Below are 54148 nucleotides of genomic sequence, written 5' to 3' on the forward strand. Positions count from 1 at the left end.
CCCTGTTCCCCCTGATCTGGGCGAGCATCCTCGGCTTCGGATCTTCGCGGTGGATCGGCGCAGAGACGGCTCCGCGCCGTGGCGGGTACACCTCGGGGGCGACGGATGCTGGTGGCCCCCACCGATCCGGACACAACCCCGGCCTCGACGAGGCCGCCTCGTGGCCCGCGCCGTCAACGACAGCACCCACCGTGCCGCCGGTTCCGCCGACGGTGCCCTCCGCCTCTGCGTCGACGGGATTCTGGGCGCCGCCGCCCGCCTCCGCCGAGCCGGTCGCCCCGCCGACCCCGGTCGCGTCACCGGCCGCTCCCTCGCCGGTCGTGGTGCCGCCCGCGGCCCCGCCGCTTCCGCCGCCCCCGGTCTCTTTCCTCGCGCCGCGCCCCGACAGCGCCTCCCGCGGTGGTGTCGACGCTCAGTTCGATCCCGAGATCGACGACAGCGCCGTCGATCCCGAAGACCGCGTGGCTCCGCCGACGCTTCCGAGCAGCACCTTCCTGCCGCCGCCGCCGTCGCCCGGTGCAGGGGTCGATGCCGACGTCGACGCACCGCGCCGCAGTGCCCCGCCGGCCGCGCCGATCGAGTCGGTGCCCGTCGTCACGCCCCGAGCTGCGCCCGAGCCGGTCGTCCCCGCGCCGGTCGCGGATGTACCACCGCCCCCCGCCGCACCCCATGCCCCCGAGCCATGGGCACCCGCGCCCCTCCGTACGCCCGCGCCGCCGGCGGGCGACGACCAGTTCCCCGAGCTGAGCGAGGCGATCTCGGCCGTCGTCGGCGCCCCTGACGCGGGTGCACCGAGGTCTGCGCGCTCGTCGGTCTCGGCGCTCTACGCGCAGAGCGACCTGGCCGACGAAGAAGACGACATCGACGCGATGGACCAGACGATCGTCGCGCGCCGTCGTCGGGTGCCCTGGTCGCTCATCCCGCCCGGAGGAGCGCCGGTCGACATCTCGTCCGAGGTCGTCATCCTGGGGCGGCGCCCGGCGCCCGACCCGTCGCGCCCCGGTGCGCAGCTGATCGCGATCTCCGACGAGACCCGCACCGTGTCGAAGACCCACGCGCGACTCGAACTGCGGGGCGACACCTGGTTCGTCACCGATCTCGGGTCGACGAACGGGGTGCTGTTCGCCACGCTCATGGGCACCGAGGTCGAGGCGCAGCCGGGCCAGGAGCTCGAGGCCGGCGAGCGGTTCTTCCTCGGCGACGCGGAGGTGCGGCTCAAGCGGAGCGACGCATGAGCGGCGACGTCTCCGACGACGACGACGTCACCATCTGGGCCGGCCGCCTGCGAGCCTCACCGACCCCGCCGGCATCATCCGGCGGCCCCGCCGTCATCGATGACGCCACCCTCCTGTCGCCTCGCCACGGGGGAGAAGCTCCCGACGACGCGACCGCGCTGGCCTCGCGCCCGCGCGCCGACGCGCTGACGGACGAGACGGCGCTCGCGTCGCGCCTGCGCGCGGACGCGCCGACGGACGAAACGGCGCTCACCCGTCGCACCTCTCGTGCGACACCGGTCGTCGCGCCGGAACCGGCCGTGATCCGCACCCGGGGTTCGGTGAAGCGCCCCGCGCCGATCGAGACCGCGGGCGCGGGACGTGACGCCCGCGTGCTGACCCCCGGCGGTCGTGAGATTTTCCGCCCCCGTGCGATCGAACCAGACGTCGTCGTGCGCGCCGTCCCTCGCCCGCAGGCTCCGCAAGAACCGGTCGTGTCCGAGGCCGTGTCGGCCCGGGGAGGCCGTCGCCGACGACGTCGGTTCGCGGTGGGCGTCGCCGTGAGCGCGGTCCTCGTCGTCGCCGCGGCAGTGGCGATCGTGTGGCTCGTCGTTCTCCCCGGTTGAGCCCGGCGACTGCGGCATCCGTCGCCGTTTGCCCGCATCGCTCCGGGGGGAGTATCATCGAGAGGGTGTGCGCTCACGCGCGCCCTGCGTTGTGCCTCCGGGCGTGTCGCGGGAGCAATTGATCGCACCATCTCAGGGAACGACCTGCGAACAGGTCACCCCCACGGCATATCCACCACACGAAGCGTCCGATCATTCTGGCGCCCCGGTGGGTACATGTGAGCCCGCGGTGTCATGAATTGAAAGATCGGATGCTGCGGGGGAGACACACCCGCTGTCACCGTGCAGCACAAGCAAGGAGAGAACGTGCCAACTATTCAGCAGTTGGTTCGCAAGGGTCGCTCGCCGAAGGTCACCAAGACCAAGGCTCCCGCCCTGAAGTCGAACCCCCAGCAGGCGGGCGTCTGCACGCGCGTCTACACGACCACGCCCAAGAAGCCGAACTCGGCCATGCGCAAGGTCGCCCGTGTCAAGCTCCGTAACGGCGCCGAGGTCACGGCGTACATCCCCGGTGAGGGCCACAACCTTCAGGAGCACTCCCTCGTGCTCGTCCGCGGCGGTCGTGTGAAAGACCTCCCCGGTGTCCGTTACAAGATCGTCCGCGGTGCACTCGACACCCAGGCCGTCAAGAACCGTAAGCAGGCTCGTAGCCGCTACGGTGCGAAGAAGGGCTGAGTCAGATGCCTCGTAAAGGTCCCGTCACCAAGCGCCCGGTCGTCAACGACCCCGTATACGGTGCTCCGATCGTCAGCCAGCTGGTCAACAAGATTCTTGTCGACGGCAAGAAGTCGATCGCAGAATCGATCGTCTACACCGCTCTGCGCGGCGTAGAAGCGAAGAACAGCCAAGACGCCGTCGCCACCCTGAAGAAGGCGCTCGACAACGTGCGCCCCACCCTCGAGGTCAAGAGCCGCCGCGTCGGTGGCTCCACCTACCAGGTGCCGATCGAAGTCAAGCCGCACCGCGCCAACACCCTCGCTCTTCGCTGGCTCGTGAGCTACGCGAAGGCTCGTCGCGAGAAGACCATGATCGAGCGTCTCCAGAACGAGATCCTCGACGCCTCGAACGGCCTGGGTGCCGCGGTCAAGCGCCGTGAAGACACCCACAAGATGGCCGAGTCGAACCGCGCCTTCGCGCACTACCGCTGGTAACTAGAAGTTCTGTCGGGCAGGCGCCGGGTCCCTGAGCCTGTCGATGGGTCCGAAGCCTGCCCGACAACCACTCCACAAGTTAGGAATATCCCGTGGCACAAGACGTGCTCACCGACCTCACCAAGGTCCGCAACATCGGCATCATGGCGCACATCGATGCCGGCAAGACGACGACGACCGAGCGCATCCTGTTCTACACGGGCACCAACCACAAGATCGGTGAGACGCACGATGGCGCCTCGACCACCGACTGGATGGAGCAGGAGCAGGAGCGCGGCATCACGATCACCTCGGCTGCCGTCACCTGTTTCTGGGACAAGAACCAGATCAACATCATCGACACCCCCGGTCACGTGGACTTCACGGTCGAGGTGGAGCGCTCGCTCCGCGTCCTCGACGGTGCCGTCGCCGTCTTCGACGGCAAAGAGGGCGTCGAGCCCCAGTCCGAGACCGTGTGGCGCCAGGCCGACAAGTACGACGTCCCCCGCATCTGCTTCGTCAACAAGATGGACAAGCTGGGCGCCGACTTCTACTTCACGGTCGACACGATCGTCAACAAGCTGAAGGCGAAGCCCCTCGTCATCCAGCTGCCCATCGGAGCCGAGAACGACTTCGTCGGCGTCATCGACCTCGTCGAGATGCGCGCGCTCGTCTGGCCCGGTGACTCCAAGGGTGACGTCACCATGGGAGCGAAGTACGAGATCCAGGAGATCCCGGCCGACCTCGCCGACAAGGCCGCCGAGTACCGCGAGATGCTCCTCGAGACGGTCGCCGAGACCGACGAGGCGCTGCTCGAGAAGCACTTCGGCGGCGAAGAGCTGACCGTGGCCGAGGTCAAGGCTGCGATCCGCAAGCTGACGATCAACTCCGAGATCTACCCCGTGCTCTGCGGATCGGCGTTCAAGAACCGCGGCGTGCAGCCCATGCTCGACGCGGTCGTCGACTACCTCCCTTCGCCCCTCGACGTGCCGGCCATCGAGGCCCACGACCCGAAGAACGAAGAGATCGTCATCGAGCGTCACGCCGACCGCGACGAGCCCTTCACGGCTCTCGCGTTCAAGATCGTCACGCACCCCTTCTTCGGTCGTCTCACCTACATCCGCGTGTACTCCGGTCACCTGGATTCCGGCGGGCAGGTCGTCAACTCGACCAAGTCGAAGAAGGAGCGCATCGGGAAGATCTTCCAGATGTACGCCAACAAGGAGAACCCCGTCGACTCCGTCACCGCGGGTCACATCTACGCCGTCATCGGCCTCAAGGACACCACGACCGGCGACACGCTGTCGGACTCGCAGCACCAGGTCGTGCTCGAGTCGATGACGTTCCCCGAGCCCGTCATCGAGGTCGCCATCGAGCCCAAGACGAAGGCCGACCAGGAGAAGCTGGGTCTCGCGATCCAGAAGCTCGCGGAAGAAGACCCGACGTTCCGCGTCGAGCAGAACTCCGACACCGGTCAGACCGTCATCAAGGGCATGGGTGAGCTGCACCTCGACATCCTGGTCGACCGCATGAAGCGCGAATTCCGCGTCGAGGCGAACGTCGGCAAGCCCCAGGTGGCCTACCGCGAGACGATCAAGAAGGCCGTCGAGCGTCACGACTACACGCACAAGAAGCAGACCGGTGGTTCGGGTCAGTTCGCCAAGATCCAGTTCGGCATCGAGCCGCTCGAGGTCACGGCAGACAAGACGTACGAGTTCGTGAACAAGGTGAGCGGTGGCCGCATCCCGCGCGAGTACATCCCCTCCATCGATGCCGGTTTCCAGGATGCCCTGAACGTCGGCGTGCTCGCGGGCTACCCGATGGTCGGCGTCAAGGCGATCCTCACCGACGGTGCCGCGCACGACGTCGACTCCTCGGAGATGGCGTTCAAGATCGCCGGCTCCATGGGCTTCAAAGAGGCGATCCGCAAGGCGAACCCCGTCCTCCTCGAGCCGGTCATGGCCGTCGAGGTGCGTACTCCCGAGGAGTACATGGGCGACGTCATCGGTGACCTGAACTCGCGTCGCGGACAGATCCAGTCGATGGAAGACGCCGCCGGCGTCAAGGTTGTCAAGGCCAACGTCCCCCTCTCGGAGATGTTCGGCTACATCGGCGATCTTCGCTCCAAGACCTCCGGTCGCGCCGTCTACTCGATGACCTTCGACAGCTACGCCGAGGTTCCTCGCGCCGTCGCCGACGAGATCGTCCAGAAGAACAAGGGCGAGTAACACTCGTCTTGCAGATGTCGGCTCCCGGCCTGAGCCCGTCGAGGGCCGGGCGCCGGCATCCACCCCACAACTTCACATCACACCTCTACTAAGCTGAATTCATCCCCGTGGAGAACCGGTCGCAAACCAGTGCCCGGACCCTCTACACATCACCGTCCTGAGGAGGACCCAGTGGCTAAGGCCAAGTTCGAGCGGACCAAGCCGCACGTGAACATCGGAACGATCGGTCACGTCGACCACGGCAAGACCACGCTCACCGCTGCCATCTCGAAGGTGCTCGCCGACAAGTACCCGTCGGCCACCAACGTTCAGCGTGACTTCGCGTCGATCGACTCGGCGCCGGAAGAGCGCCAGCGTGGTATCACGATCAACATCTCGCACGTCGAGTACGAGACCCCCAAGCGTCACTACGCCCACGTCGACGCACCGGGCCACGCTGACTACATCAAGAACATGATCACCGGTGCTGCGCAGATGGACGGCGCGATCCTCGTGGTCGCGGCCACTGACGGCCCGATGGCTCAGACGCGTGAGCACGTGCTGCTCGCCAAGCAGGTCGGTGTGCCGTACCTGCTCGTCGCGCTGAACAAGTCCGACATGGTCGATGACGAAGAGATCCTCGAGCTCGTCGAGCTCGAGGTTCGCGAGCTCCTCTCCAGCCAGGACTTCGACGGCGACAACGCTCCCGTCGTACGCGTTTCCGGTCTGAAGGCTCTCGAGGGCGACCCCGAGTGGGTCGAGAAGATCGTCGAGCTCATGGACGCCGTCGACGCGTCGGTGCCCGACCCGGTGCGTGACAAGGACAAGCCGTTCCTCATGCCCGTCGAGGACGTCTTCACGATCACCGGTCGTGGAACCGTCGTCACCGGCCGCGCCGAGCGTGGCACGCTGGCGATCAACTCCGAGGTCGAGATCGTCGGCATCCGCCCGACGCAGAAGACGATCGTCACCGGTATCGAGATGTTCCACAAGCAGCTCGACGAGGCCTGGGCCGGCGAGAACTGTGGTCTGCTCCTCCGCGGTACCAAGCGTGACGACGTCGAGCGTGGCCAGGTCGTCGTCAAGCCGGGTTCGGTTACGCCGCACACCGGCTTCGAGGGCACCGCCTACATCCTCTCGAAGGAAGAGGGCGGTCGTCACAACCCGTTCTTCACGAACTACCGCCCGCAGTTCTACTTCCGCACCACCGACGTCACCGGCGTCATCACGCTGCCCGAGGGCACCGAGATGGTCATGCCCGGCGACACCACCGACATGTCTGTTGAGCTGATCCAGCCCATCGCCATGGAAGAGGGCCTCGGCTACGCGATCCGTGAGGGTGGCCGCACCGTCGGCGCCGGCACGGTCACGAAGATCCTGAAGTAACACTTTCTGCACGGCGAAACCCCTCGGGCCCACGGGCTCGGGGGGTTTCCTCGTTCCCGCGTCAAGCCCCGCATCTCCCGGTGAAGCTTCGAGAGAATCGGGGTCACCTATCGACCCGACAACAGGAGGACACCATGGGCGTCGACGACATCATCAACAAGGGCAAGCAGATGTTCGAGCAGAACCGCGACAAGATCGAGGAGGCCCTCAAGAGCGAGAAGGCCGAAGACGTGAGCGACAAGTTCCTCCAGGGCGCGGCCGACGCGGTCAAGAAGGTCGCCCCCGAGGGCCAGCACGCCAAGATCGACGAGATCCGCGACAACGTCGACAAGAACATCGGCAACCAATAGCCCTCGCCGCGAGAGTGCACCATCGCGTCGAAACCGCACCGGATCAGGTGCCGACTCGGCGGCATGGTGCACTCTCGCGCCTGCGTCGGCTCCTCCCCGGCCGGGCTGGGGTGCGTCAGGCACGGTTCGTCGTGGGTTCGCCGACGGTCGGGCGCAGCTACCCGGTGAGAGCGTGAGCAGCATCCTTCGCGACCAGCGCGATCGTGAGTCCCAGCTCGTCGCCGCTACGGGGTGGACACCGCTGCGATGGGGCACGGAACATCTCCGCTCCCTCTCCGTGTTCGCGACGTTTCTTCGCTCGCACAGGCTGATTCGAGGTTGAGCTGTCAGAGTGCACCACTTTGCTCGACGAGCACCGATTTCGGTGTCCGCTCGGCACGAAGAGGTATTCTCGCCGCGCGCGACACGCCCGGGTTTGCGACACGCCCGGGCGACACGTAGACTAATCCAGTTCCACACTCCGGAGGCCTTGGTGCCGCCGGTCACTGCCAGGGCAGTGCATAGCGACACGAAAGTGAGCTAGGCCGCGGGCAGGAGAACATCCACCGAAACCCTCCACTCTTTCGGGAGTGCGTCCTTGTGCGCGAGGAGGGGCGGGCCGGATGCTTCGGCAGCCGGTTTGACAGCAGAACAGCGGTGCAGCATCACTCGCGAGAGTGAGCAGAAGTGCCAGAGCGCGTAAGCGCAGCCGTGCGTCCAATGCCACGGTGTCCGAATGACACCGGGGTAAGACGCGTTATAGAGAGTGAGCAGACAATGGCGGGACAGAAAATCCGCATTCGCCTGAAGTCATACGATCACGCAGGGCTGGATTCGTCCGCTCGCAAGATCGTCGACACCGTGACCCGTGCGGGCGCAACCGTCGTCGGCCCCGTGCCGCTTCCGACCGAGAAGAACGTCATCGCGGTTATCCGGTCGCCCCACAAGTACAAAGACAGCCGCGAGCACTTCGAGATGCGCACCCACAAGCGTCTGATCGACATCATCGACCCGACGCCCAAGGCCGTCGACTCGCTGATGCGTCTCGACCTCCCGGCCGATGTCAACATCGAGATCAAGCTCTGAGGCTCGGCATGGTTGACATCAACTCCAAGATTTCCAAGGGCCTGCTGGGCACCAAGCTGGGTATGACCCAGGTATGGGACGCCGCCGGCAAGCTCGTGCCCGTCACCGTCATCGAGGTGGCGCCGAACGTGGTCACCCAGGTTCGCACCCCCGAGAAAGACGGCTACAACGCCGTTCAGATCGCCTACGGGCAGATCGACCCTCGCAAGGTGAACAAGCCCCTCACGGCTCACTTCGAGGCTGCGGGCGTCACCCCCCGCCGTCACCTGACCGAGGTGCGCACCGCTGACGCGGCCGACTACACCCTCGGCCAGGAGCTCACCGCAGACGGTGTGTTCGAGGCTGGCCAGCTGGTCGACGTCGTCGGCACCAGCAAGGGCAAGGGAACCGCCGGTGTCATGAAGCGTCACAACTTCAAGGGCGTCTCGGCATCGCACGGTTCGCACCGCAACCACCGCAAGCCCGGTTCCATCGGCGCATCGTCGACTCCGAGCCGCGTTTTCAAGGGCATGCGCATGGCCGGCCGTATGGGTGGCGAGCGCGTGACCGTCATGAACCTCACGGTGCACGCCATCGACGCCGAGAAGGGTCTGCTGCTCGTCAAGGGCGCCGTCCCCGGCGCGCGCGGCCGCATCGTCTACGTCCGCAACGCAGTGAAGGGGGCCTGAAACCATGGCTGACTCGACTCTCGCGCTCGACGTGCTGAAGGCGGATGGCACGGCGGCTGGTTCCGTCCAGCTCCCGTCGTCGCTCTTCGACGTCAAGACGAACATCCCTCTCATCCACCAGGTCGTCGTCGCGCAGCGCGCGGCGGCTCGCCAGGGAACCCACTCGACCAAGCGTCGCGGTGAGGTATCGGGTGCAGGGCGCAAGCCGTTCAAGCAGAAGGGAACCGGTAACGCCCGTCAGGGTTCCATCCGTGCTCCCCAGATGACCGGTGGTGGCATCGTCCACGGCCCGAAGCCCCGCGACTACAGCCAGCGCACCCCGAAGAAGATGATTTCGGCCGCTCTGCTCGGCGCGCTCAGCGATCGTGCCCGTGGCGCCCGCCTTCACATCGTCGACTCGTTCGGCTTCGAAGGTGCGCCGTCGACCAAGACCGCAGCATCCGTGCTGGCCGCCCTCGCTCCGACGAAGAACGTTCTCGTCGTCATCGAGCAGGGCGACGAGATCACCATCAAGAGCGTTCGCAACCTGAAGTTCGTTCACGTCCTCACGTTCGACCAGTTGAACGCGTACGACGTGATCGTCTCGGACGACCTCATCTTCACCAAGGCCGCGTACGACGCGTTCGTCGCGTCGAAGTCGGCGACCACCGAGGAGGTGTCGGCATGACCGTCAACAAAGATCCGCGCGACATCATCCTGAAGCCGGTCGTTTCGGAGAAGAGCTACGGGCTCATCGACGAGGGCAAGTACACGTTCTACGTGGACACCCGCGCGACCAAGACCGAGATCAAGCTCGCCATCGAGAAGATCTTCGACGTCAAGGTCGGCTCGGTCAACACGATCAACCGCGTCGGTAAGGCGCGCCGCACCCGTTTCGGCCTGGGCAAGCGCAAAGACACCAAGCGCGCCATCGTCTCGCTGAAGTCGGGCACCATCGACATCTTCACGGCTGTCGGCTGACGGTCGGGACAGAGGACTACAGAACATGCCTATTCGCAAGTACAAGCCCACGACCCCGGGTCGCCGCGGTTCGTCGGTGGCCGACTTCGCCGAGATCACACGATCGACGCCCGAGAAGTCGCTGCTCCGACCCCTGTCGAAGACCGGTGGCCGTAACAACCAGGGCCGCATCACCACGCGTCACATCGGTGGCGGCCACAAGCGCCAGTACCGCGTGATCGACTTCCGTCGTAACGACAAAGACGGCATCGACGCGAAGGTCGCTCACATCGAGTACGACCCCAACCGCACCGCGCGCATCGCGCTCCTGCACTACGCGGACGGCGAGAAGCGCTACATCATCGCGCCGAACAAGCTGTCGCAGGGCGATGTCATCGAGTCGGGTTCCGGCGCCGACATCAAGCCCGGCAACAACCTGCCGTTACGCAACATCCCGACCGGTACGGTCATCCACGCCATCGAGCTCCGCCCCGGCGGCGGCGCGAAGATGGCCCGTTCGGCCGGCGTCTCCGTGCGTCTGGTCGCCAAGGACGGCCCGTACGCCCAGCTGCGTCTGCCCTCCGGCGAGATCCGCAACGTCGATGTGCGCTGCCGCGCCACCATCGGCGAGGTCGGCAACGCCGAGCAGTCGAACATCAACTGGGGCAAGGCCGGTCGTAACCGCTGGAAGGGCATCCGCCCGACCGTCCGCGGTGTCGCGATGAACCCCGTCGACCACCCTCACGGTGGTGGCGAGGGCAAGACCTCTGGTGGACGCCACCCCGTGACCCCGTGGGGTCAGAAGGAGGGGCGCACCCGCCATGCAAACAAGGAGAGCGACAAGCTCATCGTCCGTCGCCGTACCGCAAGCAAGAAGCGCAAGTAGGTAGGAACAGAAGATGCCACGCAGTCTTAAGAAGGGCCCCTTCGTCGACGAGCACCTGCTTCGCAAGGTTGTTTCGCAGAACGAAGCCGGTTCGAAGAACGTGATCAAGACCTGGTCGCGCCGCTCGATGATCATCCCCGCCATGCTCGGCCACACCGTGGCCGTGCACGACGGTCGCAAGCACATCCCCGTGTTCGTGACCGAGACGATGGTGGGCCACAAACTGGGCGAGTTCGCGCCCACCCGCACCTTCCGCGGCCATGAGAAGGACGACAAGAAGGGCCGCCGCCGCTAACGCGGGGCGCTCAGAGGAGAGAGAAATGGTGGAGTCAATCGCACGCGTGCGACACATCCGCGTGACCCCTCAGAAGGCTCGTCGTGTCGTTGCGCTCATCAAGGGGAAGCAGGCCGCTGAGGCCCTCGCGATCCTGAAGTTCGCGCCGCAGGGCGCGAGTGAACCGATCTACAAGCTCGTCGCTTCGGCGATGGCCAACGCTCGGGTCACGGCAGACAAGACGAACGAGTTCCTCGACGACCAGGATCTGTTCGTCGCGAACGCCTACGTCGACGAGGGCGCGACGTTGAAGCGCTTCCGGCCGCGGGCCCAGGGCCGCGCGTTCCAGATCAAGAAGCGCACGAGCCACATCACGGTCGTGCTGTCGACGCCCGAGGTGCCGACGGCCGACGCCGCAACCGGCACACCGACCAAGAAGGCGAGCAAGTAATGGGCCAGAAAGTCAACCCGTACGGCTTCCGCCTCGGTATCACCACGGACCACGTGTCCCGGTGGTTCTCCGACTCGACGAAGCCGGGCCAGCGCTACGCCGACTACGTGGCAGAAGACATCAAGATCCGTCGTCTGCTCACCACGTCGCTCGACCGCGCCGGCGTGAGCAGCATCGAGATCGAGCGCACCCGTGACCGCGTTCGCGTCGACATCCACACCGCCCGTCCGGGCATCGTGATCGGTCGTCGTGGCGCCGAGGCAGAGCGCATCCGCTCCGACCTCGAAAAGCTCACCGGCAAGCAGATCCAGCTGAACATCCTCGAGGTCAAGAACCCCGAGGCCGACGCTCAGCTCGTCGCGCAGGGCATCGCAGAGCAGCTTGTGGGTCGTGTGGCGTTCCGCCGCGCGATGCGCAAGGGCCTGCAGGGTGCTCAGCGTGCCGGTGCGAAGGGTGTCCGCATCCAGGTCTCCGGCCGCCTCGGCGGCGCCGAGATGAGCCGTTCCGAGTTCTACCGCGAAGGCCGGGTGCCGCTGCACACGCTCCGCGCGAACATCGACTACGGCTTCTACGAGGCGAAGACCACCTTCGGCCGCATCGGCGTGAAGGTCTGGATCTACAACGGCGACATGACCAACAAGGAGCTCGCTCGCGAGCAGGCCAACGCGCCGAAGTCCCGTGGTCGCGACGACCGCGGAGACCGAGGCGACCGCCGTCCGCCGCGCAGCCCCCGCAACGAGGCCCCCGTGGCAGAAGGAGCGCCGGCGTAATGCTCATCCCCCGTAAGGTCAAGTACCGCAAGCAGCACCACCCCGGACGAACCGGTCAGGCGACCGGTGGCACCGAAGTCAGCTTCGGCGACTACGGCATCCAGGCGCTGACCCCCGCCTATGTGACCAACCGTCAGATCGAGTCCGCTCGTATCGCGATGACGCGTCACATCAAGCGTGGCGGCAAGGTGTGGATCAACATCTACCCCGACCGTCCGCTGACCAAGAAGCCCGCCGAAACCCGTATGGGTTCCGGTAAGGGTTCACCCGAGTGGTGGGTCGCGAACATCAAGCCGGGCCGGGTCCTCTTCGAGGTCTCCGGTGTCGACGAGACGCTCGCTCGCGAAGCGCTCACCCGGGCAATCCACAAGCTGCCCCTCAAGGCACGCATCATCAAGCGCGAGGAGGGCGACGCGTAATGGCGATCGGCACCAAGCAGCTCGCTCCGAGCGAGCTCGACACGTTCGAAGACCAGCGTCTGGTCGAAGAGCTGCGCAAGGCCAAGGAAGAGCTGTTCAACCTGCGCTTCCAGTCGGCCACCGGCCAGCTCGAGAGCCACGGCCGCATCCGCGCCGTGAAGCGCGACATCGCGCGGCTCTACACCGTCATCCGTGAGCGCGAGCTCGGCATCCGTGCCACTCCCGCTCCGGTAGAGGCGACGAAGGCGAAGAAGACCAAGGCCAAGAAGGCGGATGCCGCTGACTCGGCCGCGAAGGAAGAGGCCGAGTGATGGCTGAGACCACTGAGAAGAAAAAGGCTCCCGCCCGCAAGGCGTCGACCAAAGCTGCAGCCGCCGTTGAGGCGCCCGTGGCCGAAGAGGTCGTCGACGTGCAGGCGAAGGGCCACGAGAGCTCCGAGCGCGATGTTCGCGACGCCGACGCCCGCGGTTACCGCAAGTCGCGCCGTGGCTACGTCACGAGCGACAAGATGGACAAGACCATCGTCGTCGAGGTCGAGGATCGCGTGAAGCACCCCCTCTACGGCAAGGTCATCCGTCGCACCTCCAAGGTGAAGGCGCACGACGAGTCGAACGCCGCCGGCATCGGCGACCTCGTGCTCATCAACGAGACCCGTCCGCTGAGCGCCACCAAGCGGTGGCGCCTGGTCGAGGTCATCGAGAAGGCGAAGTAACCCATGATTCAGAATGAATCGCGGCTGAAGGTCGCCGACAACACCGGCGCCAAAGAGCTGCTCACCATTCGCGTACTCGGCGGGTCCAACCGTCGCTACGCGGGCATCGGTGACGTCATCGTCGCCACGGTCAAAGACGCGATCCCGGGCGGAAACGTCAAGAAGGGCGACGTCGTCAAGGCTGTCGTCGTTCGCGTCATCAAGCACACCCGTCGTCCCGACGGCTCGTACATCAAGTTCGACGAGAACGCCGCCGTGATCCTGAAGACCGACGGGGAGCCCCGCGGCACCCGCATCTTCGGTCCGGTCGGTCGTGAGCTTCGTGACAAGAAGTTCATGAAGATCGTCTCCCTGGCTCCGGAGGTCATCTGATCATGGCGAAGATCAAGAAGGGTGACCTGGTTCAGGTCATCACGGGCGCCAAGTCCGAGCGCGGCGGCGACCGCGGCAAGCAAGGCAAGGTCCTCGAGGTCCTCGTCGAGCAGAACCGCGTCATCGTTGAGGGCGTGAACTACGTCACGAAGCACACCCGCGTGGGCCAGACCCAGCGCGGTACCAAGACGGGTGGCATCGAGACGTTCGAAGCCCCCATCCACATCTCCAACGTCGCCCTGGTCGACCCCTCGAGCAAGAAGCCGACCCGCGTCGGCCGTCGTGTCGAGGAGCAGGTCAAGGACGGCGTGAAGCGCATCGTTCGCGTTCGCTTCGCGAAGAAGTCAGGCAAGGACCTCTGAATATGAGCACCGACGCTGCCGCGCCCGCTGGCAAAATCCAGCCGCGCCTGAAGCAGAAATACAACACCGACATCAAGAAGGCCCTGCAGGAGGAGTTCGGCTACGCGAACGTCATGCAGATTCCCGGCCTCGTGAAGGTCGTCGTGAACACTGGTGTCGGCGAGGCGGCTCGCGACAGCAAGGTGATCGATGGCGCGGTCGACGACCTCGTCAAGATCACCGGCCAGAAGCCGCTCGTGACCAAGGCCCGCAAGTCGATCGCGCAGTTCAAGCTGCGCGAAGGACAGCCCATCGGCGCACACGTCACCCTTCGCGGTGACCGTGCGTGGGAGTTCCTCGACCGCCTCGTCAACCTCGCGCTGCCCCGTATCCGCGACTTCCGCGGTCTGTCGTCCAAGCAGTTCGACGGCAACGGCAACTACACGTTCGGTCTCCAGGAGCAGTCTGTGTTCCACGAGATCGACCAGGACCGCATCGACCGTGTTCGCGGTTTCGACATCACTGTCGTCACCACCGCGAAGACCGACGACGAGGGCCGCTCGCTGCTCCGCCAGCTGGGCTTCCCGTTCCAGTCGGCCGAGACCCAGTCCTGATCCATCCATCATCGAAGGTCGTCTGCCGCGTAACGGCAGCCGAAACCTCATGAACGAAAGAAGCATCACATGACGATGACAGACCCGGTCGCAGATCTGCTGACCCGTCTGCGCAACGCGAACTCGGCGCACCACGATTCCGTGTCGCTGCCGAGCTCCAAGCTCAAGACCCACATTGCCGACATCCTCAAGCGCGAGGGCTACATCTCCGAGTGGGCCGTCGAAGACGCCCGCGTCGGTCAGACCCTCACGCTGACGCTCAAGTACGGCCCGAACCGCGAGCGGTCGATCGCCGGTATCAAGCGCGTCTCCAAGCCGGGTCTGCGCGTCTACGCGAAGTCCACCGAGATCCCCACGGTCCTCGGCGGCCTCGGCGTTGCCATCCTGTCCACTTCCTCCGGTCTTCTCACCGACCGCCAGGCCGATCAGAAGGGCGTGGGCGGAGAAGTCCTCGCCTACGTGTGGTGATCTGACATGTCGCGAATCGGACGTCTACCCATCGACATCCCCGCCGGAGTCACCGTTTCGGTGGCCGGCCAGGATGTTGCAGTCAAGGGACCCAAGGGCGAGCTCACGCTCACCGTTGCGCGTCCCCTCGAGGTCAAGGTCGAAGAGAACCAGGTTCTCGTCAGCCGCCCCGACGACGAGCGCGAATCGCGTTCGCTCCACGGGCTGACCCGCACGCTCATCAGCAACAACATCATCGGTGTCACCACGGGATACACCAAGGGCCTCGAGGTCGTCGGCACGGGTTACCGTGTCGCGCAGAAGGGCAGCTCGGTCGAGTTCGCCCTCGGCTTCTCGCACCCGGTTCTCATCGAGCCCCCCGCGGGGATCACGCTCACGGTCGAAGGCAACAACAAGGTCACCGTGAGCGGCATCGACAAGCAGGCCGTCGGTGAGGCTGCCGCCAACATCCGCAAGATCCGCAAGCCCGAGCCCTACAAGGGCAAGGGTGTGCGGTACGCGGGCGAAGTCGTTCGCCGCAAGGCCGGAAAGAGTGGTAAGTAGCCATGGCTCTCAAGACAAAGTCCGAAGCCCGCGCGCGGCGTCACGCCCGCCTTCGCAAGAAGGTCGTCGGCAGCGAGGCTCGTCCTCGCCTCGTCGTCACCCGCTCGGCGCGCCACGTGTTCGTCCAGCTCGTCGATGACAGCAAGGGGCGCACCCTGGCCTCCGCGTCGACCCTCGAGACCGACCTGCGCGGGCTCGACGGCGACAAGACCGCCAAGGCACGCAAGGTCGGCGAGCTCGTCGCCGAGCGAGCGATCGCCGCTGGCTTCACCGACGTCGTGTTCGACCGTGGCGGCAACCGCTACGCCGGTCGCGTGGCAGCGATCGCCGATGGCGCCCGCGAGAAGGGGCTGAACCTGTGAGTGACAACAAAGAAACCGAAGTGGCAGCAGTGGACGCCGAGCAGACTGCGCCCGTCGAGGCTGCAGCCGCCACGCAGCCGGCTGCGGAGCGCGAGCGCGAGCCGCGTCGCGGCGGCCGTGAGCGCAACGCCAACCAGCGTGACCGCGGGTCGCGCGACGACAAGAGCCAGTTCCTCGAGCGCGTCGTGACGATCAACCGTGTGGCGAAGGTCACGAAGGGCGGAAAGCGCTTCAGCTTCACCGCACTGGTGGTCGTCGGCGACGGTAACGGCGTCGTCGGAGTCGGCTACGGCAAGGCCCGAGAGGTGCCCCTGGCGATCTCGAAGGGTGTCGAAGAGGCCAAGCGCAACTTCTTCCGCGTTCCGCGTGTCGCATCGACCATCCCGCACCCCGTGCAGGGTGAGGCCGCTGCGGGCGTCGTGCTCCTTCGCCCGGCAGCAGCCGGTACCGGTGTTATCGCCGGTGGGCCGGTGCGCGCCGTTCTCGAGTGCGCCGGCATCCACGATGTCCTGTCGAAGTCGCTCGGCTCGTCGAACACGATCAACATCGTGCACGCGACGGTCGCCGCGCTGAAGCAGCTCGAAGAGCCCCGCGCCGTGGCTGCCCGCCGCGGTCTGGAGTTCGACCAGGTGGCGCCCGCGCGGCTCGTCCGTGCCGAGGCCGACGCCATCGCCGCCCAGAAGGTAGGTGCCTGATGGCTGCCCGTCTGAAGGTGACGCAAACGAAGTCCAAGGTGAGCGAGAAGCAGAACCAGCGTGACACGCTGCGCAGCCTCGGTCTCAAGCGGATCGGCGACTCGGTCGTCCGTCCCGACGACGCGCAGACGCGCGGCTACGTCAAGACCGTCGCTCACCTCGTAAAGGTTGAGGAGATCGACTAATGGCTGAAAACGAAACCGCAGCCGCCGAGCCCAAGAAGGCTCCGGCGCGAAAGCCGGCCGCCAAGAAGCCGGCCGCCGCGACGACGACGAAGGATGCTGTCGTCACCCGTCCGGGTGTGCTCAAGATGCACCACCTCCGTCCCGTTCCGGGAGCTCACAAGGCGAAGACCCGTGTGGGCCGTGGTGAGGGATCGAAGGGTAAGACCGCCGGTCGCGGTACCAAGGGTACGAAGGCCCGCTACTCGGTTCGCGTCGGCTTCGAGGGTGGGCAGATGCCCCTCCACATGCGGACGCCGAAGCTGCGCGGGTTCAAGAACCCGTTCCGCGTCGAGTACCAGGTGGTCAACCTCGAGAAGCTCGCTGAGCTGTACCCCGAGGGCGGAGAGGTCACCATCGCGGGCCTCGTCGCCAAGGGAGCGGTTCGCAAGAACGAGAAGGTCAAGGTGCTCGGCACCGGCGACATCTCGGTGAAGCTCACCGTGTCGGTCGACAAGGTCTCGGGTTCTGCCGAGCAGAAGATCGTCGCTGCGGGCGGCACCGTCCAGTAAGACCCAAGACAGGGGTCGGAGGCTTCCTCCGGCCCCTGTTGCCGTTCCAGCCCGAGGGCGTGGGAAACCCCACACCTCGGGCTGGGCTACGCTGGTTGTCTGTGTGCTCTCTGTGCGCACGGAACCGTTCCTGAGGAGTCCCCTTGTTCAGCGCTATCGCGCGGGTGTTCCGCACACCCGACCTGCGGCGGAAGATCGGCTTCACTCTCGCGATCATCGCCATCTACCGGCTGGGCGCTCACGTGCCGACGCCGTTCGTGGACTTCCCGAACGTGCAGTCGTGTCTCGCGCAGTCCGGAAGCACCGAAGGTCTGCTGTCGCTGGTCAACCTGTTCTCCGGCGGCGCACTGCTGCAGCTGTCGATCTTCGCCCTCGGCGTCATGCCGTACATCACGGCGACGATCATCGTGCAGCTTCTTCGCGTCGTCATCCCCCACTTCGAGACCCTCTACAAGGAGGGCCAGGCGGGCCAGAGCAAGCTCACCCAGTACACGCGTTACCTGACGATCGCGCTGGCGCTGCTGCAGTCGACCACCCTCGTGACGGTGGCCCGCTCCGGCCAGCTCTTCGGCGCGAACGGTATCCCCGAGTGCCAGCAGGTCCTCACGAACGACGTGTGGTGGGCGCAGCTGCTCATGATCATCACCCTGACGGCGGGCACGGGCCTCATCATGTGGTTCGCCGAGCTCGTCACCGAGCGTGGCGTCGGCAACGGTATGTCGATCCTGATCTTCACCTCGATCGCGGCGACCTTCCCGGCGGCGATGGGCTCCATCTGGGCCTCGCGCGGCTTCGAGGTCTTCCTCCTCGTCCTGGCGGTCGGTGTGCTCGTGGTGGCTCTGGTCGTCTTCGTCGAGCAGTCGCAGCGTCGCATCCCCGTGCAGTACGCGAAGCGCATGGTCGGACGACGCACGTATGGCGGAACGAACACCTACATCCCGATCAAGGTCAACATGGCCGGTGTCGTGCCCGTCATCTTCGCCTCGTCGTTGCTCTACATCCCCGCGCTCATCGCGCAGTTCAACCAGCCGCAGCCGGGTCAAGAGGTTCCCGGCTGGGTCGCGTGGATCCAGCAGTACTTCACCACGGGTGACCAGCCGGTCTACATGGCGACGTACTTCCTCCTCATCATCGGCTTCACCTACTTCTACGTGGCCATCACGTTCAACCCGGTCGACGTCGCCGACAACATGAAGAAGTACGGCGGGTTCATCCCCGGTATCCGTGCGGGTCGTCCGACGGCGGAGTACCTCGACTACGTGCTCACCCGCATCACCCTCCCGGGCTCGATCTACCTGGGTCTCATCGCCCTGCTGCCGCTCATCGCGCTGGCGACGGTCGGTGCCAACCAGAACTTCCCGTTCGGCGGGGCGTCGATCCTGATCATCGTCGGTGTCGGTCTCGAGACGGTGAAGCAGATCGACGCGCAGCTGCAGCAGCGCCACTACGAAGGCCTTCTCCGCTGATGGCGCGGCTTCTCATCGTCGGTCCGCAGGGTTCGGGTAAGGGAACGCAGGGCGTCCGCATCGCGGAGGCCTTCGGAGTGCCGGTCGTTTCGACGGGAGACGTCTTCCGCGCGAATGTCGCTGACGGCTCCGAGCTGGGTGTCCAGGTCAAAGAGATCATCGACGCCGGAAGGCTCGTGCCAGACGAGCTGACGAGCGCCGTCGTGCGCGACCGGTTGTCGCAGGCGGATGCTGCAGAGGGGTTCCTCCTCGACGGCTACCCCCGGAACCTCGCCCAGGTGCTCCACCTCGACGAGTTCCTCGAGGGTCGCGACGAGTCGCTCGACGCGGTGATCGCTCTGGTCGTTCCGCGCGACGAGTCGATCGAGCGTCTCCGCAAGCGAGCCGTGGACCAGGGCCGCACCGATGACACCGAAGAGGTCATCGCGCACCGCTTGTCGATCTACGAGTCCGAGACCGCGCCGATCCTGGGCGTGTACGGAACCCGGGGGATCGTCGACGAGGTCGACGGTGTCGGTTCGTTCGATGCGGTGACCTCTCGCATCTTCGCCGCGTTGGACGCCCGCGGGTTGTCCCGCGCGGTCTGACGTGCGGTTCCGCTCCTCGATCTACAAGTCGCCCGCGCAACTGCGGGCGATGCTCGAGCCCGGCCTGATCACCGCTGCGGCGCTCGATGCCGTCAGGGCTCTCATCGCACCGGGCGTCACGACGCTCGAGCTCGATGCCGCAGCATCCGCGGTCCTCGAGCAGCGAGGCGCACTGTCGAACTTCAAGATGGTGCGCGGTTATCGCCACACCATCTGCGTATCGGTGAACGAGCAGGTCGTGCACGGCATCCCGGGGGAGCGGATGCTGAAGCCCGGTGATCTGGTCTCGATCGACGCGGGTGCGCAGTACAGCGGATGGAACGGCGACTCTGCGTTCTCGCTGGTCGTTCCGGGAGACGCGGCCCCCGATGTCGTGGCCGCGCGTCAGCGACTCTCGGATGTCACCGAAGGTTCTCTCTGGGCCGGTATCGCGGCCCTGGCGACGGCGTCACGGCTGGGAGAGGTCGGCACCGCGATCGAGGCCTTCGTCGAGGCGAATGCGCCAGCGGGCGGCTACGGCATCTTGCGCGACTACGTCGGACACGGCATCGGTCGCAAGATGCACGAGTCGCCGAGTGTCTTCAACTACCGGGTGGCCGACCCGGGTGCCGAAGTGCGGCCGGGCCTCGCCGTGGCGATCGAGCCCATGGTCGTCGCCGGTGACCAGGAGACCTTCGTCGAGGACGACGACTGGACCGTCTCGACGGTCGACGGCTCAGCCGGCTCACACTGGGAACATAGTGTCGCGGTGCACGATGGAGGCGTCTGGGTATTGACGGCGCCCGACGGAGGAGCTGCGAATCTGGCGCCCTTCGGCGTGGTGCCACAACCGATCGGATAGGGAATATGGCTGCGGGTAAGACGAATTGGTTCGCAATCTGGGTCAGTGTCGCGGTGGTCGTGGTGCTCGTCGCCGTGGGCGGCATCGTCTTGTGGACCAACGTCCAGTCGACGTCGGCAGGCCCCGCACCGCAGAGTTCGGCCATCAACGCCGAGACGGGCGCGATCGCCGTGGGCGACGGTGAGAACACGGTCGACACCTACGTCGATTTCATGTGCCCCATCTGCAACCAGTTCGAGCAGACGTACGGCCCGACGCTCGAGGAGCTCTCGGCCGACGGGACGATCACGCTCAACATCCACCCCATCTCGATCCTCGATCGGGTATCGCAGGGCACGGAGTACTCAACCCGCTCGGCGGGAGCGATGTACTGCGTCGCCGAAGACAACGCCGAGAACGCTCTCCCGTTCCTGCAGGCTCTGTTCGAGAACCAGCCGGCTGAACAGTCGACCGGCCTCGACAACGACGCGATCATCGGCATCGCCGAGAGCGTCGGTGCGGGCGAGGGCGTCGCATCTTGCATCAACGACGGCACCTACACCCGCTTCGCCACGGCGATGACGCGAGACACCCCCGTTCAAGACGGTGCCGGCGGGATCTCGACCCCGACCATCGTGGTGAACGGCGAGACCCTCGCCAATCAGACCGACCTCACGGGCGACCCGCAGGCCGACATCGTCGCCCGCTTCAACTGATCGCGACACCGCGTGGGGCCCGCCAAGTTGCCGGGGGGCAGAACCTAGCGTATGATCGTTCTTTGGTGCGTTGCGCCCATTTCGGCGTGTCACAGCACCGAACCCATCCACCGCAGACCGACCGGTCTGCTGAAGTGATAGCGAGTATATGGCGAAGAAAGACGGTGTCATCGAGATCGAGGGCACAATCTCCGAGGCGCTGCCCAACGCGATGTTCCGCGTCGAGCTCACCAACGGACACAAAGTGCTCGCTACGATCTCGGGCAAGATGCGGCAGAACTACATCCGCATCATCCCGGAAGACCGTGTCGTCGTAGAGCTCAGCCCGTACGACCTCACACGCGGTCGTATCGTCTATCGCTACCGCTAGGCCGGTCGAGAAGTAACGTCCCCGTGTTTCGGCACGGGGAACGAAGACAGCGAAGTAGGAAATCATGAAGGTTAAGCCCAGCGTCAAGGCAATGTGCGAGCACTGCAAGGTCATCCGCCGCCACGGCGTGGTGATGGTGATCTGCAAGAGCAACCCGCGTCACAAGCAGCGCCAGGGCTGAGCGGCACTTCGCCGGGCTCCATAACCGGGGCCTGACACAGAAGCAGTTCGCCAGACCACAACTCAACACACAACGGCAGGATCAGAACCTCCGCCGTCGGCCCCTCGACAATCTCAGGGACCGAAGACGGAGGGGACACCCCGGGCGGAGGCCCGAGCACCGATCCTGCTCCACACCTCCACAACCTCCTAGGAGAGTCGCATGGCACGTCTCGCCGGCGTAGACATCCCGCGTGACAAGCGCGTGGTCATCGCCCTGACCTACATCTACGGCGTTGGCCGTACCCGTTCCGACGAGATCCTCACGGCGACGGGCATCAGCCCCGACGTCCGTGTCAAGGACCTCACCGACGACCAGCTGATCGCCCTGCGCGACCACATCGAGGTCGCTTACAAGGTAGAGGGTGACCTCCGCCGCGAGGTCGCCGCCGACATCCGCCGCAAGGTCGAGATCGGCTCGTACGAGGGCATCCGCCACCGTCGCGGCCTCCCCGTCCGCGGGCAGCGCACCAAAACGAACGCTCGTACCCGCAAGGGCCCGAAGCGCACCGTCGCCGGCAAGAAGAAGGCGCGCTAGGCCTGCGCCGGCGCTGAGGTTTCAGGAGAATCATGGCTACCCCCAAGTCCGCAGCGCGCAAGCCGCGCCGCAAGGAGAAGAAGAACATCGCGCTGGGCCACGCCCACATCAAGTCGACGTTCAACAACACCATCGTTTCGATCACCGACCCCTCGGGTGCGGTCATCAGCTGGGCATCGTCCGGCGGTGTGGGCTTCAAAGGCTCGCGCAAGTCGACGCCCTTCGCCGCAGGTCTGGCCGCCGAATCGGCCGCTCGCCAGGCGCAGGAGCACGGCGTGAAGAAGGTCGACGTCTTCGTGAAGGGTCCCGGCTCCGGCCGCGAGACCGCGATCCGCTCGCTCACGGCCGCAGGCCTCGAGGTCGGGTCGATCCAGGACGTCACCCCGCAGGCGCACAACGGCTGCCGCCCGCCGAAGCGCCGTCGCGTCTGACGTCTCGACAGAGCATCGCAGGATGCTGAGGGCCACGGCTTCGGCCGGGCCCTCAGCATCCGCTCGAACACAACTCAATACCTCACCCATTGCACGTGTCATATAGCGGATACGTGATCGAAAGGAACACATCGTGCTGATTGCACAGCGTCCCACTCTGACCGAGGAGAAGGTCGGCGAGTTCCGCAGCCGTTTCATCATCGAACCGCTCGAGCCCGGCTTCGGTTACACGATCGGCAACGCGCTTCGTCGCAGCCTGCTCTCGTCGATCCCCGGCGCAGCCGTCACCAGCATCCGCATCGACGGTGTGCTGCACGAGTTCAGCACCATCCCGGGCGTGAAAGAAGACGTCACCGAGATCATCCTCAACATCAAGCAGCTCGTCGTCTCGAGCGAGCGCGATGAGCCGATCACCGCGTACCTGCGCAAGACCGGTTCCGGTGAAGTGACGGCGGCTGACATCTCCGCCCCCGCCGGCGTCGAGGTGCACAACCCCGAGCTCGTCATCGCAACCCTGAACGACACGGCCAAGTTCGAGCTCGAACTGACGATCGAGCGTGGCCGCGGCTACGTGTCGGCGACCCAGAACCGCAACGAGTACGCCGAGGTCGGTCAGGTCCCGATCGACTCGATCTACTCGCCCGTGTTGAAGGTCAGCTACCGCGTCGAGGCTACTCGTGCCGGTGAGCGCACCGACTTCGACAAGCTCGTCCTCGACGTCGAGTCGAAGTCGTCGATCGCACCCCGTGACGCCGTCGCATCTGCGGGTCGCACGCTCACCGAGCTGTTCGGCCTCGCCCGCGAGCTGAACGTCGAGGCCGAGGGCATCGAGATCGGCCCCGCGCCGGTCGAGACCGTCCTCTCGAACGAACTGTCGATGCCGATCGAAGACCTCGATCTGTCGGTGCGTTCGTACAACTGCCTGAAGCGTGAAGGCATCAACACGGTGTCCGAGCTCGTCGCTCTGTCGGAGACGCAGCTCATGAACATCCGCAATTTCGGACAGAAGTCGGTCGACGAGGTTCGTGACAAGCTCACGTCGCTCGGACTGTCGCTCAAGGATTCGGTGCCCGGTTTCGACGGCGCTCAGTTCTACGGCGGCTACGACGACGAGACCGTCTGATCCCGGCTTCCGCCTCGATTCCACTGGAGTAAATCACTATGCCCAAGCCCACAAAGGGTCCCCGCCTCGGCGGCGGTCCGGCCCACGAGCGTCTCCTGCTGGCGAACCTCGCCGCGGCTCTGTTCACCCACAAGTCGATCACGACGACGGAGACGAAGGCCAAGCGCCTCCGCCCGCTCGCGGAGCGCCTCATCACGTTCGGCAAGCGCGGCGACCTGCACGCGCGCCGGCGCGTGCTCGGCGTCATCGGTGACAAGAGTGTCGTGCACACCTTGTTCACCGAGATCGCGCCGCTGGTCGCCGAACGTCAGGGCGGCTACACCCGCATCACGAAGATCGGCAACCGCAAGGGCGACAATGCCCCCATGGCCGTGATCGAGCTCGTCCTCGAGCCCGTGACGCCCAAGGTCAAGTCGTCGAAGCGCACTGCTCCGGCGACCGCAGCTGCTCCGGTCGACGAGCCCGTCGAGGTCGAGTCGTCCGACGACGTCGTCGAAGCGGATGACACCGCCGCAGCTGACGCCGGCTCCGAGTCGCCCGAAGAGGGCGCCGCGGCCGAGGCCGCAGCAGACGACGCGGTCGTCGAAGACGCTGCGATCGAAGACGCAGACAAGAAGTAGAACGACGGTCGGCATCGCCGACGGAACGAAGAGGACCCGCGCACCGATCGGTGCGCGGGTCCTCTTCTTCGTCCGTCGGACGGTCCCGAGGGTGAGCCGACACGAAAGGTAGGCTGTGTCGGTGCGGATCCGCCTCGACATCGCCTACGACGGCACCGGATTCCGCGGGTGGGCTCGGCAGCCGGGGCTCCGCACCGTGCAGGGCGTCCTCGAAGTGGCCATCACGCGCATCATCGGCGGCGATCCACGCCTGGTCGTTGCCGGACGCACCGATGCCGGTGTGCACGCGACGGGCCAGGTCGCCCACCTCGACCTCGATCCTGAGCAGGTGCAGCGTCTTCCGCGGGGTCGGGGTGCGGCAGCATCCGATCCCTCTGATGCCGCCGTGGCCCTCGCCGGACGTGTGCGCGGCGTGCTGGGGGCGTATCCGGACGTGACGGTGCGAGAGAGCCGGCGTGCCCCCGAGGGCTTCGACGCGCGGTTCTCGGCCGTGTGGCGGCGCTACGAGTATCGGATCACCGACGGGACGACGCCCTACGAGCCCCTCGAACGACTCCGCACGACGACGGTGCGCACCAGCCTCGACGTCGGGGCGATGGACGCCGCAGCACGGTCGCTCGTCGGCCTCCACGATTTCGCGTCGTACTGCAAGGCGCGCGAGGAGGCGACGACGGTGCGCACGCTCCTCGAGTTCGACTGGCGGCGCGAGAACGACGGTGTGCTGCGCGCCCACGTGCGGGCGGATGCTTTCTGCCACAGCATGGTGCGCGCGCTCGTCGGTGCCTGTGTGGCAGTGGGGGAGGGGCGCATCGGTGTCGACGACGTCGTCGCGATCCGCGACGTCGGTGTGCGCACCAGCGAGACGAAAGTGCTCGCCGCGCGTGGCCTGACGCTCAGCGAGGTCGGCTACCCCGCGGACGAGTTGCTCGCCGGGCGCGCCGAGCAGACCCGGCGGCGGCGCGACCAGGAATGACCGGACGAACGCCGCGGTGGCGGGTCGTGTCAAGCGCGCGGGAGCGACGCCGGGGTGTGCTTAGGCTGGAAGCGGTATGAAGGTCATCTCTTACAACTTGCGCAAACACCGTGCGGCGACAGAGCTCGCAGAGCTCGTCGAACGACACGGCGCCGATGTGCTGTGCCTGCAGGAATGCGACACCACCGATCTGCCCCCCGAGATCTCCGGGCTGCGTCTGGCCGAAGCGACGCAGCGCAACAGGCTAGGCCTCGCCGTGTACTACCGAGAGAACACCTTCCGCGCGGTCGAGGTGCGTTCTCTCGCGCTGAAGAAATCGCTGCACGACTACGTTCTGAAGCCCGCCGAAGAACGGATGCTGGCGGTGCGCCTGTTCGACATCGACCACGGCCGCGAGATCATCGTGGCGTCGTTCCACGCGGCGCCTCTGACTGCCCTGAATTCGCTGCGGCGGCACCAGATCCGCACCGCGCTGGCAGCCCTGCAGAATCTGGGCGAGGGGCTGCCGACGCTCATGGTCGGTGACTACAACTACCCGGTGTTCAAAGAGCACCTCGGGCAGAAGATCCGCGCTCAGGGTTACGAACTCACCCTGAGCGACTCGCGCACCTACACGAGGTACCGCTTCTTCCGCGGACACTACGACTTCGCGACCTCGTCCGGGTTCGACATCGAGCGCATTCGCACGCTGCCCCAGGGCTTGTCGGACCACCTGCCGATTCTCATCACCGCGCAGGTGTCGAGCACGAACGCCGTCGGTACCGCGTGATCCGAGTTGCCGGAGTCCGCTGACGCGGGTCCGCGGGAAAGGCGAAAGGGCCGCCCGTTTCCGGACGGCCCTTTCGAGTGGAGCTAAGGCTTACGCGGCCTGCTTGCGCTGGCGGTGCACAGCGGCACCCACGGCGACCGCGCCACCGGCGAGAACGAGCGCGCCGCCGCCGACCCAGAGGCCGAGGAGCGAGCCGGAGTCCATACCGGTTGCGGGGAGTCCGCCGCCGCCGCCGTTGCCACCGCTCGTGACGACGGTCACTGCGGCGCTGACGCCCTCGGGGACCGACGGGGACGCAGCGGTGATCGTGTAGGTTCCCGAGGCGTTGGCGGGCAGACGCACACCCACAGAGGGGAGCGAGCCGTCGGCTGCGGCCGGGCGGGTGTCGAGGACGGAAGTCTGGACCACCGATTTCACGACGGCCAGGCTGCCGGCAGACGCGTTCTCGCCGGTCAGCGAGATCGTCACGGGCTCGCCCGGGACGAAGGTCGAGGCCTCGACGGAGAACTCAACCGTGCCGCCGGGACCGACGGTCGGGCTGGAAACGGAAGCTTCGTCACCGGACGGGTAGGCGTTGGCGGCGAGGGGGGCGAAAGTTGCGGCGGCGGCAAGTGTTACGACCGCGGCCACCTTTGCAAAATTGATTTTCATGGGGGCACCTGTCTCTTGGTCAGCATGTCGCCGCGGCTGATCGCGACGTTGTGCGGGGCTGGATCGCCTAGAACACCGATCCTGATAATCCCCTATGTACGATTATCCAGCTTTGTCACAGGAAGTTGCAAATTCCTGCGTTTCATTTGCGTTAACAGTGGGTGAGAGATTCACATTGAGTCGGGGGGTGCGCGGGGTCCCCACACGCACGACGAGCGTCGCTTCTTCGCCGGGCGCGAGCTCTGTCGTCCACGACACGACCTGTCGACCGGCATCGAATCCGCCACCGAAAACCGTCCCTGCAGCGGAATTCGAGGCTTCTGACGAGACGAGCGACGCGCCGGTCGGCAGATAGACGTAGGTGAGAGTCCGCGCAGAGCCCTCGGGCACGCCGAAGCTTCCGCCTCCGGTGATGTAGCGGGGGAGCGACGCGGCGTCGGCGGGCGCATCGTTACGCACGGTGACAGAAAGCCCCGCTTCGGAAAGTCCGTCGACGCCCGTGCACCACCCGACGGAGGTGTCGGCCGCGAGGTAGTAGTCCATTTTCGAGCCGGTGCCGTCGTTCAGGTACACGCCGAACGCGGTCTGTTCGGCGTCGGTGACCGGAAGACCTCCCTGCAGCGATGTGCCGTCGAGCACGGCCTGATCTTCGGCGCGCGCGCTCCACAGGATCAGTCGCCGTTCCTCGCTCGCCTGCGTCAACGCTTCGAGGAGCGGACGGGGTTCGGCGGCACCCGACGCGAGAGCCTCGAAGATCTTCGCCGCGGCGACCTCGAAGAACACGTCCTGGTCCGAGGGCTCGGAGTACCGCTGGTAGACGCCGTTGAGCAGCAGGTCGACGGCATTCTCGCTCGTGAGCACGTCACCTGTCGGCAGGGTGATGGGGCCCGTCGCCTGGAGGAGGTAGGAGAGTGCGACGGGGTCGATCGAGATCACTCCGTCGACCTGGGTGCCGAACTCGCGCGCCCACATCTCTTTGGCGATCTGGCCGGTCAGGGCGAAGTCGGCGACCTGGGTGGCGTTCTGAATGTAGAGCCCCGGCCGTTCGCCGTAGACCGAAAGGATGTCGGGCGAGAATGGCACGACCGGCTCCGGGTACCGCTCGAAATCACCCGACGACCCCTGCGCGGCCAGAGACATGCGCCCGCCGTCGGTCGCGATGACCGCCATGGCGCCGACGATGCCGCCTTGGGAACGCCACTCGGCATTGTTCTGGAAGATGACGAGATAGTTGCGGGGTCCGTCGGCCCCGAGCATCGCCGGCATGAGCTCGGTGGCGCGCGCCAGCGTTTCTGCGCCAGCGCTCGTGGTGTCGAGCAGCTCTGCGGCTTCGGTGACGGGCGCACGAAGGGGGCCCAGGAGTCGGGAGGTGTCGATGGCGGCGACGGATGCTGCGGCTGCGCCGATCCCGTCGGCACCTTCGCGCGCGGCGGGCTGGAGCGTTTCGAAAAGGCTGACGTCTACCGAGCCGTCCCGAGGACGGATCGCGTCGACGGAGAAAGAGGAGGCGACCTCGGCGAGGGGGGTCAACGCCGAGCTGGCCACGTCGTCGACCGCGGCGGTCACCGTCGACACGGCTGCTAGCTGCGGGCCGATCCACGGCAGGGATTCGGCGGCCTGCCAGATCGGGTCGCTGGTGAGGGACCGCGCAGCGGACGTGTCTGCCGAGATGCCGGCGATCGCCTCTCCCGCGGTCGTCGGGTCGTCCAGGCTCGCGGCGACCTCGGCCGCAGCATCCTGCGCATCGGTGAGGTGGCCGTAGGCGAGAAAGCCGCGCACGCCGATCCAGCCCGCAGCCAGCACGACAACGATCAGAACGGCCGCCAGCGCCCAGGCGACGACCCGGCCGGAGATACCGCGCGCGTCGGGAGGAGTCGATGGGCTCACCCGATCACCCTAGGCCGTCGCGCCCGAGAATCGCGCCCGCCGATAGAATCGCAGCATCCACGGAGAGGTGCTCATCCATGTTCGGATCGAACCGACGCCGCGCGGTTGGCGCAAGCGTCGCCGTTGTGACGGCGACCCTTCTGCTCGCCGCATGCGGCACGCCGCCGTGGGCCGTCGGCAGCGGCGAAGCGCCTCCGAGTCCTCCCGTGCCGACGGCGCCGATACAAACGGTGGCGCCGCAGCCCGTGCCCAATGATCTCTCGAGCGGTTCGACCGAGCGGAATCTTCAGGCGGGCTCGGTGGGTGCCGCCGTGAACTATTGGTCGACCCTGTCGATGGACCGCTGGACGGCCACGGCGCTGAAGCCGGTGAGCCTGTCGATGATGACGACCGTCACCCCCGACGACGGGCAGCAGGTCTACCTGCAGCGGGCGTCGATGATCGCGGTGCCCGGCAATGCGACCCAGTCGTTCGCGCCCTTGACCGCGCAGGTCGACCAGGCCACGGTGACTCCGGGGTACCCCGTGCTCGACCCCTACAGCTACTCGCAGACGTTCAACGTGGGGGAGGTCCCGGCCACCGCCACGTTCGTGACGCTGCAGTTCACCTACGAGTACCTCGTGCAGACCACGCCGACCTCGAACGAGTACGCGAAGCAGACGGCGACCGATTCGCTGACCATCGCCATCGCCGGCAACGCGGAGTAGTCAGGCGCCGATCCGCTGCCAGCGGTCGCCGCCGAGTTCTGAGGCCTGTTCCGACGCCTGCTGTGCGGCGGCCAGCAGGGTGGCGAAGTCGTACCCGACGACGTCTGCCGGCGCCCACCCGACGCTGGCCGACAGCTGCACGGATATCTGCTGAGCGGCATCGATCGACGCCACACGACGCAGCGTCTCTCGCATGTGTTCCCGGACGACCGGCCCCGGGCGCGACAGCACGACGACGAGTCGACCCTGCCCCTCACGCCCGATGTCGGCCTCGGCGGGAAAGGAGGCGACGACCGAGCGCTCGAAACGCTCGACGATGCGGCCGAAGGAGGCCTCGCCCCCGGCCGCGCGGATCTCTTCGGGATCGTCGATCTGCACGGACAGCAGAACCCAGCTGGTCTCGCCGGCGGCACGAGCGCGGGCGAGGCGGTCGGAGGCGACCACCGTGAACTGCGTCCACGACCGTGCCGTCTGCGCACCGACGGTCGACACGGAAGTGAAGTAGAGCAGGGTCACCGTCGCGCACACGAGGTAGATCAGCATCCCCAGCGCGTTCAGGAGACGAACCAGGGTGAGGTCGCTGCTTTCGGCGGCCGGTGCGATCAGCCCCGCGAGAACGGTGAAGACCCCGAGGACGAAGAAGACCGCCGAGACGAGGGAGAGCGGAATCACCAAGCGCTCGTGCCTGTCGGCTGACCGACGGATCTCGACGACGGTCAAGGCCGCGAAGATGCTCGCGACGAAGAAGACCGCGCGAAAGCCCATGCTGTAGGCGACCGGCTCGGTCAGGACGATCAGAACGGCCGCGGCGAGCGCCGACTGCACCACGGCGATCCACGGCAAGGCGCGCACGCGGCGGCGGGCGCGGAACCCCGACCAGATGAGCGTCGGAGAGCTGAGCATCAAGCCGATACCGGCTCTGCGCAGGGCCTCGACCGACAGGGCCTCGCCGGCCAGGGTGACCCAGGTGCTGACCATCGCCAAGATGAAGGCGAGCGACCACAGAAGCGACGCGCGCGAGGGGCGCTGGAGAAAGCCCAGCCCGACGATCATCACCGTGCCCAGCGACGCGACGACGCCCTGAGCGATGCCGAGGTTGGCGACCGCGATCGACCCCATGGAACCCCGTTACGCCTCTGTCTCGATCGGCAGTGCGACGGTCACAGTCGTGCCGGTTCCTTGCTCACTGTCCACCTCGAGCGTACCGCCATGCTGCTCCACGATGTCGCGAACGATGCCCATGCCGAGCCCCGTTCCGGGAGTCGGGCTCTCACGCGCGGATTGCGTTCGGAAGTACGGATCGAAGATGCGCGGCAGATCGGCTGTCGAGATGCCGACGCCGGTGTCGGAGAAGACGACGATGAGGCGGTCGGCGGTGTGTTCCGCGGTGATGCGGACGGTACCGCCTCCGGGGGTGTACTTGATCGCGTTGCTAAGGATGTTGTCGAAGGCCTGCCGCAACCGGAAGGCATCGCCCACGAGCGGCAGCCCGTCGGGGGTGTCGAGGATCACCGAGACGCGGCGCCCGTCGGCGGCGGGGCGGAACGACTCGACCGAGGCCTCGAGAATCCGTCGCGCATCGGCGGCCGCGCGCGACGTCGGCTCGTCGTCGCGGGCGCGAGACCGGGCGAGGATCTCGGAGATGAGTGTCTGCATGCGCTGGCCGGCGTTGTCGATGACCTCGATCTGCTCCCGCACGCGCGCGGGAAGATCGTCGTGGTCGAGGAGCAGATCGGCGTGACCGATGATCGCGGTCAGGGGGTTGCGCAGCTCGTGCGAGACGACGGTCGCGATCTGCTCCCGCGCCCGCTCCGCCTCGATGAGGGCGGTGACGTCGTGGATGATCAGGAGGGTGGTAGCGGGCTCGTCATCGCTCGAGGTGAGCCGGCGCGTCGATGCCGAGAGGGCGTGCCACTGCCCGTTCGTGTCGTACAGCCAGACGCGTTCGTCGGCGAACTGCTCGCCCCGCGCGGCGCGGACGAAGGGGCGGTCTTGTTCCGGCAGCGGATCGCCGCGGAGGGTCGCGTACTCCACCGAGCCGCCGGGGCGCTTCGGGTCGGCCCGGTCGACCGCATACAGGGTGACGTAGGTGTCGTTCAGGGCGAGCACCTCGCCTTCGGACGACAGACGCGCGATGCACGTGTCGAGACCGTTGAGCATCTCGGAGACGCGTCGTTCCTGACCGGTGACGCGTTGCAGGGTGCCCTGCAGTCTGTTCGCCTGGCGCCGCAGAAGCTGTTTGAACGCACTGTTCTGACGCGCAGTGAGAAAGGTCGTCAACCCGATGAAGGTCAGCGACAGCACGACGACGATCAGCCGTAACGCGGTGAAGGGCGAGGGACCGTTCAGCGTCGCGTCGATGAGGATGATCGCGCCGACCGTACCGAGCGCGGTGCCGAGGTACGCAATCGAATAGTGCGTCGCGATCCAGATGATCGGGAAGACCCAGAAGAAGCCGAACCGCATCTCGCTGCCGTAGGCGAGGAGGCCGATGCCGAGGAGATCCCCGAAGGGCAGCAAGACGATGCCGTTGCGAGAGACGCGGTGCCACGGGACCACCATCGCGACGACCGTGAGAACGATGATCGACGCCACTCCGGCAGAGAACGTCCACATGCCGAACATCGCGGGCTGAAGTGCCTGTACCACCAGCACCGTGACGACGACGCTGGCCGCGAGAACCAGCTGGAACAGCCAGATCGACCGGGTGCGGCTGCTGGGGGAGGTGTTGTCGGGATCCTCGATCACGTCGAGCGGCGAAGTTACCGGAAGACGGGTCGCGGCGGCCATCCCGTGAGTCTACGGCGGTGGTGTATTCTCTTGCGCGCCATCCTGTCTCTGCTCCGCCGATCGACGTGCCCGTGTCATCGTCCGGTCAGACTCCCCCTGAGGCCTGCATCCTGCAGCGCGGTGGTCGCCCGTATCGACCTTTCGCGTACCCGCGAATCACATCCTCAGGAGTAGGCCCATGCGCCTCCGCATTCTCTCGCGCCGAAAAGCCCGTCTCGTGGCGCTCGCCGTCTCCGTCGCGGTCGTCGGCGGCATATCGCTGACCGGCTGCACACAGCTCGTCGACGCCTTCAACAGCGCTCAGGGCATAACGCCCGCGAGCAACCCGACCGCAGTGGTCACCCCCGAGCCGCAGTCCACAGCATCCATGGACTTCGAGTCGCAGTTCACGTACGACGGCTCGGTCTCGCTCAAGACCGAGGTCGCGGCAGACCTCGAGGTGAAGCTCGACATCTGGGCCGTGGACTCCAAGCGCACGCAGGAGTGGACGACCGATCGCGAGAAGACCTTCGGCTTCGCCGTCAACGCCTACGACAACCGGGTCGACGAGATCGCTGTGCTGGCGCAGAAGCGTCGCGTCTTCATCTCGTCGATCACGATCACCTCCGAAACGGCGCAGACCTCCGGGCAGGTGCAGAGCCCGTTCCAGTTCAGCGCCGACCCGCGCACCCTCGTCCCCTCCGACACCATCCGGTCGGACCGCGGTCTGCTGTTGAACAGCTTCCAGGGCGGCCTGCACGTTCCGATGACGACGATGCATCAGATGCCGAAGGACACGTACGGTGTCACGCTCGAGTTCGCGATGGACATCTGGGTGGAGGGGACGGCCAACGACGAGAACTCCTTCTCTCAGCAGACGGTGTACCAGTACCTGCCGGTCGCGATCTACCCGGCCGGCTCGGCGGGATGAGGGTCGGCAGGGGAGGGGCGACCCGATCTTGAGGAAATCTTGCGGGAAAGCAGGACTCCCACCCGCACGTTTCTGAGGGCGGTGCGCCACAGTAGGTCTAGGCCGCAAGGTCGATGACTGCGATAGGAAGACACCCCATGACCGATGTGCGAAACTCCCTCGCCGCCCAGGCGAACGTGCCGGCATTCGCCCACGAGCCCATGGCGGCGAACTCCGAGGCTTCTTTCGCCGACGACTTCTCGGCGGTGCTCGAGAACAACGGCACGCACCGCTCGACCATCGGGTGCGTCATCCCCGCCTACAACGAGGAAGAGTCGATCGCCGAGGTGATCGAGGCGCTCCTGAAGCAGACCCGCGTTCCCGACGTTATCCACGTCGTCGTCAACAACACCTCCGACGCGACCGTGAAGATCGCCTCGGAGTACAGCGGACCGCACGAGATCGTCACCGACCTGGGCGAGCAGTTCACCGAGGTGTTCGTGCACGACATCGGCAAGAACCCCGACAAGAAGGTCGGGGCTCTGAACTACGGCTACTCGCTCGTCGAGGGCTACGACTACCTGCTCGGCGTCGACGGTGACACCATCGCCGACTCGAAGGCGGTCGAGTACCTCGAGAGCGAAGCGGTCGCCGACTCGCGTATCGGGGGCATCTCGGCGATCTACTCCATCGACGACAAGCCCATCAAGGGCTTCGTGGCCAAGTTCCTCATCGCCGGTCAGCGCACCCAATTCGCGGCGTTCAACCTGCAGAACCTCCTCCGCGGCCGCAACATGGCCGTGCTCGGCGGTCAGTTCTCGATCTTCTCGACCCACGCCCTCCGCGAGGCCATGCGTCAGAACCACCAGAACACTCCGTGGGTGCGCGACTCCGAGGTCGAGGACTCCCTTCTCTCGCTGCAGATCAAGAGCGCCGGTTACCTGACGAAGATCAGCCCGTACGCCCGCGCCGACGTCGGCGGAATGACGACGCTCTCGGGGTACGACGCCCAGCAGGTCAAGTGGACGTACGGCGCGATCGAGCTCATGTGGCCGGGTCAGCGCGGCGACACCAAGGGCCAGCCGCTTCACCCGAACCTGCGCGTGCGCTGGTTCGAGAACTTCGGCATGCTCACGAACCTCTTCGTGCGTGTCGCCTTCTTCACGCTGCTGGCGGGCTCGCTGTCGATCAACGCCTTCGTCTTCTCGCCCTGGTGGTTGATCCCCGTCGCCATGGCCATCGCACTGAACGTGCGCGTCGCGCGGACCATGAAGGCCTGCAACACCCGCGACCTCATCTTCGCCGGCACCTTCATACCCGCCGAGGCGTTCATGTGGGTGCGACTGAGCCACTTCGTCCGCTCGTGGAGCCGTTTCTTCTCGCGCAAGAAGGTCGACAACTGGGCCATGCAGGCCAAGGCCGAGAAGGGTGGTGGCCTCGGCCACTGGACCCCGCTCATCGTGCTCATCGCGGTGGGAATCGCGATGACGATCGCCTGGATCCTCATCGGCCCCATGGCCCAGTCGACGATCCTCTGGATCGGGTGGCCCATCGTCGGTGTCGTCACCGTTCTGCAGACCCTCCTGATGTTCACCAAGCTCGTCCGTCGCTACCACGGATTCAAGGTCTGATCACGACCCGACGTGTCAGAAACACGGATGCCTCGGCCCTGGGGAGGGTCGAGGCATCCGTATATCCGCAAGGTGCGGGGCGGGCGCGCGGAGGTCAGGCGGTGGCGAGCTCCGACGTGAGCCGGTAGCCCACGCCGCGCACCGTCTCGATGTACCTCGGCGACGCCGGGTTGTCGCCGAGCTTGCGGCGGAGGTTCGTCATGTGCGCCTCGATCGCGCGCTTGTCGGCCTCGCCGACGAAGTAACTCGTGACGTAGGACTCGCCGCGCAGTACGAGGGTGAGGTCGGCTTTGCTGCGCACCCGGCGCTTCGAACCCAGGAGCGTTGCGAGCAGGTCGAACTCGGTGCGGGTGAGTTCCATCTCCTGTCCGGCGACGAGCACGATACGGCTCTCGGGGTCGAGCTGCAGGTCGCGGTGGATGACCCAGTTCGCGCCCGTCGGCACCATGGCGCCCGAGGGGCGCACGGCGAGCTCGGAACCGGCCGTTTGCGGGTCGGGCCCCTGCGACGACGGCACGACGACGGGCCCCGCGGGCATCGCCGCAGTCGGTGGCAGCAGGTGCTCGTCGAACGGGGCGATCGGCTGCTGCTGAATCGGTGCCGCGGCGGGCTCGCCCGGTCGGATCACGGGAATGGCCTGCGTGTGCCCCGAGGGCCGAGCGCCGGGAAAAGAGGGGCCGGCCGGTTCTTGCTGGGGCGCATTGGCCGCCGCCGCGCCCGCGCGGGGGCGCCGGAGAAGGGCCTCGATCCGGGCGCGCAACTCGCGGGGGCGGAAAGGCTTGACGACGTACTCGTCGGCGCCGGCGCCGAGACCGAGCACGACATCGGCCTCGTTCTCGAGACCGGTCAACATGATGATGTACGTGTCGCTCTGCGCGCGGATGCGGCGCGCCGCCTCGAATCCGTCGATGCCGGGCATGTTCACATCGAGCGTCGTGATGAGCGGCTGGTACGCGATGACCGCGCGGACACCGTCGATGCCGTTCCCCACCGAGACTGTCGAGAAGCCCGCCGATTCGAGAACCTCGACGAGGAGGTGGCGGATATCCGGGTCGTCTTCGACGATGACCGCCGTCTTCATATCCGTTGGATCGCTCATGTGTCTACTCCCCGAGCCCATATATGAGAGCGGATGCTGCGCACCGACAGGTGTGCAGACCGTTGGCACCGCTCGGTCGTGCGTGATCTTTCCACTCTTGCACGTTGCGGGCGCCGACGTCCCGCGCGGCCTCAGCGTGCCTCACGGGTCAGTTCCACGGCGCCGTCGGGCCACCACACGCCGGCGGCGGGGCCGCCGTTGCACGTGCCGTCGCTCTCGCCGGGCGGCTTGATCCAGAGGTTGGTGTCGACGACGCCGTCGCCGTAGGTGCCCCCGGGGTCGCCGACGAGGCGGCCGGGCGGGTTGCACCAGTCGCTCCCCGCGGGCCCGGCACCGTTGCGAGAAGTGTCGACGATGGCGTGCACGTCGCCGCCGAGCAGATCGGCGACCTCGTGGGCGTAGGCGAACTCGTCGGAGGTGGTCTGGTAGTTCGAGACGTTCGTCGCGAACCCGCGTACGCGGTCGAGCACGCCGACCTGGGTGAGCAGATCGGCCATCTGCGCAGCGGGCACCCAGTCGGAGTGTCCGCCGTCGAGGTAGATCCAGGTGTCGATGCCGGCGAGCCGATCGACGGCGCCGGAGAGCTGCTCGACACGTTCGGCGACGTTTCCGCATTCCGGGGCGAGGGCGAGGCTGTCGGGCTCGAGGATCACGATCTTCTGCACGTCCTGCGCATTGCGCAGCGCCTGCCCGATGAGGTCGGTCCACTCGACGTACGCATCGGGATCCAGACCGCCCGCGGAGAAATTGCCGCAGTCGCGGCCCGGCAGGCCGTAGATGACCACGGCGAGCGCAGCATCCTGTTCCCGTGCCTCGACAGCGAGGTCGGCGATGCGGTCCCAGACCTTGTCGACGGGGTCGAGCTCGGGGGTGATCCAGTAGGCGGTCGGCTGTTCGGCGAGGTACGTCACTGCGGCGGCCTCGTCGGCAGAGAGGCCGGTCGGATCCGCGGCCGAGAGCGCAGCCTTCGACTCGTTCGGGGCCACGATCTTCGTGTCGACGGCGGGAGGGCGAGCAGACAGGGTCTGGAAGAAGGTCTGGGCGTTGATGCCGACGAAGGCGATGAGGGCGAGGAGTCCGACGGTGCCCAGCGCGATCACACCGATCACCAGGATCTTCTTTGTCCGTCGACGCTTCGTCGTCGGACGCGACGTCTTTCTCACCATCTTGTGGACTCTACTCGGGATGATCCGACCGGCGAGCGACGGTCGGGGCGCGAAAAAGGAAAGCCCCCGTCGGGTGGACAAAGTCACACGCCGGCGAGGGCTGACGACCGGTGCCGGGCCGTCGCCTTCAGTCTACGAGCCTGTCCTCCGTTCGGGGGACAGAACTCGATGCACCCGCATGAACTCCGAGCGAATTCGCGGAATCGGCTCCGCGGGTCGGGATTCCGGGCTCGCGACGGTCGGTCGTACGCGCGGAGGTAGTTAGTCGCAGCCGGGCCGACTAGTTCAGCCGGGTCTGCGCACTAGGCTTTTACCGTGGGCAAACTGATTTACAACGCGCAGGGTCATTCCTTCGATATCGAAGACCGCGCGTTGTCGCATTTGCGCATCGTCTTCATGAACAAGTTGCGGCGCAACGAGTCATTCATGTTCCAGTTCTCTGCCGGCGACGGAAGCGGCACGCGCTCCTTCTGGGTTCACCCGTCGATCCCGATGGTCTTCCACTTCTACGGGAGCCGACAGCCCGTGCTCAACCGGCGGTGGGTCGACCAGCTCATGCTGGAGGCCGGCGGCCCCAACGGGCTGGCGATGACGACCGAGCCCGACGCCGACGGCGCGCTCGATCCCGACGTCGGCTGACCGGTCAGGCGCACTCGGCGTCGACGACCTCGCGCACGCGTTCGAGGAACACGGCGACCTGCTGGGCCGCCTCGGGCGAGAGCTCGGTGGCGAACGCACGGATGCTGGCCGTGACCGGGTCGATGTCGTCGGCGTCGGTCGAGCGGTCGAAGGGTACGACGAGCTTGCTGCGACGATCACGCGGGTGAGCCTCGAACGCGATCATGCCCCCGGCATGCAGTCGATCGAGCATGCCGGTGACCGAGGCGCCCGAGACTCCGAGGTGCGAGGCGATCTCGCTGGGCGTCACGCCCTCGCCGACATCCGCGCGCTCGAGGATGTAGCGCATGGCGGCGCGGGCGTTCTCGCTGGGACCGCAGTCGGTCTGCCGCCGGCGCGACAGGCGGGCTTCGGACAGTCTCAGCAGTTCGACGGCGCGAGCGGCGTCGTAGGTGGCGGTGTCGGCGACGGTCACCGGGTCATTCCTTTCCCTGCGGATCAGGGGCGCGATTTCGGACCCGCACAGTCTACTTAGGCTGTTCGATTACTAGGCTGATAAACGACCTGCGCTCTGGCACGCTGGGGGGATGATCACCGACGCTGCCCGAGCCTTTCTCGCCGAGTACCACCTCGCCACGCTTTCGACGCTGGGGCGGAACGACCGGATCCACGCTGTACCGGTCGGATTCACGTGGGAAGACGACGTGGTGCGGGTCATCGGGTCCCGCGGGTCGCAGAAGTTCCTGAACGTCGAGCGTCGGGGTCGCGCGTCCGTCTGCTCGGTCGACGGTGTGCGATGGATCAGCTTCGAGGGCACCGCTCGCGTGCTCGATGCACCGGATGCCGTCGCCCACGCGGTCGAGCTCTACGCCGCGCGGTACCGGCAGCCCCGACCGAACCCCGAGCGTGTCGTGCTCGAACTCCGCCCCGAGCGCGTGCTGGGGACGGCGGATTTCCGCGCCTGACCGCAGCCGCACTCGTTCCCTGACAGCACGAATGCGGCGACCGGATCGCTCCGGCCGCCGCATTCGAGGCGTGTCGTCAGTTCTCGACGTCGCCGCGCCACGCGCCGGTCTCGGCACCGCGCGACTCGATGAACTTCTTGAAGTTGCCGAGGTCTTTCTTCACGGCGAGGTTGTCGACGCCCACGAGGGCGCCGGCCTTCTCGAGGAGTCCGGTCGGCTCCCAGTCGATCTGCACGGTGACGCGGGTCTCGGTGTCGCTCAGCTTGTGGAAGGTCACCACGCCGGCGTGGTTCTCTTCGCCCGCGATGCTGTTCCACGCGACACGCTCGTCGGCGTGCTGCTCGGTGATCTTGGCGTCGAACTCGCGCTCCTGGCCGCCGATCTTCACCTTCCAGTGCTGGGTCGTGTCGTCGACCTGCACGATCGACTCCACGAAGCTGAGGAAGTGCGGGAATTCCTCGAACTGGGTCCACTGGTTGTAGGCGGTACGAACGGGGACGTCCACGTCGATGGTCTCGATGATCTGTGCCATGAGTTGCCTTCCTCTGCAGGGTAGGACTCCATCGTCCCCCGAGCCCCCGGTCGCGCCCCTAGGCCTTGACAACTACCCTCGAAAACATGAGAACAGTCGCCCGATGGGTACTCGCCACAGCCATGGTCTTCGCAGGACTGAGTCACTTGTTCTGGGCGCGGAAGGACTTCCAGGCGCAGGTGCCCGACGCGCTCGTGGAGGGCATGCCGCTCGACCGGGATGCCGTCGTGGTCGCGTCGGGGGTCGTCGAGGTCGCGTTCGGCATCGCGCTGGTCGCGCTTCCCCGCGAACGGGGCCGCATCGGCGCACTGCTCGCGGCGTTCTTCGTGGCCGTCTTCCCCGGCAACCTGGATCAGTGGCGAAAGGGGCGTTCGGCGTTCGGTCTCGACACCGACCGCCGTCGGTTCGTCCGCCTGTTCTTCCAGCCGGTTCTGGTCGCATGGGCCTGGTGGTCGACGCGCCGCACCGCCGTCTGACGCCGGCCGACAGCATCCGGTCTCAGCAGACCTCGAACGCGTAATCGTCGTCACCCGGTTCGCCGAGCAGGCGATCGCGCAGCACCATCGACGCGGGTGAGTCGGGGTCTCTGCACATCTCGTCGAATGGTCGCGGCAGGGCGTCGGTGTATTCGATGTCGATGACCGCGGCCCCGTAGACCTCGGTGTATGAGGGGCATTCCTCGAACGCCGCGCACTCCTCGGTGACGGCGAAGTCGAAGCCCGCGTCTGAGCGGAGCCGGTCGGCGAACTCGGCGGCGTTCTTCTGGCCGACAGCGAGCCCCGCACGGTGCGCCACCTCGACGAGCGCCGTCGCCAGCGCGAGGTTGTCGTCGACGGTCAGCGCCCCGTCGGTGCGGGTGAACGTGTCGAGGTTGTCGAACTCGACGGCGTCGAATCCGGATGCTGCGCACCCCTCCACCCACGGACCGACGATCTCGACGATCGCCGCCCGTTTGTCTGGCGCGCTGGTGTCGAGGATGACCTCGTCGGGCCAGTCCGGGTCGATGAACGGCTCGCCCTCTGCGGTCTGCAACAGCACTTCGTCGGGCCACAGGCCGCGTTCGTCCGGCTGCGTCTGGAACCCGTTGACGTAGCAGATCGAGTAGAGCCCTTCGGCGGGTTCGGCGGACCGATCCCGTCCGACGATCCGCACATCGGCGGCGGGCGGGTAGGCCACGCCCAGCTGGTAGTCGGGTACGCCACCGGGCTGGGGCAGGGTGATCGACCCCGATGACGACGGGCTCGCGGGCGCGCACGCGGTCAGCGCGAGAACCGAGACCACGATCGCCGTCAGTCGCAGGGGCAACGTGCGCCCGGTTCTCATCATCCGCCGACCGATGACCCGAAACCCGACTTGCCGGTGGTGCCGAAGCCGCTCTTGAGCGCGGTGCGATCACCGGTGTTGGCACCCGCGGGGGCGGGAGAGACGACATCGGCCTGCAGCCGCGAGCCGGGAGCGGCGAACCCGCCCGAGCCCACCGTCGACCATCCCGCGACATTGGGCGACGTCCAGCGCGAACCCGCGAAGATGATCGGGCCGATCCAGGCGTGCGAGTATCCAGCGCCGGGGTAGGCAGAAGACTGTTCGCAGAGATCTTCGGGGTTGTCTTCGATAGGGGTGCCCTGGCGCTCGAGCTCGGCGATCTGGGCGGTCACGTCGGCGATGCAGGCCTCTTTCGAGTCGTATCCCGGCCGCTCGGCATCGGCCGGGAGCACGTACTTCTGGCCGTCCGCTCCGTCGAGCACGATGCCCTCTTCGGTCGGTGCGCACCCCGACATCGCGAGCACGGCGCCCGCGATCGACATGACGGCGGCGCCGCGGGCGAGGCCCGCGCGCCCGACCGACGCCGGGCGGTGGGCGGCGGCGATGCCCGACAGGGCGATGCGACGTGACGCGGCGGATCTCACGACTTCTCCTCGATGGGGGGCTCGATGTAGTGCGGAACGAACTCGGCGAGGTCGCCGGTGATCGGTCCGCTCGTCTCGCGCAGATCGATGCCCGCGGGGGTCTCGCCGACGATCCAGCTGCCGATGACCGCGGTTTTCCCCGCGATGGGCGCGAAGCGGGCGCGTCTCTGGAAGATCAGTCCCTCTTCGCCGTAGCTCCCCGGTTGGGAGGCGACGACCATGCCGTCGCCGTTGTACACGGTCACGTTCGCACCCTCGCGACCGAGGCGCGGTTTCGACACGTAGGGGCGGCCGAGGAGCGGACCGGCGCCGGTGTAGGCGGGGAGCAGATTCGGGTGCTCGGGGAACAGCTCCCACAGCACGACGAGAAGCTGCTTATTGCTGAGCAGCAGCTTCCACGCTGGCTCGACCCACTGCGTGGTCTCGCGGCTGAAGGGGAGGAAGTTGCCGAACTGCTCGGCGATCATCCACTCCCACGGGTAGAGCTTGAAGATGTGCTTCACGGGCTCGTCGTCGCCGTCGATGAAGAGGTGTCGCTCGACGCTCCACCGGAGGTCTTCCATGAAGATGAGCTTGGGGTCGAAGCCCGCGGCCTTCGCGGTTTCGGCCATGTAGGCGACGGTGTCGAAGTCTTCGACGATCAGCTCACCGTCGCCCGAGTCGTGCAGAGAAGCGAGATGCAGCCGCGCGCCGGGTGCGAGGCCCCACCTGGCACGGCGCAGGTGGTCCCACTGCTCCATCAGGCGCTCGTGCAGCGAGTTGAACTGATCGGCCCCGGGCGGCAATGTTCCCGCGCTCCGCAGATCGTCGAGCCATTGCCACTGGGCGGCCGCGGTCTCGACGAGCGATGTGGGGGTGTCGGCGTTGAACTCGAGCAGAGTGACGGTGCCCGGCCCGCTGTCGCCGCCGTCGTACGCGAGGTCGAAGCGTCCGTAGACCGTCGGGTCGTCGTCGTCCCACGATGCCCGTACGAGTTCGTGCAGTGCCGGCGGGATTCCGAACTCGTCGAACCGGCCCTGCCGCACGACGAACTCGACGGCGTCCATGCACCGGTCGAACAGCTCCTGGGTGGCGGACTCGATCAGGTCGATCTCGGCCGCGGTGAAGACGTACGCGGCGGATTCGTTCCAGTAGGGGCGTCCGCCCTCCGACGCGAGGTCGTAGAAACTGAAGCCCACTTCGTCGCAGCGCTCGCGCCAAGCGGGACGGGGCGTCATATCGGTGCGTCGCATCGCTCGAAGCCTAACCGCCCAGGCGCAACCCGTACCCGTTGCGGGGCATCGGCGGCCACGATGGGGGAGTGACGAAGACCACTCGAACCGCGGCCCTTGCCTTGACCGTTCTGCTCGCATTGGTCGGCTGTGCGGCCGAGCCGTCTGCGCCGGCGACGTCGCCGGCGAGCGACGCGGCTTCGCCCACGAGCGAGCCCGAGGCCGACCCCGCGCCTGAGCCCACCTCGACGCCCGGCGATGTTCTCGCAGGCCTGACGCTGGAGCAGCGTGTCGGACAGCTGTTCATGGTCGGCACGTCGGTGGGGGGTCCTGATCCCATCACCCTCGACGCCGTCGCCCTGCAGCATGCGGGCGGAATCTTCTTGCACGGACGATCGTCTGCGGGCGTCGCCCCTGCGGCGGAGTTCGTGCGGGCATTCCACGACGTGCACGTCGAGGGCGACCCACCGCTGTGGGTCGCGACCGACCAGGAGGGTGGCGACGTGCAGGTGCTCTCCGGCGCGGGATTCGACAGCATCCCCACCGCCCTCACGCAGGCGAAGTCCGACACGGCGACGCTGCGAGAGAACGCGACGCGATGGGGCGCGCAGCTCGCCGCCGCCGGGGTCAACATGAATCTCGCGCCCGTTGCCGACATCGTGACGAGCCCGGAGGCGGCCGCGCAGAACCCGCCCATCGGGGCGCTGAACCGCGAGTACGGCTTCGACGAGGCGACGGTTGCGGCGAAAGCCGGGGCGTTCGGCTCGGGTATGCGCGCCTCGGGTGTCATGCCCACTCTGAAGCACTTCCCGGGGCTCGGTCGGGCGACCCAGAACACCGACACGAGAGCGGGAGTCGTCGACGATCAGGTGGGCGCCGACTCGCCGGATGTCGCCGTCTACCGCTCGCTGCTGGCCGACGGGCCCGCCGTCGTGATGATGTCGACCGCCATCTATTCGAAGATCGACGCGAGCGCGCCGGCGGCCTTCTCGTCCGCCGTCGTCACGGGTGTTCTGCGCGAGCAACTCGGCTTCACGGGGGTGGTGACGACCGACGATCTGTCGGCGGCCGCGCAGGTGCGCGGGTGGGCGCCCGCGGATCGGGCGACCATGTCGATCGACGCCGGTGTCGATCTGGTGCTCGTGTCGGCCGATCCGACCGTGTTCCCCGAGATGTACGCGGCGGTTCTCTCGCGCGCGCACACCGACGACGATTTCGCGGCGAAGGTGGATGCGGCGGCCCGCCGTGTCATCGAGGCGAAGGCGTCGCTCGGCTGATGCCGGTCGATTCGTGAGTGCGCATCCTCGCGAAGGCATATTTCCGCCGAGTACATGCTCCGCAAGGGTGACGTTACGAGCGCGTTACCCTTTCGGCCCGTGATGACGTTCTCGTGAAGAAGCAGAGCGGCGGTCTCACCCGAGCTGTCGAGGGCCTGTGCACCGGCTATTCATAAGCTATGAATCCCTCTTCTGCGCGTTCCATGACGGAGCGCCCACCTCGCAGGTCGCGGCGACGCGCTCTGCTCGCCACGTCCGCCGTCCTCGCCCTCGCGGCGGGGCTGACCGTTCCCACCGCTGCCTCGGCCGCACCCGACCCGACGATCCCCGTCGTCGACGGACGCACGCAGCCGGTGTTCGACTACCCCGGGGCGGTGCGCGAACGCGTGTTCATTCCCGTCGCCGGCGTCGACCAGGATCTCGACGGTGTCACCGACGTGACGGCCATCGACATCATCCGCCCCGCCGAGAGTGAGGGCACGCTGGATGTGCCCGCGATCATCGACCCCAGCCCGTACTACACGACCGTGGGGCGCGGTAACGAGGCGCAGTTGCTCACCGACACCGACGGGAACGGCGCGACCGACCTTTCACCCCTGTTCCTCGACAACTACTTCGTGCCCCGCGGCTACGCGGTGATCCACGCGCAGATGGACGGCACCGGATTCTCGACCGGATGCCCCGCCCAGGGCGGGGCGGGCGACATCGAGAGCATGAAGGTCGTCATCGACTGGCTGCAGGGGCGTCTGCCGGCCTACGACTCGGTGACCGCCGCCGTGGCCGCGGACCAGAGCGCGATCGCGACCGCCGACTGGCACAACGGCAAGGCCGGCATGATCGGCAAGTCGTACGACGGCACTCTCTCCAACGGCGTCGCCGCCACCGGGGTCGACGGCCTCACCACGATCGTGCCGATCGCGGCGATCAGCGACTGGTACCGCTACTCGCGTACCAACGGCATCCGGCACAACACCGACTACCCGGCGAGCCTGTCGAATACGGTCACCAACCCGGAGCGCCGTGATCTCTGCAAGCCCACGCGCGACGCGATGAGTCTGGTCGACGGCGACGAGACCGGTGACATGAACCCGTTCTGGGACGAACGCAACTACCTGCCGAACGTCGACAAGGTGGAGGCGTCGGTCTTGGCCGTGCACGGTCTGAACGACGACAACGTGCGCATGAGCCAGTTCGACGACTGGTGGGCGGGGCTCGCCGAGAACGAGGTGCCGCGAAAGGTCTGGCTCGCTCGCATGGGGCACATCGATCCCTTCGACTTCCGCCGAGCGGAATGGGTCGACACGCTGCACCAGTGGTTCGACTACTGGCTCTACGACGTGCCCAACGGCATCATGGACGAGCCCCAGTCGACGGTCGAGTTCGGGCCGTCCGAGTACGTCGATGAGGCCTCCTGGCCTGCACCCGGCGCTGAACCGGTCGAAGTGAGCCTCTCGGGTGACCTCGCCCTGCAGGCCGACCCGACAGCATCCACCCTGCAGTTCAGCGCTCCGACGCTTCCCGAGGGATCCACCCGCATCAGCGAGACGACCGTGGTCAGCGGCCCGACGACCGACCAGGCGGGACGCCTCGTCATGCTCTCCGACCCGCTTGCGGCCGATCTGCGGGTCTCGGGTACGCCCGGGATTCAGCTCGACGCCTCGCTGAACGAGGCGCAGGCCAACATCGGCGCGTACCTCGTCGACTACAGCACCGACGCCCGCACCACGCGGTCGAGTGACGGCGACACCAACCTGACCACCCGTACCTGCTGGGGCGCGTCGACTCCGGTCGACACGGGATGCTTCCTCGAGGTCGAGCGCGTCGTCGAGACCGCGGACTTCTGGCGCGTCTCGCGCGGGGTGCTGGACACGTCGAACCGCGAGGGCATCGCCGAGGGTCAGGCGACTCCGGTCGTTGCCGGCCAGGAGTACTCGTTCGACTACGAGATGGAGCCCGTCGACTACGTCTTCAAGAAGGGCAGCCGCATCGGTGTCGTCATGACGACGAACCTGCCGAACTACACCGCCTCGTCGACCACCGCTGTGGCGACGGTCGACGCGACGACGAGCACGATCTCGCTGCCCGTCGTCGGCGGCCTCGACGCGGCGGCAGCCTCGGGCGGACTCGGTGCGCCGGCTCCCGTGGAGCTGTCGTTCGACCTGGCAGGCGAGGGCGAACCGATCGCCCCGCAGTCGGTCGAGTACGGAAGCGCCCCCGCGGTGCCCGCGGAACCGACGGATGACGAGCTGTTCTTCGATGGATGGTTCGCGGATGCCGCGTACACGACCGTGTTCGACTTCACCGCACCCCTGACGGCCGATACGGTCGCCTACGCGAAGTGGGTCACGCTCGAGCAGCGCGTCGCGTCGATCGAGCTGACGGTCAGCGAGACGACGGTCGACCAGGGCGACACCGTCACGGTCGCCGTGACCGGGTTCGACGCCGAGGGCGAAGAGCTCGGCGACGTGACCGACCTGGCTGCCCTCAGCAGCTCGGTCGACACCGATGTATTCGCCGGCTCCGCGGTGACGTTCGTGCACGCGAGCCCCCACGTGATCACGGCGGCCGTGAACGGAGCGACCGACAGCGTCACCGTCGAGGTCGTCCCTGCGCCGACGCCTACCCCGACAGCGACCCCGTCGACCCCACCCGTGGTGGGTGACGTGACCGACTCGTCGCCCGACGACTTGGCCGCGACCGGTATGTCGCCGGTCGTGTTCAGTCTCGCCGGTGCTGCAGCCCTGGCGCTGATCGCGGGAATCGCGCTGTTCGCCATCCGTCGTCGCCGCGAGGAGAACGCGACCTCGTAGCCCGACGCGAAGGGGGCGGATGCGGGAGACCCCGGCATCCGCCCCCTTTGGCGTGCGTGTGCGGCGGCGCGCCGCATCCGCCCGCCTTATCGCGTATGCCCTCCGTTGAGCGGAGGGTATACCGCGAGGGGAGGAGCGTTCCGGCTGCGGGGGTCCTCCGCCCGCCGTATACCCTCCTCCGAGCGGAGGACCGCAGCATCCGCCGCCCGATTCGGCGCTCGTGACCTAGACCCTCGTCGTCGCGCGGGTTCACGACCGGGACGACGGGCGGATGCTGCGTGGTGCTAGCTGGCCGAGGTCTCGTCTTCCGCGTGCACGACCGGGCGGCCGTCGACCTGCGCGCGGTCGTTCTTGCGGTCGTCATGGCGGGTTTTCGCGAGGCTCGCGACCGTCGCGATGGTGATGGTGGCGCCGATGAATACGAGCGAGAACGAGATCGGGATCTCGGGCGCCCACAGGATCGGCTCGCCGTTGTTGATGAAGGGCAGCTCGTTGACGTGCATGGCGTGAAAGACGAGCTTCACACCGATGAACGCGAGGATGACCGCGAGGCCCTGAGCGAGGTAGACGAGGCGCTCGAGGAGGCCGCCGACGAGGAAGTACAGCTGACGAAGCCCCATGAGCGCGAAGGCGTTGGCCGTGAAGACGATGTAGGCCTCGTTGGTGAGTCCGTAGATCGCGGGAATCGAGTCGAACGCGAACACGAGGTCGATGAAACCGATCGCGATGATCGTCAGGAACATCGGGGTGATGAACCGCTTGCCGTTGATCTTCACGGTGAGCTTGTCTTCGTGGAACTCGTTGTGCACGGGGAGGACGCGGCGGACGAGCTTCATGAAGCGGCCGTTCGCCGGATCCGACTCACCGTGGGTGAACGCCTGACGGTAGGCGAGTACCAGCAGCAGGGCGCCGAAGATGTAGAAGACCCACGAGTAGTTCTCGATCAGCGCGGCGCCGAGCGCGATGAAGATGCCGCGCATGATCAGCGCGATCGCGATGCCGATCAGGAGCACCTTCTGCTGGTACTTCTTCGGCACCGCGAAGCCCGTCATCACGAGGAGGAAGACGAAGATGTTGTCGACCGAGAGCGCCTTCTCGGTGAGGTAGCCGGCGAAGTACTCTCCGCCGAAGTTCCAGCCCGAGAAGATGCCGATACCGACACCGAACAGCAGGGCGAGCCCGATGTAGAAGACCGACCAGCGGGCGGATTCGCCGATCGATGGTTCGTGCGGCGTGCGCACGTGGGCGAAGAACTCGAACGCGAAGAACGCGATGGTGACCGCGATCGTGATGAGCCAGATGAGAGGTGTGATCTCCACAGGAGTGCTCCAGGGGTGAGAGGACGTTGCTAGGACGTCAAGGTCTCTTCCATCCCGAGAATCGGGACCAGCGGGCCGGGACACGTCTTCGAGTCCGTACTGACGGCGCCGCCGCGATGGGAATACTCCCCTTGTCCTTCCAGACTACGGCATCCGCGGTGGTGCTCGGTGCGGATAAGCCTCGACCCCCGCACCGGGCCGGGTGCGGGGGTCAAGACGGTCTATCCCTCGGACACGTAGCGTCCGATGGCTATTCGGAGCCCGGCCCCGAACGGATGGCGCGGCGACCCATCGCCGTCGACAATCCTCGGGGTGCGCAACCCCCGTCGCCCGGGAAAGTCGGTCGACGTACGATCGCGGCATGGAAACCAGCGACATCACCTGGAACGAACCCGCCCGCGCCAAGATCCTCGACGATGCCGACCGCGTTCTGCGCGAGGCCGTCGTCGGCGTGGCCTCGGAGCACCCCGACATCTCGGCCGACGACGCGTTCGCCGAACTGAACGCTCGGCTCAAAGACCGTTTCATCGATTACGAGCCCGGACCCGACCTCCGCAAGTACGCCGAAGCCATCGCCGCCGGAGAGATCTCGCGCCGAAGCGACACCGACTAGTCACCGGCGGTCCATACGGGCCTGCTACGGTGCGGCGACTGCGGTCGATCACGGCCGCGGACCCACCCCCGGCAGGAGCGGCGAAGTGCACCAGAGAGACGGCGCCCGTCAGCCCCGCTCGTTGCGGAAAGCCGCCGCGCTGCTCGTTTCGGCGGTGGTCGCCGGCTCGTTCTTCAGCCCCACCGGTGTGGCGGTGGCCACGGCCGCGGAGCCGGGCACCGGTCGCATCCTCGGAAGGCTCGCGTCCGAGACGGGCGAGCCCGTCGCGGGTGACGTCGTCGCGATCGACGAATCGACGGGCCAGGCCTACAGCGCCACCGCGCAGTCGAACGGCGCGTACGCCATCACCGGCGTTCCCGCGGGCCGCTACGCGGTTCTCTTCCGCCCTTCCGAGGCGGCGATGCCCGGTGCGCCCTACGGGTACGTCGACGCCTGGTACCCGAACGCCCGCCGCGGCGACGGTGCCGCCCGGGTCATCGTCGACGTCGGAACCGAGACCCTCGCCGTGGACTCCGCTCTGTGTGCCGCCGGACGCGTGACCGGCGTGCTCGCGGGGATCCCGGGCACCTACGCCGTCGCCCTCCTCGACGAACCCACCCCGGTCGACCCGTTCGACGGCGACACGCTGGTGGCCGAACTCGACGCAGCGGGTGAGTTCGCGCTGCGGGCCCCCGCGGGAGGCTACGAGCTGCTCGTCTACCGCCGATCGGGCCATGACTGGCACCCGTACGCGGTCGCCGAGACCCGTGTCGAGGTCGAGAGCCGATCGCCGGTCGGCATCCCGGTGATCGCTGCCCCCGCCGCGGGCGCCGCCGAACTCGTTCTGCGCGACGACGACGGCGGTCTCGCCGTCGAGGCCGACGTGATCCTCCGCAATACCGGATCTTCGCGGGTGGAACGCGACGGCCTCACCGACGACGCCGGACGCGTCGTCTTCGAAGGTCTCGCCTCCGGCACTTACACGGTCGCGGTCAACGGCGTCGAACGAACGCCATCGCTCGTCGTCGCGGTGCACCCCGACCTCAGGGCGCACGTCACCGAACCCGCCTGAGGTCCCGCGACCCCGCGATCAGAGCGCGCGCAGCCGCTCGAGCAACGGCTCGGCGATCTCGGCGACGAACTGCTCCTGCTTCTCGTCTCCGACCTGCACGATCGCGATGTCGGTGAAGCCCGCCTCGACGAACGGGCGCGCACTTTCGGCGAGGGCATCGAGGTCGGGGCCGCAGGCGATCGCCTCGGCCACGTCTTCGGGTCGCACGAACTGGCTCGCTCCCTCGAATCCGGCGGGCGTCGGCAGATCTGCGTTCACGGCCCAGCCTCCGGCGAACCAACGGAACTGATCGTGGGCCCGCGCGATGGCTGCTCCCTTGTCGGGGTCCCAGCTGATCGGGATCTGCCCGATCTTGCGCGACTCTCCGCTGCTCGGCACCGACTCGCCCGACCGCGCAGCATCCCACGCCGAAACGAGGTCGCCGTCGGGTTCGGTGGTGATGAGGTGGTCGCCGAGGGGAGCGAACTGCTCGATCGACTTGGCGCCCGATACTGCGACGCCGATCGGCACGCCGTCGTCGGGGGCGTCCCAGATGCGAGCCGAGTCGACGCGGAAGTACTCGCCGTCGTACGTGACGAGGTCACCCGTGTGGAGGGCGCGGATGATCTCGATCGCCTCGACGAGCATCTCTTGGCGAGGCTGCACCGACGGCCAGCCCTCACCGACGACGTGCTCGTTCAGGTTCTCGCCGGAGCCGAGGCCGAGGGTGAAGCGGTTGTCCGACAGGATCTGCAGTGTCGCGGCCTTCTGAGCCACCACGGCGGGGTGATAGCGCAGGGTGGGGCAGGTCACGTAGGTCATGAGCTCCACCGTGGAGGTGGCGTTCGCCACGGCGCCCAGCACCGTCCAGGCGTAGGGCGCGTGCCCCTGGCTCGTGAGCCACGGCGAATAGTGGTCGCTCGAGACGAGAAAGTCGAAGCCCGCGCCCTCGGCGGCCGCGGCGTACCGCACGAGCTCTCGCGGTCCGCTCTGCTCGGTCATCAGCGTGTACCCGAAACGTGCCATGGCGTGCTCCCTCGATCGACTTCTTCGACGATAAGAGGGGGAGTGCGGGCGTGCGCGGGGGTTGCGAGCTGTGAGCGGATGCTGCAGGGTGACGCGCACTCTGCCCTGAGCGCCTAGAAGGGTTGGCGGCCGACGATCGTTCGCGGCTTCTTGGAGCGAGCGGGGGCCGGCGTCGCTGCCCGGCGTTCTGTTGCGGGCGCTCCGACGGCGGGGTCGAAGCGCGGCGTACTGGCCGGAGGGGTGGGGCGGGGGGTTGAACGTTCTGAAGGATTGTTCATCTTCGTACGCTATGGCGTTCACCTGTAGATGCTCACAGGTTCGCCTTCGGTGCCCTGGCGCGTCGCGCTCGATGGCCGCTAGAGTGCGGGCATGTTGGACGACTCGGGCCAGGTGATCGCTTTCGCGGTGTGCGTGCTCGCGCTCCTCGCGCTCACCGTCGGCGTCGGCGTCGCCGCGGGTCGCCGCGACCAGGCAGAACGCCAGGCGCGGCTCACGGCCGAACGCGAGCGCGGCAGCGGTTCGTAGCGGTCGTCGGCGCGCACGAGCCCGGGGCCCTCGATGCGGGCCGAGGCCGCTCGGCCCCGACCCGCATCACCTCAGGCGTCGCGGCGTTTGAGCAGCACCGTGGCCGTCGTGAACAGCACGACCACCCAGACGACGAGCACGAGCAAGCCCTGCCAGGGCTCGAAAGTCCACAGACCGTCGGCGGCAGGTGTCGCACCGGTGGCGTCGATCGGGTACGACGACAGCGTGCCACCGGCGGTCGAGGGCAGCAGCTTCTCGACGTTCTGCAGCCACACCAGTTGGGTGAGCGCACTGACGATGCTCAGCACGATCGGCGCGGCGAGCACGAGGCCGAGGGCCACGGCGACGCTTCCGGCGGTGTTGCGGATGATCGCGCCGATCGAGAACGCGATGAGGCCGACGAGTACGAGATAGACCACGCCGCCCAGCAGCGCGAGCCAGTACTTCGGGTCGCCCAGGTCGACATCGATTCCCGTGCCCGCCAGCAGCGCGACCGAGATCGGCACCGAGATCGCGAACGAGAGGGCCGACACGACGAAGGTCGCCAGCGCGAACACCAGTGCTTTCGCGATGAGAGCCGGGGTGCGCCTGGGCACGGCCGTCAACGTGGAGCGGATCATGCCGGTGCCGTATTCGCCCGAGATGATGAGCACGCCCAGCACGCCGATCACGAGTGCGCCGAAGGTGGTGCTGATCGTGACGGCCTGCACCGCCAACGACTGGGCGGCGTCACCGGTGGGCGAAGGGCCATCCCCGAAGCTCAGCGTCGACGACAGCAGGGCGCTGAATCCGACGGTGAGGAGGAGGAGGATCGCGAAGCACCACCAGGTCGAGCGGATGCTGCGGAGCTTGATCCACTCCGACGACATGATTCCGCCGAAGCCGAGGTCGCGGCCGGTGGGAGTGAACGCGGGGGCGGTCGTGGTCGAGGTGCTCATCGGGTGGCCTCCGCGGGGATCTGGGTGGTGTGGTATTCCACTTCGTCTCGGGTGAGCGCCATGTAGGCGTCTTCGAGCGAACCCGTGAGAGGAGTGAGTTCGTAGAGCACGACTCCGGCGCCCGCAGCGATCTCGCCGACGCGTGGGGCGGCCAGATCGGTGACCGAGAGCAGGTCGGGAGCGGTCGCCGTGACGGTGGCGCCCTCGGCCTCGAGCAGGGGGCCGAGGTGCGCGATCTGCGGGGTGCGCACCTTGACCGAACCGCCCGCGGCGTTCGAGAGGATCTCGCTGACGGGGGCGTCGGCGACGATCCGGCCGCGACCCAAGACGATGATGTGGTCGGCGGTCTGCGCCATCTCGCTCATCAGGTGCGACGAGAGGAAGACGGTGCGGCCTTCGCCGGCGAGGTGCCGCACGAATTGGCGGACCCACGCGACGCCCTCGGGATCGAGACCGTTGACCGGCTCGTCGAGGATGAGGGTTGCCGGGTCTCCCAGGAGCGCGACGGCGAGACCGAGACGCTGGCCCATGCCGAGTGAGAAGCCGCCGACGCGCTTGCGCGCCACGGACTCCAGCCCGGTCAGGCCGATGACCTCGTCGACGCGCTGCTTACCGATGCGGTGGGTGGCTGCGACGGCGAGAAGGTGATTACGGGCGCTGCGACCGGTGTGCACGGCTTTCGCATCGAGCAACGCACCGACCTGGTGGAGCGGTGCGCGATGGTCGGCGTACGGCTTGCCGTTGACGATCACCGACCCGGCCGACGGGCGGTCGAGTCCGACGATCATGCGCATGGTGGTCGACTTACCGGCACCGTTCGGGCCGAGGAACCCGGTCACGAGACCGGGACGGACGGTGAAGTCGACATTGTCGACGGCGGTCTTGGCGCCGTAGCGCTTGGTCAGGGAATGGGCTTCGATCACGAGAGGAACTCCATATCTTCCACCGTATCGATCGATCCCTTCGTGACGACATCGGGGTACCCGTAAGTCGACTGCTCACCGGGTCAGAATGGCCGCGGCGACGAGCGCGATGGTGCCGAGTGCGATGATCACCGCCCCGACCATGAGCCACATCGGTTGGCGGTGCGGTGGGCGGGTGCGAATGTGCCGGCGAGAGCGTCTTCGGGTGGACATGCGCGCAGCCTAGGGCGCTCGGGTTACCCCCGTGTGTCGGGCGGATGCTATCTGCCGCCGCCTCCGCCGCCCCCGGCTCCGCCGCCCGAGAAACCGCCGCCCATCGAGCCGCCCGAGAAGCTGCTGCCGCCGCTCGACGACCAGTCGGCGGCGGGCGGGGTGGCGGCCGCGCGTGATGCGGCCATGACGGTCAACAGCTGGGCCGTCGAGAACGCCTGGTTTCCGCGGTACCAGTCGGGCGACGCATCCGCAGCCATAGCTTGCGTCTCGAGTACCTGCGCCCACTCCTTCTCGATGCCCCAGATGATGGCGTAGGGCAGGAGGCGCTCATAGAGATGCAGCACCGCCGCCGAGTCGGGACCGCTGCGTTCGGCGCCCTCCGGGCTCTGCAGCATGCGGATGCGGTCGGCCTCTGCCAGTCGGAGGTAATCGCGGAGCCCGAGCAGGTGGTCGCGGAGGGGGGCGCCGAGGTCGGTGACCCGATCCTGGGTGCGCCAGGTCACGACGGTGACCACGCCCGCGACGATGCCCACGAGCACGGCGGCGACGGGAATCCACACCGGACCGCCGCCCATCGCGGTGAAGACCGCCGACACGACGGCCACCATGAAGGCGACGAAGGCGACGCCGAACCCCCCACCGGGGAGTCCGTGCTTCTGTTTCTGCGAGTAGCCGGCGGCACGCAGCTCGCCTCTCGCCGAGGCCGACAAGGTCGTGAACCGCGACGCGACGTCGGCCGTGTCGCCGGCGAGGCGGAGGCGCCTGCCCGGCTCGGGGGCAAGGCCGAAGACCGCGTCGATCGTGCGCTGACGGGCAGCGTCGTCGGGGCTCGGGGCGAGGTATTCGAGGCTGACATCGGAGGAGTCGTCGTGCGAGATGATCTGCACGTTGCCGTTGACCGCCAGGTCGATGATCGCGGCCGGTGCCGCCGCCGCGGGGCGGCCGACGAGGTGTGCGGCCTGCACGACCGACAGCTCGCGGGGCGGGTCGTACTCGGGCACGATGATGCCGCGGCCGGGGGCGTCACGGCTGCGGCGGCGCGCGACGAGAGCTGCGATGGCCGCGGCGATGCTCGCGACCAGCGCCCCGATCGCCCCGACCTGCAACGCCGGGGCTGCGTCTCGCGCGAAGTTCTGCACAGCGCTGCGTTCGACCTCGCCGGGTGCGAAGGTTCCGCTCTCGAAGCCGATCGCGACGGTCACGTTCTCGCCGGCGTCGAGGTCGTAGGCCTCGGGGAAGAACTCCCTGGGTTCGCCCGGTGCGGAGTCGCGCTCGGTGATGGTGCACGCGTCGCCCGACCCCTCGGTGCCGACGTAGCACGAGGTATTGCCGGTGAGCGCATCGGTCAGTTCGGCGTCGATGACGATGTAAGCGCTGACCTCTCCGAACGGCTGGCCCCATCCGGTGCCGTTGAGGTCGCGGTAGAACTCGTCGGAATCGGTGTCGGCGAAGGCACGGATGCTGTCGCGCTGGGTGTAGGAGATGACATAGGTCTGCTCGCCCCGCACGTAGGAGTCGTCTCCGGTGGCGATCTCGATGAAACCGTCGTTCTCGGACTGCTCGT

67 protein-coding genes (2 of these 67 only partly in view) are annotated in these 54148 nt (G+C 67.1%); 50 read left to right on the forward strand and 17 right to left on the reverse strand.

All coding sequences use genetic code 11. The annotated features are described in order from the left end of the window. From ACFXQA_RS13725 to ACFXQA_RS13915, 39 genes are all read left to right on the forward strand, one after another. Positions 1 to 1235, forward strand: partial view of a DUF5684 domain-containing protein gene (locus ACFXQA_RS13725; RefSeq protein WP_394520443.1) — the 3' portion only. It extends 304 nt beyond the left edge of the window; 1235 of the gene's 1539 nt are visible here — the last part of the coding sequence; its start codon lies beyond the left edge, outside the window; its stop codon occupies positions 1233 to 1235. Further along, positions 1232 to 1840 (forward strand): hypothetical protein, encoded by a 609-nt coding sequence (locus ACFXQA_RS13730; RefSeq protein WP_394520444.1) that lies wholly within the window; start codon positions 1232 to 1234, stop codon positions 1838 to 1840. The genes ACFXQA_RS13725 and ACFXQA_RS13730 overlap by 4 nt, the downstream gene beginning before the upstream one ends. Before the next feature lie 306 nt (positions 1841 to 2146). Further along, positions 2147 to 2515, forward strand: a complete 369-nt coding sequence (gene rpsL, locus ACFXQA_RS13735; protein WP_033106047.1) for a 30S ribosomal protein S12 — start codon at positions 2147 to 2149, stop codon at positions 2513 to 2515. Positions 2516 to 2520: 5 nt separating this feature from the next. Beyond that, positions 2521 to 2991 (forward strand): 30S ribosomal protein S7, encoded by a 471-nt coding sequence (rpsG, locus tag ACFXQA_RS13740; RefSeq protein ID WP_127094609.1) that lies wholly within the window; start codon positions 2521 to 2523, stop codon positions 2989 to 2991. A gap of 92 nt (positions 2992 to 3083) precedes the next feature. Further along, entirely contained in the window at positions 3084 to 5198 is a 2115-nt protein-coding gene (fusA, locus tag ACFXQA_RS13745) for an elongation factor G (protein ID WP_394520445.1), read from the forward strand. A 171-nt stretch (positions 5199 to 5369) separates the two neighbouring features. Then, on the forward strand, positions 5370 to 6563 hold the full coding sequence (gene tuf / locus ACFXQA_RS13750) for an elongation factor Tu (protein WP_394520446.1): 1194 nt from the start codon (positions 5370 to 5372) through the stop codon (positions 6561 to 6563). A 134-nt stretch (positions 6564 to 6697) separates the two neighbouring features. Beyond that, positions 6698 to 6913 (forward strand): hypothetical protein, encoded by a 216-nt coding sequence (locus tag ACFXQA_RS13755; protein ID WP_394520447.1) that lies wholly within the window; start codon positions 6698 to 6700, stop codon positions 6911 to 6913. Between the two features lie 756 nt (positions 6914 to 7669). Further along, positions 7670 to 7978, forward strand: a complete 309-nt coding sequence (rpsJ, locus tag ACFXQA_RS13760) for a 30S ribosomal protein S10 (protein ID WP_116648288.1) — start codon at positions 7670 to 7672, stop codon at positions 7976 to 7978. An 8-nt stretch (positions 7979 to 7986) separates the two neighbouring features. Beyond that, entirely contained in the window at positions 7987 to 8646 is a 660-nt protein-coding gene (gene rplC, locus ACFXQA_RS13765; protein WP_394520448.1) for a 50S ribosomal protein L3, read from the forward strand. 4 nt (positions 8647 to 8650) lie between these two features. Next, the gene (rplD, locus tag ACFXQA_RS13770) at positions 8651 to 9313 is read left to right on the forward strand and encodes a 50S ribosomal protein L4 (protein WP_394520449.1); all 663 of its coding nucleotides are present in this window, start codon (positions 8651 to 8653) and stop codon (positions 9311 to 9313) included. Then, positions 9310 to 9606: a 50S ribosomal protein L23 gene (gene rplW, locus ACFXQA_RS13775; RefSeq protein ID WP_394520450.1), complete on the forward strand. Its 297-nt coding sequence runs from the start codon at positions 9310 to 9312 to the stop codon at positions 9604 to 9606. Before rplD ends, rplW begins: the two co-directional genes overlap by 4 nt. 25 nt (positions 9607 to 9631) lie before the next feature. After that, on the forward strand, positions 9632 to 10471 hold the full coding sequence (rplB, locus tag ACFXQA_RS13780) for a 50S ribosomal protein L2 (protein ID WP_394520451.1): 840 nt from the start codon (positions 9632 to 9634) through the stop codon (positions 10469 to 10471). Positions 10472 to 10484: 13 nt separating this feature from the next. Beyond that, positions 10485 to 10766, forward strand: coding sequence for a 30S ribosomal protein S19 (gene rpsS / locus ACFXQA_RS13785; protein ID WP_394520452.1), 282 nt, complete (start codon positions 10485 to 10487; stop codon positions 10764 to 10766). A 25-nt stretch (positions 10767 to 10791) separates the two neighbouring features. Then, positions 10792 to 11196 carry a 50S ribosomal protein L22 gene (gene rplV, locus ACFXQA_RS13790; protein ID WP_394520453.1) on the forward strand — a complete coding sequence of 135 codons (405 nt, stop codon included), beginning with the start codon at positions 10792 to 10794 and terminating at the stop codon, positions 11194 to 11196. Beyond that, positions 11196 to 11966, forward strand: coding sequence for a 30S ribosomal protein S3 (rpsC, locus tag ACFXQA_RS13795; protein ID WP_394520454.1), 771 nt, complete (start codon positions 11196 to 11198; stop codon positions 11964 to 11966). Before rplV ends, rpsC begins: the two co-directional genes overlap by 1 nt. Then, positions 11966 to 12385: a 50S ribosomal protein L16 gene (gene rplP, locus ACFXQA_RS13800; RefSeq protein WP_394520455.1), complete on the forward strand. Its 420-nt coding sequence runs from the start codon at positions 11966 to 11968 to the stop codon at positions 12383 to 12385. The genes rpsC and rplP overlap by 1 nt, the downstream gene beginning before the upstream one ends. Further along, positions 12385 to 12696: a 50S ribosomal protein L29 gene (gene rpmC / locus ACFXQA_RS13805; protein ID WP_116648297.1), complete on the forward strand. Its 312-nt coding sequence runs from the start codon at positions 12385 to 12387 to the stop codon at positions 12694 to 12696. Before rplP ends, rpmC begins: the two co-directional genes overlap by 1 nt. A gap of 98 nt (positions 12697 to 12794) precedes the next feature. Next, complete coding sequence (gene rpsQ / locus ACFXQA_RS13810; RefSeq protein WP_394520526.1) at positions 12795 to 13097, forward strand: 30S ribosomal protein S17; 303 nt, start codon at positions 12795 to 12797, stop codon at positions 13095 to 13097. Positions 13098 to 13100: 3 nt separating this feature from the next. Continuing rightward, positions 13101 to 13469 (forward strand): 50S ribosomal protein L14, encoded by a 369-nt coding sequence (gene rplN / locus ACFXQA_RS13815; RefSeq protein WP_116648298.1) that lies wholly within the window; start codon positions 13101 to 13103, stop codon positions 13467 to 13469. 2 nt (positions 13470 to 13471) lie between these two features. Then, positions 13472 to 13831, forward strand: a complete 360-nt coding sequence (gene rplX, locus ACFXQA_RS13820; protein ID WP_394520456.1) for a 50S ribosomal protein L24 — start codon at positions 13472 to 13474, stop codon at positions 13829 to 13831. Positions 13832 to 13833: 2 nt separating this feature from the next. After that, on the forward strand, positions 13834 to 14424 hold the full coding sequence (gene rplE, locus ACFXQA_RS13825) for a 50S ribosomal protein L5 (RefSeq protein ID WP_394520457.1): 591 nt from the start codon (positions 13834 to 13836) through the stop codon (positions 14422 to 14424). A 69-nt stretch (positions 14425 to 14493) separates the two neighbouring features. Then, on the forward strand, positions 14494 to 14892 hold the full coding sequence (gene rpsH / locus ACFXQA_RS13830; protein ID WP_394520458.1) for a 30S ribosomal protein S8: 399 nt from the start codon (positions 14494 to 14496) through the stop codon (positions 14890 to 14892). A gap of 6 nt (positions 14893 to 14898) precedes the next feature. Then, entirely contained in the window at positions 14899 to 15435 is a 537-nt protein-coding gene (gene rplF / locus ACFXQA_RS13835) for a 50S ribosomal protein L6 (RefSeq protein ID WP_394520459.1), read from the forward strand. A gap of 2 nt (positions 15436 to 15437) precedes the next feature. Then, complete coding sequence (gene rplR, locus ACFXQA_RS13840; protein WP_394520460.1) at positions 15438 to 15797, forward strand: 50S ribosomal protein L18; 360 nt, start codon at positions 15438 to 15440, stop codon at positions 15795 to 15797. Further along, positions 15794 to 16492: a 30S ribosomal protein S5 gene (gene rpsE / locus ACFXQA_RS13845; RefSeq protein WP_394520461.1), complete on the forward strand. Its 699-nt coding sequence runs from the start codon at positions 15794 to 15796 to the stop codon at positions 16490 to 16492. Before rplR ends, rpsE begins: the two co-directional genes overlap by 4 nt. Next, positions 16492 to 16677: a 50S ribosomal protein L30 gene (gene rpmD, locus ACFXQA_RS13850; protein ID WP_039402995.1), complete on the forward strand. Its 186-nt coding sequence runs from the start codon at positions 16492 to 16494 to the stop codon at positions 16675 to 16677. The genes rpsE and rpmD overlap by 1 nt, the downstream gene beginning before the upstream one ends. Continuing rightward, positions 16677 to 17225 carry a 50S ribosomal protein L15 gene (rplO, locus tag ACFXQA_RS13855; RefSeq protein WP_394520462.1) on the forward strand — a complete coding sequence of 183 codons (549 nt, stop codon included), beginning with the start codon at positions 16677 to 16679 and terminating at the stop codon, positions 17223 to 17225. Before rpmD ends, rplO begins: the two co-directional genes overlap by 1 nt. A 143-nt stretch (positions 17226 to 17368) precedes the next feature. Further along, a complete protein-coding gene (gene secY, locus ACFXQA_RS13860; RefSeq protein WP_394520463.1) occupies positions 17369 to 18691 on the forward strand; it encodes a preprotein translocase subunit SecY in 1323 nt (440 codons plus the stop codon). Next, entirely contained in the window at positions 18691 to 19278 is a 588-nt protein-coding gene (locus ACFXQA_RS13865; protein WP_394520464.1) for an adenylate kinase, read from the forward strand. Before secY ends, ACFXQA_RS13865 begins: the two co-directional genes overlap by 1 nt. Position 19279: 1 nt before the next feature. Continuing rightward, complete coding sequence (gene map / locus ACFXQA_RS13870) at positions 19280 to 20119, forward strand: type I methionyl aminopeptidase (RefSeq protein WP_394520465.1); 840 nt, start codon at positions 19280 to 19282, stop codon at positions 20117 to 20119. A 5-nt stretch (positions 20120 to 20124) separates the two neighbouring features. Next, the gene (locus ACFXQA_RS13875; RefSeq protein ID WP_394520466.1) at positions 20125 to 20814 is read left to right on the forward strand and encodes a DsbA family protein; all 690 of its coding nucleotides are present in this window, start codon (positions 20125 to 20127) and stop codon (positions 20812 to 20814) included. Positions 20815 to 20962: 148 nt separating this feature from the next. Then, the gene (gene infA / locus ACFXQA_RS13880; protein ID WP_116648310.1) at positions 20963 to 21184 is read left to right on the forward strand and encodes a translation initiation factor IF-1; all 222 of its coding nucleotides are present in this window, start codon (positions 20963 to 20965) and stop codon (positions 21182 to 21184) included. Positions 21185 to 21248: 64 nt separating this feature from the next. Beyond that, a complete protein-coding gene (rpmJ, locus tag ACFXQA_RS13885) occupies positions 21249 to 21365 on the forward strand; it encodes a 50S ribosomal protein L36 (protein ID WP_394520467.1) in 117 nt (38 codons plus the stop codon). 201 nt (positions 21366 to 21566) lie between these two features. Then, positions 21567 to 21941 carry a 30S ribosomal protein S13 gene (gene rpsM / locus ACFXQA_RS13890; protein WP_394520468.1) on the forward strand — a complete coding sequence of 125 codons (375 nt, stop codon included), beginning with the start codon at positions 21567 to 21569 and terminating at the stop codon, positions 21939 to 21941. Positions 21942 to 21973: 32 nt separating this feature from the next. Then, the gene (rpsK, locus tag ACFXQA_RS13895; protein WP_116648312.1) at positions 21974 to 22372 is read left to right on the forward strand and encodes a 30S ribosomal protein S11; all 399 of its coding nucleotides are present in this window, start codon (positions 21974 to 21976) and stop codon (positions 22370 to 22372) included. Positions 22373 to 22505: 133 nt separating this feature from the next. Further along, positions 22506 to 23495 carry a DNA-directed RNA polymerase subunit alpha gene (locus tag ACFXQA_RS13900; RefSeq protein WP_394520469.1) on the forward strand — a complete coding sequence of 330 codons (990 nt, stop codon included), beginning with the start codon at positions 22506 to 22508 and terminating at the stop codon, positions 23493 to 23495. A gap of 38 nt (positions 23496 to 23533) precedes the next feature. Beyond that, entirely contained in the window at positions 23534 to 24115 is a 582-nt protein-coding gene (gene rplQ / locus ACFXQA_RS13905) for a 50S ribosomal protein L17 (protein WP_394520470.1), read from the forward strand. A gap of 121 nt (positions 24116 to 24236) precedes the next feature. Next, a complete protein-coding gene (truA, locus tag ACFXQA_RS13910; protein WP_394520471.1) occupies positions 24237 to 25088 on the forward strand; it encodes a tRNA pseudouridine(38-40) synthase TruA in 852 nt (283 codons plus the stop codon). Between the two features lie 76 nt (positions 25089 to 25164). Further along, complete coding sequence (locus tag ACFXQA_RS13915; RefSeq protein WP_394520472.1) at positions 25165 to 25857, forward strand: endonuclease/exonuclease/phosphatase family protein; 693 nt, start codon at positions 25165 to 25167, stop codon at positions 25855 to 25857. A 90-nt stretch (positions 25858 to 25947) separates the two neighbouring features. Here the strand turns inward: ACFXQA_RS13915 and ACFXQA_RS13920 are convergent, their stop codons facing one another. Both ACFXQA_RS13920 and ACFXQA_RS13925 read right to left on the reverse strand, forming a co-directional pair. After that, positions 25948 to 26508, reverse strand: coding sequence for a hypothetical protein (locus ACFXQA_RS13920; protein WP_394520473.1), 561 nt, complete (start codon positions 26506 to 26508; stop codon positions 25948 to 25950). A 102-nt stretch (positions 26509 to 26610) separates the two neighbouring features. Then, positions 26611 to 28395, reverse strand: a complete 1785-nt coding sequence (locus tag ACFXQA_RS13925) for a DUF4012 domain-containing protein (RefSeq protein WP_394520474.1) — start codon at positions 28393 to 28395, stop codon at positions 26611 to 26613. Between the two features lie 125 nt (positions 28396 to 28520). On the opposite strand from ACFXQA_RS13925, the gene ACFXQA_RS13930 reads away from it, so the two are divergent. Then, positions 28521 to 29102 carry a hypothetical protein gene (locus ACFXQA_RS13930; protein WP_394520475.1) on the forward strand — a complete coding sequence of 194 codons (582 nt, stop codon included), beginning with the start codon at positions 28521 to 28523 and terminating at the stop codon, positions 29100 to 29102. Here ACFXQA_RS13930 and ACFXQA_RS13935 read toward each other — a convergent pair whose 3' ends face one another. Together ACFXQA_RS13935 and ACFXQA_RS13940 are read right to left on the reverse strand one after the other, a co-directional pair. Beyond that, positions 29103 to 30221: a hypothetical protein gene (locus ACFXQA_RS13935; RefSeq protein WP_394520476.1), complete on the reverse strand. Its 1119-nt coding sequence runs from the start codon at positions 30219 to 30221 to the stop codon at positions 29103 to 29105. Positions 30222 to 30230: 9 nt separating this feature from the next. Beyond that, positions 30231 to 31892, reverse strand: coding sequence for a sensor histidine kinase (locus tag ACFXQA_RS13940; protein WP_394520477.1), 1662 nt, complete (start codon positions 31890 to 31892; stop codon positions 30231 to 30233). 178 nt (positions 31893 to 32070) lie between these two features. On the opposite strand from ACFXQA_RS13940, the gene ACFXQA_RS13945 reads away from it, so the two are divergent. Both ACFXQA_RS13945 and ACFXQA_RS13950 read left to right on the forward strand, forming a co-directional pair. Then, on the forward strand, positions 32071 to 32802 hold the full coding sequence (locus ACFXQA_RS13945; RefSeq protein WP_394520478.1) for a fructose 1,6-bisphosphatase: 732 nt from the start codon (positions 32071 to 32073) through the stop codon (positions 32800 to 32802). Between the two features lie 137 nt (positions 32803 to 32939). Continuing rightward, positions 32940 to 34412 carry a glycosyltransferase family 2 protein gene (locus ACFXQA_RS13950; RefSeq protein WP_394520479.1) on the forward strand — a complete coding sequence of 491 codons (1473 nt, stop codon included), beginning with the start codon at positions 32940 to 32942 and terminating at the stop codon, positions 34410 to 34412. Between the two features lie 94 nt (positions 34413 to 34506). Here the strand turns inward: ACFXQA_RS13950 and ACFXQA_RS13955 are convergent, their stop codons facing one another. Beyond that, a complete protein-coding gene (locus tag ACFXQA_RS13955; protein WP_394520480.1) occupies positions 34507 to 35511 on the reverse strand; it encodes a response regulator transcription factor in 1005 nt (334 codons plus the stop codon). Positions 35512 to 35642: 131 nt separating this feature from the next. Further along, complete coding sequence (locus ACFXQA_RS13960; RefSeq protein WP_394520481.1) at positions 35643 to 36677, reverse strand: glycoside hydrolase family 6 protein; 1035 nt, start codon at positions 36675 to 36677, stop codon at positions 35643 to 35645. Between the two features lie 315 nt (positions 36678 to 36992). Between ACFXQA_RS13960 and ACFXQA_RS13965 the strand changes: the two genes are divergently transcribed. Then, positions 36993 to 37316 carry a DUF7882 family protein gene (locus ACFXQA_RS13965; RefSeq protein ID WP_394520482.1) on the forward strand — a complete coding sequence of 108 codons (324 nt, stop codon included), beginning with the start codon at positions 36993 to 36995 and terminating at the stop codon, positions 37314 to 37316. 4 nt (positions 37317 to 37320) lie between these two features. On the opposite strand, the gene ACFXQA_RS13970 is transcribed toward ACFXQA_RS13965, so the two are convergent. Then, positions 37321 to 37770, reverse strand: a complete 450-nt coding sequence (locus ACFXQA_RS13970) for a MarR family transcriptional regulator (protein WP_394520483.1) — start codon at positions 37768 to 37770, stop codon at positions 37321 to 37323. A 112-nt stretch (positions 37771 to 37882) separates the two neighbouring features. On the opposite strand from ACFXQA_RS13970, the gene ACFXQA_RS13975 reads away from it, so the two are divergent. Next, positions 37883 to 38260 carry a PPOX class F420-dependent oxidoreductase gene (locus tag ACFXQA_RS13975; protein WP_394520484.1) on the forward strand — a complete coding sequence of 126 codons (378 nt, stop codon included), beginning with the start codon at positions 37883 to 37885 and terminating at the stop codon, positions 38258 to 38260. Between the two features lie 76 nt (positions 38261 to 38336). Here ACFXQA_RS13975 and ACFXQA_RS13980 read toward each other — a convergent pair whose 3' ends face one another. Then, positions 38337 to 38792, reverse strand: a complete 456-nt coding sequence (locus ACFXQA_RS13980) for an SRPBCC family protein (RefSeq protein WP_394520485.1) — start codon at positions 38790 to 38792, stop codon at positions 38337 to 38339. An 86-nt stretch (positions 38793 to 38878) separates the two neighbouring features. Here ACFXQA_RS13980 and ACFXQA_RS13985 point away from each other — a divergent pair, with 86 nt between their 5' ends. Further along, a complete protein-coding gene (locus tag ACFXQA_RS13985) occupies positions 38879 to 39268 on the forward strand; it encodes a DoxX family protein (protein ID WP_394520486.1) in 390 nt (129 codons plus the stop codon). A gap of 22 nt (positions 39269 to 39290) precedes the next feature. On the opposite strand, the gene ACFXQA_RS13990 is transcribed toward ACFXQA_RS13985, so the two are convergent. The 3 genes from ACFXQA_RS13990 to ACFXQA_RS14000 are packed head-to-tail and all read right to left on the reverse strand — an operon-like array spanning position 39291 to position 41931. Further along, positions 39291 to 40118, reverse strand: a complete 828-nt coding sequence (locus tag ACFXQA_RS13990) for an endo alpha-1,4 polygalactosaminidase (protein ID WP_394520487.1) — start codon at positions 40116 to 40118, stop codon at positions 39291 to 39293. Further along, positions 40115 to 40699, reverse strand: a complete 585-nt coding sequence (locus ACFXQA_RS13995; RefSeq protein WP_394520488.1) for a hypothetical protein — start codon at positions 40697 to 40699, stop codon at positions 40115 to 40117. The genes ACFXQA_RS13990 and ACFXQA_RS13995 overlap by 4 nt, the downstream gene beginning before the upstream one ends. After that, positions 40696 to 41931 (reverse strand): glutathionylspermidine synthase family protein, encoded by a 1236-nt coding sequence (locus tag ACFXQA_RS14000; protein ID WP_394520489.1) that lies wholly within the window; start codon positions 41929 to 41931, stop codon positions 40696 to 40698. The genes ACFXQA_RS13995 and ACFXQA_RS14000 overlap by 4 nt, the downstream gene beginning before the upstream one ends. Before the next feature lie 68 nt (positions 41932 to 41999). On the opposite strand from ACFXQA_RS14000, the gene ACFXQA_RS14005 reads away from it, so the two are divergent. Both ACFXQA_RS14005 and ACFXQA_RS14010 read left to right on the forward strand, forming a co-directional pair. Then, a complete protein-coding gene (locus ACFXQA_RS14005; RefSeq protein WP_394520490.1) occupies positions 42000 to 43187 on the forward strand; it encodes a glycoside hydrolase family 3 N-terminal domain-containing protein in 1188 nt (395 codons plus the stop codon). A 203-nt stretch (positions 43188 to 43390) separates the two neighbouring features. Then, complete coding sequence (locus ACFXQA_RS14010; RefSeq protein WP_394520491.1) at positions 43391 to 45997, forward strand: CocE/NonD family hydrolase; 2607 nt, start codon at positions 43391 to 43393, stop codon at positions 45995 to 45997. 284 nt (positions 45998 to 46281) lie between these two features. On the opposite strand, the gene ACFXQA_RS14015 is transcribed toward ACFXQA_RS14010, so the two are convergent. Then, positions 46282 to 47316 carry a TerC family protein gene (locus ACFXQA_RS14015; RefSeq protein ID WP_394520492.1) on the reverse strand — a complete coding sequence of 345 codons (1035 nt, stop codon included), beginning with the start codon at positions 47314 to 47316 and terminating at the stop codon, positions 46282 to 46284. Positions 47317 to 47677: 361 nt separating this feature from the next. On the opposite strand from ACFXQA_RS14015, the gene ACFXQA_RS14020 reads away from it, so the two are divergent. Both ACFXQA_RS14020 and ACFXQA_RS14025 read left to right on the forward strand, forming a co-directional pair. Beyond that, positions 47678 to 47929, forward strand: a complete 252-nt coding sequence (locus tag ACFXQA_RS14020) for a hypothetical protein (RefSeq protein WP_394520493.1) — start codon at positions 47678 to 47680, stop codon at positions 47927 to 47929. 85 nt (positions 47930 to 48014) lie between these two features. Continuing rightward, entirely contained in the window at positions 48015 to 48980 is a 966-nt protein-coding gene (locus ACFXQA_RS14025) for a carboxypeptidase regulatory-like domain-containing protein (RefSeq protein WP_394520494.1), read from the forward strand. Positions 48981 to 48998: 18 nt separating this feature from the next. Here the strand turns inward: ACFXQA_RS14025 and ACFXQA_RS14030 are convergent, their stop codons facing one another. Further along, positions 48999 to 49985, reverse strand: a complete 987-nt coding sequence (locus ACFXQA_RS14030; RefSeq protein WP_394520495.1) for a TIGR03557 family F420-dependent LLM class oxidoreductase — start codon at positions 49983 to 49985, stop codon at positions 48999 to 49001. Between the two features lie 369 nt (positions 49986 to 50354). On the opposite strand from ACFXQA_RS14030, the gene ACFXQA_RS14035 reads away from it, so the two are divergent. Continuing rightward, positions 50355 to 50510 (forward strand): hypothetical protein, encoded by a 156-nt coding sequence (locus ACFXQA_RS14035; RefSeq protein ID WP_394520496.1) that lies wholly within the window; start codon positions 50355 to 50357, stop codon positions 50508 to 50510. 71 nt (positions 50511 to 50581) lie between these two features. On the opposite strand, the gene ACFXQA_RS14040 is transcribed toward ACFXQA_RS14035, so the two are convergent. The 4 genes from ACFXQA_RS14040 to ACFXQA_RS14055 form a co-directional block, all read right to left on the reverse strand. Then, positions 50582 to 51448, reverse strand: a complete 867-nt coding sequence (locus ACFXQA_RS14040) for an ABC transporter permease subunit (protein WP_394520497.1) — start codon at positions 51446 to 51448, stop codon at positions 50582 to 50584. Next, positions 51445 to 52371 carry an ABC transporter ATP-binding protein gene (locus ACFXQA_RS14045; RefSeq protein ID WP_394520498.1) on the reverse strand — a complete coding sequence of 309 codons (927 nt, stop codon included), beginning with the start codon at positions 52369 to 52371 and terminating at the stop codon, positions 51445 to 51447. Before ACFXQA_RS14045 ends, ACFXQA_RS14040 begins: the two co-directional genes overlap by 4 nt. Before the next feature lie 75 nt (positions 52372 to 52446). Next, the gene (locus tag ACFXQA_RS14050) at positions 52447 to 52584 is read right to left on the reverse strand and encodes a hypothetical protein (protein ID WP_394520499.1); all 138 of its coding nucleotides are present in this window, start codon (positions 52582 to 52584) and stop codon (positions 52447 to 52449) included. 47 nt (positions 52585 to 52631) lie between these two features. Next, positions 52632 to 54148, reverse strand: partial view of a DUF2207 family protein gene (locus ACFXQA_RS14055; protein WP_394520500.1) — the 3' portion only. 325 nt of this gene lie beyond the right edge of the window; 1517 of the gene's 1842 nt are visible here — the last part of the coding sequence; its start codon lies beyond the right edge, outside the window; it ends in the stop codon at positions 52632 to 52634.

The organism is Microbacterium shimangi (genome assembly GCF_043556445.1).
Taxonomy (GTDB): Bacteria; Actinomycetota; Actinomycetes; order Actinomycetales; family Microbacteriaceae; genus Microbacterium.

Bases quoted from the DNA above. Each gene is read 5' to 3' on its own strand.
- ACFXQA_RS13980 (WP_394520485.1), bottom strand. From the start codon at position 38,792: ATGGCACAGATCATCGAGACCATCGACGTGGACGTCCCCGTTCGTACC.
- rplN (WP_116648298.1), top strand. From the start codon at position 13,101: ATGATTCAGAATGAATCGCGGCTGAAGGTCGCCGACAACACCGGCGCC.
- rpsJ (WP_116648288.1), top strand. From the start codon at position 7,670: ATGGCGGGACAGAAAATCCGCATTCGCCTGAAGTCATACGATCACGCA.
- ACFXQA_RS13990 (WP_394520487.1), bottom strand. From the start codon at position 40,118: ATGATGAGAACCGGGCGCACGTTGCCCCTGCGACTGACGGCGATCGTG.
- ACFXQA_RS14010 (WP_394520491.1), top strand. From the start codon at position 43,391: ATGACGGAGCGCCCACCTCGCAGGTCGCGGCGACGCGCTCTGCTCGCC.
- ACFXQA_RS13935 (WP_394520476.1), bottom strand. From the start codon at position 30,221: ATGGGGTCGATCGCGGTCGCCAACCTCGGCATCGCTCAGGGCGTCGTC.
- rpsM (WP_394520468.1), top strand. From the start codon at position 21,567: ATGGCACGTCTCGCCGGCGTAGACATCCCGCGTGACAAGCGCGTGGTC.
- rplQ (WP_394520470.1), top strand. From the start codon at position 23,534: ATGCCCAAGCCCACAAAGGGTCCCCGCCTCGGCGGCGGTCCGGCCCAC.
- rplV (WP_394520453.1), top strand. From the start codon at position 10,792: ATGGTGGAGTCAATCGCACGCGTGCGACACATCCGCGTGACCCCTCAG.
- rpsG (WP_127094609.1), top strand. From the start codon at position 2,521: ATGCCTCGTAAAGGTCCCGTCACCAAGCGCCCGGTCGTCAACGACCCC.
- rplP (WP_394520455.1), top strand. From the start codon at position 11,966: ATGCTCATCCCCCGTAAGGTCAAGTACCGCAAGCAGCACCACCCCGGA.
- rpmC (WP_116648297.1), top strand. From the start codon at position 12,385: ATGGCGATCGGCACCAAGCAGCTCGCTCCGAGCGAGCTCGACACGTTC.
- ACFXQA_RS13975 (WP_394520484.1), top strand. From the start codon at position 37,883: ATGATCACCGACGCTGCCCGAGCCTTTCTCGCCGAGTACCACCTCGCC.
- ACFXQA_RS13950 (WP_394520479.1), top strand. From the start codon at position 32,940: ATGACCGATGTGCGAAACTCCCTCGCCGCCCAGGCGAACGTGCCGGCA.
- ACFXQA_RS13755 (WP_394520447.1), top strand. From the start codon at position 6,698: ATGGGCGTCGACGACATCATCAACAAGGGCAAGCAGATGTTCGAGCAG.
- rpsS (WP_394520452.1), top strand. From the start codon at position 10,485: ATGCCACGCAGTCTTAAGAAGGGCCCCTTCGTCGACGAGCACCTGCTT.
- rplW (WP_394520450.1), top strand. From the start codon at position 9,310: ATGACCGTCAACAAAGATCCGCGCGACATCATCCTGAAGCCGGTCGTT.
- infA (WP_116648310.1), top strand. From the start codon at position 20,963: ATGGCGAAGAAAGACGGTGTCATCGAGATCGAGGGCACAATCTCCGAG.
- ACFXQA_RS13985 (WP_394520486.1), top strand. From the start codon at position 38,879: ATGAGAACAGTCGCCCGATGGGTACTCGCCACAGCCATGGTCTTCGCA.
- rplC (WP_394520448.1), top strand. From the start codon at position 7,987: ATGGTTGACATCAACTCCAAGATTTCCAAGGGCCTGCTGGGCACCAAG.
- rpsK (WP_116648312.1), top strand. From the start codon at position 21,974: ATGGCTACCCCCAAGTCCGCAGCGCGCAAGCCGCGCCGCAAGGAGAAG.
- rpmD (WP_039402995.1), top strand. From the start codon at position 16,492: ATGGCTGCCCGTCTGAAGGTGACGCAAACGAAGTCCAAGGTGAGCGAG.
- ACFXQA_RS14035 (WP_394520496.1), top strand. From the start codon at position 50,355: ATGTTGGACGACTCGGGCCAGGTGATCGCTTTCGCGGTGTGCGTGCTC.
- ACFXQA_RS13920 (WP_394520473.1), bottom strand. From the start codon at position 26,508: ATGAAAATCAATTTTGCAAAGGTGGCCGCGGTCGTAACACTTGCCGCC.
- ACFXQA_RS13875 (WP_394520466.1), top strand. From the start codon at position 20,125: ATGGCTGCGGGTAAGACGAATTGGTTCGCAATCTGGGTCAGTGTCGCG.
- ACFXQA_RS14000 (WP_394520489.1), bottom strand. From the start codon at position 41,931: ATGCGACGCACCGATATGACGCCCCGTCCCGCTTGGCGCGAGCGCTGC.
- ACFXQA_RS14050 (WP_394520499.1), bottom strand. From the start codon at position 52,584: ATGTCCACCCGAAGACGCTCTCGCCGGCACATTCGCACCCGCCCACCG.
- rplO (WP_394520462.1), top strand. From the start codon at position 16,677: ATGGCTGAAAACGAAACCGCAGCCGCCGAGCCCAAGAAGGCTCCGGCG.
- ACFXQA_RS13915 (WP_394520472.1), top strand. From the start codon at position 25,165: ATGAAGGTCATCTCTTACAACTTGCGCAAACACCGTGCGGCGACAGAG.
- ACFXQA_RS14040 (WP_394520497.1), bottom strand. From the start codon at position 51,448: ATGAGCACCTCGACCACGACCGCCCCCGCGTTCACTCCCACCGGCCGC.
- rpsH (WP_394520458.1), top strand. From the start codon at position 14,494: ATGACGATGACAGACCCGGTCGCAGATCTGCTGACCCGTCTGCGCAAC.
- ACFXQA_RS14020 (WP_394520493.1), top strand. From the start codon at position 47,678: ATGGAAACCAGCGACATCACCTGGAACGAACCCGCCCGCGCCAAGATC.
- rplE (WP_394520457.1), top strand. From the start codon at position 13,834: ATGAGCACCGACGCTGCCGCGCCCGCTGGCAAAATCCAGCCGCGCCTG.
- ACFXQA_RS13730 (WP_394520444.1), top strand. From the start codon at position 1,232: ATGAGCGGCGACGTCTCCGACGACGACGACGTCACCATCTGGGCCGGC.
- ACFXQA_RS13955 (WP_394520480.1), bottom strand. From the start codon at position 35,511: ATGAGCGATCCAACGGATATGAAGACGGCGGTCATCGTCGAAGACGAC.
- ACFXQA_RS13960 (WP_394520481.1), bottom strand. From the start codon at position 36,677: ATGGTGAGAAAGACGTCGCGTCCGACGACGAAGCGTCGACGGACAAAG.
- rpmJ (WP_394520467.1), top strand. From the start codon at position 21,249: ATGAAGGTTAAGCCCAGCGTCAAGGCAATGTGCGAGCACTGCAAGGTC.
- rplD (WP_394520449.1), top strand. From the start codon at position 8,651: ATGGCTGACTCGACTCTCGCGCTCGACGTGCTGAAGGCGGATGGCACG.
- rpsC (WP_394520454.1), top strand. From the start codon at position 11,196: ATGGGCCAGAAAGTCAACCCGTACGGCTTCCGCCTCGGTATCACCACG.
- rplR (WP_394520460.1), top strand. From the start codon at position 15,438: ATGGCTCTCAAGACAAAGTCCGAAGCCCGCGCGCGGCGTCACGCCCGC.
- ACFXQA_RS13945 (WP_394520478.1), top strand. From the start codon at position 32,071: ATGCGCCTCCGCATTCTCTCGCGCCGAAAAGCCCGTCTCGTGGCGCTC.
- ACFXQA_RS14030 (WP_394520495.1), bottom strand. From the start codon at position 49,985: ATGGCACGTTTCGGGTACACGCTGATGACCGAGCAGAGCGGACCGCGA.
- ACFXQA_RS13865 (WP_394520464.1), top strand. From the start codon at position 18,691: ATGGCGCGGCTTCTCATCGTCGGTCCGCAGGGTTCGGGTAAGGGAACG.
- rplB (WP_394520451.1), top strand. From the start codon at position 9,632: ATGCCTATTCGCAAGTACAAGCCCACGACCCCGGGTCGCCGCGGTTCG.
- rplF (WP_394520459.1), top strand. From the start codon at position 14,899: ATGTCGCGAATCGGACGTCTACCCATCGACATCCCCGCCGGAGTCACC.
- ACFXQA_RS13940 (WP_394520477.1), bottom strand. From the start codon at position 31,892: ATGGCCGCCGCGACCCGTCTTCCGGTAACTTCGCCGCTCGACGTGATC.
- rplX (WP_394520456.1), top strand. From the start codon at position 13,472: ATGGCGAAGATCAAGAAGGGTGACCTGGTTCAGGTCATCACGGGCGCC.